Source organism: Candidatus Firestonebacteria bacterium RIFOXYD2_FULL_39_29 (assembly GCA_001778375.1).
In the GTDB taxonomy this organism is placed as follows: Bacteria; Oederibacteriota; D2-FULL-39-29; order D2-FULL-39-29; family D2-FULL-39-29; genus D2-FULL-39-29.
This window is the reverse complement of the sequence record MFGV01000022.1, coordinates 1-57,671: the sequence shown is the minus strand read 5'-3', so window position 1 is coordinate 57,671 and position 57,671 is coordinate 1. Positions and strand designations below refer to the sequence as shown.

At 39.2% G+C, this 57,671-nt stretch carries 53 protein-coding genes (1 of these 53 running past the window's edge); 11 read left to right on the top strand and 42 right to left on the bottom strand.

Features of this window, described 5'->3' with window-relative positions; genetic code table 11:
* From A2536_02340 to A2536_02285, 12 genes are all read right to left on the bottom strand, one after another.
* Window positions 1–194 carry the 5' end (the start) of a hypothetical protein gene (locus A2536_02340; GenBank protein ID OGF47452.1) on the bottom strand. Its footprint begins 274 nt before the window's first position, so the window shows 194 of its 468 coding nt (coding positions 1–194); the start codon lies at window positions 192–194; the stop codon falls past the left edge of the window.
* 7 nt (window positions 195–201) lie between these two features.
* The gene (locus tag A2536_02335; protein ID OGF47451.1) at window positions 202–2,079 is read right to left on the bottom strand and encodes a hypothetical protein; all 1,878 of its coding nucleotides are present in this window, start codon (window positions 2,077–2,079) and stop codon (window positions 202–204) included.
* A gap of 110 nt (window positions 2,080–2,189) precedes the next feature.
* Window positions 2,190–3,011: a hypothetical protein gene (locus tag A2536_02330; protein ID OGF47450.1), complete on the bottom strand. Its 822-nt coding sequence runs from the start codon at window positions 3,009–3,011 to the stop codon at window positions 2,190–2,192.
* A 242-nt stretch (window positions 3,012–3,253) separates the two neighbouring features.
* On the bottom strand, window positions 3,254–3,478 hold the full coding sequence (locus A2536_02325; protein OGF47449.1) for a hypothetical protein: 225 nt from the start codon (window positions 3,476–3,478) through the stop codon (window positions 3,254–3,256).
* A 272-nt stretch (window positions 3,479–3,750) separates the two neighbouring features.
* Complete coding sequence (locus A2536_02320) at window positions 3,751–3,972, bottom strand: hypothetical protein (protein OGF47448.1); 222 nt, start codon at window positions 3,970–3,972, stop codon at window positions 3,751–3,753.
* A gap of 177 nt (window positions 3,973–4,149) precedes the next feature.
* Window positions 4,150–4,893 carry a thioester oxidase gene (locus A2536_02315; protein ID OGF47447.1) on the bottom strand — a complete coding sequence of 248 codons (744 nt, stop codon included), beginning with the start codon at window positions 4,891–4,893 and terminating at the stop codon, window positions 4,150–4,152.
* 11 nt (window positions 4,894–4,904) lie between these two features.
* Window positions 4,905–6,425 carry a hypothetical protein gene (locus A2536_02310; GenBank protein OGF47446.1) on the bottom strand — a complete coding sequence of 507 codons (1,521 nt, stop codon included), beginning with the start codon at window positions 6,423–6,425 and terminating at the stop codon, window positions 4,905–4,907.
* A 242-nt stretch (window positions 6,426–6,667) separates the two neighbouring features.
* On the bottom strand, window positions 6,668–7,996 hold the full coding sequence (locus A2536_02305; protein ID OGF47445.1) for a hypothetical protein: 1,329 nt from the start codon (window positions 7,994–7,996) through the stop codon (window positions 6,668–6,670).
* Complete coding sequence (locus A2536_02300; protein ID OGF47444.1) at window positions 7,993–8,664, bottom strand: hypothetical protein; 672 nt, start codon at window positions 8,662–8,664, stop codon at window positions 7,993–7,995. The genes A2536_02305 and A2536_02300 overlap by 4 nt, the downstream gene beginning before the upstream one ends.
* 139 nt (window positions 8,665–8,803) lie before the next feature.
* Window positions 8,804–10,795 (bottom strand): amino acid transporter, encoded by a 1,992-nt coding sequence (locus tag A2536_02295; GenBank protein OGF47504.1) that lies wholly within the window; start codon window positions 10,793–10,795, stop codon window positions 8,804–8,806.
* A gap of 193 nt (window positions 10,796–10,988) precedes the next feature.
* Window positions 10,989–11,174, bottom strand: a complete 186-nt coding sequence (locus A2536_02290) for a hypothetical protein (GenBank protein ID OGF47443.1) — start codon at window positions 11,172–11,174, stop codon at window positions 10,989–10,991.
* The gene (locus A2536_02285; protein OGF47442.1) at window positions 11,150–12,103 is read right to left on the bottom strand and encodes a hypothetical protein; all 954 of its coding nucleotides are present in this window, start codon (window positions 12,101–12,103) and stop codon (window positions 11,150–11,152) included. The genes A2536_02290 and A2536_02285 overlap by 25 nt, the downstream gene beginning before the upstream one ends.
* 247 nt (window positions 12,104–12,350) lie before the next feature.
* On the opposite strand from A2536_02285, the gene A2536_02280 reads away from it, so the two are divergent.
* The 3 genes from A2536_02280 to A2536_02270 all read left to right on the top strand — a co-directional run bounded on the left by A2536_02280 (window position 12,351) and on the right by A2536_02270 (window position 14,713).
* On the top strand, window positions 12,351–13,385 hold the full coding sequence (locus A2536_02280) for a mechanosensitive ion channel protein MscS (GenBank protein OGF47441.1): 1,035 nt from the start codon (window positions 12,351–12,353) through the stop codon (window positions 13,383–13,385).
* Between the two features lie 42 nt (window positions 13,386–13,427).
* Window positions 13,428–14,111, top strand: coding sequence for a hypothetical protein (locus tag A2536_02275; protein ID OGF47440.1), 684 nt, complete (start codon window positions 13,428–13,430; stop codon window positions 14,109–14,111).
* A gap of 401 nt (window positions 14,112–14,512) precedes the next feature.
* The gene (locus A2536_02270) at window positions 14,513–14,713 is read left to right on the top strand and encodes a hypothetical protein (GenBank protein OGF47439.1); all 201 of its coding nucleotides are present in this window, start codon (window positions 14,513–14,515) and stop codon (window positions 14,711–14,713) included.
* 220 nt (window positions 14,714–14,933) lie between these two features.
* Here A2536_02270 and A2536_02265 read toward each other — a convergent pair whose 3' ends face one another.
* From A2536_02265 to A2536_02210, 12 genes are all read right to left on the bottom strand, one after another.
* The gene (locus tag A2536_02265; GenBank protein ID OGF47438.1) at window positions 14,934–16,277 is read right to left on the bottom strand and encodes an acetyl-CoA carboxylase biotin carboxylase subunit; all 1,344 of its coding nucleotides are present in this window, start codon (window positions 16,275–16,277) and stop codon (window positions 14,934–14,936) included.
* Window positions 16,278–16,415: 138 nt separating this feature from the next.
* On the bottom strand, window positions 16,416–16,895 hold the full coding sequence (locus tag A2536_02260) for an acetyl-CoA carboxylase, biotin carboxyl carrier protein (protein ID OGF47437.1): 480 nt from the start codon (window positions 16,893–16,895) through the stop codon (window positions 16,416–16,418).
* Between the two features lie 119 nt (window positions 16,896–17,014).
* Complete coding sequence (locus A2536_02255) at window positions 17,015–17,578, bottom strand: elongation factor P (GenBank protein ID OGF47436.1); 564 nt, start codon at window positions 17,576–17,578, stop codon at window positions 17,015–17,017.
* A 24-nt stretch (window positions 17,579–17,602) separates the two neighbouring features.
* Entirely contained in the window at window positions 17,603–18,676 is a 1,074-nt protein-coding gene (locus A2536_02250; protein OGF47435.1) for a hypothetical protein, read from the bottom strand.
* A 212-nt stretch (window positions 18,677–18,888) separates the two neighbouring features.
* Window positions 18,889–19,101: a hypothetical protein gene (locus tag A2536_02245; protein OGF47434.1), complete on the bottom strand. Its 213-nt coding sequence runs from the start codon at window positions 19,099–19,101 to the stop codon at window positions 18,889–18,891.
* A gap of 67 nt (window positions 19,102–19,168) precedes the next feature.
* On the bottom strand, window positions 19,169–20,308 hold the full coding sequence (locus A2536_02240) for a hypothetical protein (GenBank protein ID OGF47433.1): 1,140 nt from the start codon (window positions 20,306–20,308) through the stop codon (window positions 19,169–19,171).
* Window positions 20,305–21,567 (bottom strand): hypothetical protein, encoded by a 1,263-nt coding sequence (locus A2536_02235; protein OGF47432.1) that lies wholly within the window; start codon window positions 21,565–21,567, stop codon window positions 20,305–20,307. The genes A2536_02240 and A2536_02235 overlap by 4 nt, the downstream gene beginning before the upstream one ends.
* The gene (locus A2536_02230) at window positions 21,567–22,142 is read right to left on the bottom strand and encodes a hypothetical protein (protein OGF47431.1); all 576 of its coding nucleotides are present in this window, start codon (window positions 22,140–22,142) and stop codon (window positions 21,567–21,569) included. Before A2536_02230 ends, A2536_02235 begins: the two co-directional genes overlap by 1 nt.
* Window positions 22,143–22,159: 17 nt before the next feature.
* Complete coding sequence (locus tag A2536_02225) at window positions 22,160–23,467, bottom strand: hypothetical protein (GenBank protein OGF47430.1); 1,308 nt, start codon at window positions 23,465–23,467, stop codon at window positions 22,160–22,162.
* 32 nt (window positions 23,468–23,499) lie between these two features.
* A complete protein-coding gene (locus tag A2536_02220) occupies window positions 23,500–23,919 on the bottom strand; it encodes a hypothetical protein (protein ID OGF47503.1) in 420 nt (139 codons plus the stop codon).
* A 7-nt stretch (window positions 23,920–23,926) separates the two neighbouring features.
* Window positions 23,927–24,625 (bottom strand): hypothetical protein, encoded by a 699-nt coding sequence (locus A2536_02215; GenBank protein OGF47429.1) that lies wholly within the window; start codon window positions 24,623–24,625, stop codon window positions 23,927–23,929.
* A gap of 146 nt (window positions 24,626–24,771) precedes the next feature.
* Window positions 24,772–25,149 carry a hypothetical protein gene (locus tag A2536_02210; protein OGF47502.1) on the bottom strand — a complete coding sequence of 126 codons (378 nt, stop codon included), beginning with the start codon at window positions 25,147–25,149 and terminating at the stop codon, window positions 24,772–24,774.
* A gap of 303 nt (window positions 25,150–25,452) precedes the next feature.
* Here A2536_02210 and A2536_02205 point away from each other — a divergent pair, with 303 nt between their 5' ends.
* On the top strand, window positions 25,453–28,011 hold the full coding sequence (locus tag A2536_02205; protein ID OGF47428.1) for a hypothetical protein: 2,559 nt from the start codon (window positions 25,453–25,455) through the stop codon (window positions 28,009–28,011).
* A gap of 167 nt (window positions 28,012–28,178) precedes the next feature.
* On the opposite strand, the gene A2536_02200 is transcribed toward A2536_02205, so the two are convergent.
* The 7 genes from A2536_02200 to A2536_02170 form a co-directional block, all read right to left on the bottom strand.
* The gene (locus A2536_02200; GenBank protein ID OGF47427.1) at window positions 28,179–28,631 is read right to left on the bottom strand and encodes a hypothetical protein; all 453 of its coding nucleotides are present in this window, start codon (window positions 28,629–28,631) and stop codon (window positions 28,179–28,181) included.
* Entirely contained in the window at window positions 28,628–28,867 is a 240-nt protein-coding gene (locus A2536_02195) for a hypothetical protein (protein ID OGF47426.1), read from the bottom strand. The genes A2536_02200 and A2536_02195 overlap by 4 nt, the downstream gene beginning before the upstream one ends.
* Before the next feature lie 73 nt (window positions 28,868–28,940).
* Window positions 28,941–29,900 carry a hypothetical protein gene (locus A2536_02190; GenBank protein ID OGF47425.1) on the bottom strand — a complete coding sequence of 320 codons (960 nt, stop codon included), beginning with the start codon at window positions 29,898–29,900 and terminating at the stop codon, window positions 28,941–28,943.
* Window positions 29,901–29,908: 8 nt separating this feature from the next.
* Window positions 29,909–31,135: a hypothetical protein gene (locus tag A2536_02185; GenBank protein ID OGF47424.1), complete on the bottom strand. Its 1,227-nt coding sequence runs from the start codon at window positions 31,133–31,135 to the stop codon at window positions 29,909–29,911.
* A 151-nt stretch (window positions 31,136–31,286) separates the two neighbouring features.
* A complete protein-coding gene (locus A2536_02180; GenBank protein ID OGF47423.1) occupies window positions 31,287–32,474 on the bottom strand; it encodes an AAA family ATPase in 1,188 nt (395 codons plus the stop codon).
* Between the two features lie 253 nt (window positions 32,475–32,727).
* Window positions 32,728–33,108, bottom strand: coding sequence for a hypothetical protein (locus A2536_02175; protein ID OGF47501.1), 381 nt, complete (start codon window positions 33,106–33,108; stop codon window positions 32,728–32,730).
* Window positions 33,109–33,491: 383 nt separating this feature from the next.
* Window positions 33,492–36,083, bottom strand: a complete 2,592-nt coding sequence (locus tag A2536_02170) for a hypothetical protein (GenBank protein OGF47422.1) — start codon at window positions 36,081–36,083, stop codon at window positions 33,492–33,494.
* 266 nt (window positions 36,084–36,349) lie between these two features.
* Here A2536_02170 and A2536_02165 point away from each other — a divergent pair, with 266 nt between their 5' ends.
* The 3 genes from A2536_02165 (at window position 36,350) to A2536_02155 (ending at window position 38,828) form a co-directional block, all read left to right on the top strand.
* Complete coding sequence (locus tag A2536_02165) at window positions 36,350–36,940, top strand: repressor LexA (protein OGF47421.1); 591 nt, start codon at window positions 36,350–36,352, stop codon at window positions 36,938–36,940.
* Between the two features lie 117 nt (window positions 36,941–37,057).
* Entirely contained in the window at window positions 37,058–37,438 is a 381-nt protein-coding gene (locus tag A2536_02160; GenBank protein ID OGF47420.1) for a four helix bundle protein, read from the top strand.
* Between the two features lie 151 nt (window positions 37,439–37,589).
* On the top strand, window positions 37,590–38,828 hold the full coding sequence (locus A2536_02155) for a hypothetical protein (GenBank protein OGF47419.1): 1,239 nt from the start codon (window positions 37,590–37,592) through the stop codon (window positions 38,826–38,828).
* Between the two features lie 149 nt (window positions 38,829–38,977).
* On the opposite strand, the gene A2536_02150 is transcribed toward A2536_02155, so the two are convergent.
* On the bottom strand, window positions 38,978–39,739 hold the full coding sequence (locus tag A2536_02150) for a hypothetical protein (protein ID OGF47418.1): 762 nt from the start codon (window positions 39,737–39,739) through the stop codon (window positions 38,978–38,980).
* Window positions 39,740–39,860: 121 nt separating this feature from the next.
* Here A2536_02150 and A2536_02145 point away from each other — a divergent pair, with 121 nt between their 5' ends.
* Window positions 39,861–40,784 (top strand): hypothetical protein, encoded by a 924-nt coding sequence (locus A2536_02145; GenBank protein ID OGF47417.1) that lies wholly within the window; start codon window positions 39,861–39,863, stop codon window positions 40,782–40,784.
* A 60-nt stretch (window positions 40,785–40,844) separates the two neighbouring features.
* Here the strand turns inward: A2536_02145 and A2536_02140 are convergent, their stop codons facing one another.
* From A2536_02140 to A2536_02130, 3 genes are all read right to left on the bottom strand, one after another.
* Entirely contained in the window at window positions 40,845–41,339 is a 495-nt protein-coding gene (locus tag A2536_02140; protein ID OGF47416.1) for a hypothetical protein, read from the bottom strand.
* A 7-nt stretch (window positions 41,340–41,346) separates the two neighbouring features.
* A complete protein-coding gene (locus A2536_02135; protein ID OGF47415.1) occupies window positions 41,347–43,593 on the bottom strand; it encodes a hypothetical protein in 2,247 nt (748 codons plus the stop codon).
* A 223-nt stretch (window positions 43,594–43,816) separates the two neighbouring features.
* Window positions 43,817–44,671, bottom strand: a complete 855-nt coding sequence (locus tag A2536_02130; GenBank protein OGF47414.1) for a hypothetical protein — start codon at window positions 44,669–44,671, stop codon at window positions 43,817–43,819.
* 157 nt (window positions 44,672–44,828) lie between these two features.
* On the opposite strand from A2536_02130, the gene A2536_02125 reads away from it, so the two are divergent.
* A complete protein-coding gene (locus tag A2536_02125) occupies window positions 44,829–47,051 on the top strand; it encodes a hypothetical protein (GenBank protein ID OGF47413.1) in 2,223 nt (740 codons plus the stop codon).
* Between the two features lies 1 nt (window position 47,052).
* On the opposite strand, the gene A2536_02120 is transcribed toward A2536_02125, so the two are convergent.
* From A2536_02120 to A2536_02105, 4 genes are all read right to left on the bottom strand, one after another.
* A complete protein-coding gene (locus A2536_02120) occupies window positions 47,053–48,030 on the bottom strand; it encodes a hypothetical protein (protein OGF47412.1) in 978 nt (325 codons plus the stop codon).
* Window positions 48,031–48,072: 42 nt separating this feature from the next.
* Window positions 48,073–49,365 (bottom strand): adenylosuccinate lyase, encoded by a 1,293-nt coding sequence (locus A2536_02115; protein OGF47411.1) that lies wholly within the window; start codon window positions 49,363–49,365, stop codon window positions 48,073–48,075.
* Window positions 49,366–49,531: 166 nt separating this feature from the next.
* Window positions 49,532–50,356 carry a hypothetical protein gene (locus A2536_02110; protein ID OGF47410.1) on the bottom strand — a complete coding sequence of 275 codons (825 nt, stop codon included), beginning with the start codon at window positions 50,354–50,356 and terminating at the stop codon, window positions 49,532–49,534.
* A 148-nt stretch (window positions 50,357–50,504) separates the two neighbouring features.
* Window positions 50,505–51,425, bottom strand: coding sequence for a hypothetical protein (locus A2536_02105; GenBank protein OGF47409.1), 921 nt, complete (start codon window positions 51,423–51,425; stop codon window positions 50,505–50,507).
* 483 nt (window positions 51,426–51,908) lie between these two features.
* Here A2536_02105 and A2536_02100 point away from each other — a divergent pair, with 483 nt between their 5' ends.
* Window positions 51,909–53,312, top strand: a complete 1,404-nt coding sequence (locus tag A2536_02100; GenBank protein ID OGF47408.1) for a hypothetical protein — start codon at window positions 51,909–51,911, stop codon at window positions 53,310–53,312.
* 100 nt (window positions 53,313–53,412) lie between these two features.
* On the opposite strand, the gene A2536_02095 is transcribed toward A2536_02100, so the two are convergent.
* On the bottom strand, window positions 53,413–54,327 hold the full coding sequence (locus tag A2536_02095) for a hypothetical protein (GenBank protein ID OGF47407.1): 915 nt from the start codon (window positions 54,325–54,327) through the stop codon (window positions 53,413–53,415).
* Between the two features lie 441 nt (window positions 54,328–54,768).
* Between A2536_02095 and A2536_02090 the strand changes: the two genes are divergently transcribed.
* Window positions 54,769–55,317 (top strand): dCTP deaminase, encoded by a 549-nt coding sequence (locus A2536_02090; protein OGF47406.1) that lies wholly within the window; start codon window positions 54,769–54,771, stop codon window positions 55,315–55,317.
* Window positions 55,318–55,492: 175 nt separating this feature from the next.
* Here A2536_02090 and A2536_02085 read toward each other — a convergent pair whose 3' ends face one another.
* Window positions 55,493–56,398, bottom strand: coding sequence for a hypothetical protein (locus A2536_02085; protein ID OGF47405.1), 906 nt, complete (start codon window positions 56,396–56,398; stop codon window positions 55,493–55,495).
* 26 nt (window positions 56,399–56,424) lie between these two features.
* A complete protein-coding gene (locus tag A2536_02080) occupies window positions 56,425–57,525 on the bottom strand; it encodes a hypothetical protein (protein OGF47404.1) in 1,101 nt (366 codons plus the stop codon).
* Window positions 57,526–57,671: the final 146 nt, after the last annotated feature.

Here is a 57,671-nt window from a genome sequence, read left to right as displayed (position 1 = left end):
CCAATGACCATAAAAGCAGCAGTTACCGCGCCGCACGTTTTTCCCATACCGCCCATACCTCCGCCAAAAGATTCAGCCAATTTTAGCGCTGTCTCTTTAGATAGTCCAAACTCTTCGGCAAAAACATAAAGCACCGCCTGGGAACAGGAAAACCCCGATAAAAAATATGCTCCGGCTTCTTCTGATCTTGTCATATATTTTTCAAAATTCCTTAGTTTTGAACGGAACCGCCGGAAGCCCTGCTTTATTATACAGGTTGCATTTCGGATCGTTTGCCCACCCATATCTTACAGCCAGCGGTGTTTTTATACTTTCATTCCACACTATAACTGTTCTCTTGTCTATCTTTGCTTTCGCACTGACAAAATCACCGTTCTTACCCTTTATTTCAAAACCTGACAGAGGTTTACTTCCGGCTTTTAACCCTGACTCCGAATGCTCAAAATAAAACCTTAGCTTCTTCCCCTGTATTTTCATGTATTTATAAACAGGCCCGGAATATTCCACATTTTTTCCATACGTTTTTGCAAGAGCATTGAAAGCAAGGCGTTTTCCTACGTCCTGTTTATTTTTCGGATGAACATCCTCGCTTTCACCTATATCAATTGCGACCGCCATACCTGTATTGGGAAGTTTTAATGTATCCTGCTGGGCCTTTCTTAAGGCAGCCCAATCATCTTTAACCAAGCTAAAATTGGCTAATTGCACAAAATAAAACGGCAATTGAATGTCCTGCCATTTTTTGCGGAGATCATTGATAAAATGTTTTTTTAATTCAAAGTACTCTTTTGGTTTATCGGCATTTGATTCACCCTGGTACCAGATGAAACCTTTTATACCAAAGCCAACAAGGGGCGAGACCATGGCATTATAGAGGGTTCCCGAGGTCCTGTCATCAAAATATTCTTCTCCGATACCAACCAGCGCCGGAAGTTTTCTTTCAACCCGGTACCGCCACTTCCCCTCAAGACTGATACTTCCAAGTTCGGAATGATTTATCACCGAAAGCCTCATAGTACCTTTAGCTGCGCCAAAACCTCCGACTCTATTAGCGGCAAATATCCTTATAGTGATATTATTTCTTCCCGCCGTCAGCAGCCTGGAAGGAACAAGATATTTTCTGTTGTAATTCCAAAACCCCGGAATATCATCTCCTGCCGAACCGATTTTTTCTCCATTAAAATAGGTGTTGTCAAAATCCACAATAGGCCCAAGATCAAGAGCAAGATCAGATTTAATCCAGGTTTTGGGTATCTTAACTTCTTTTTTCAGCCATACAGCCCCGACAAAATTAAGCCCCTTCTCATTCCAATAACCCGGAGCATTTATTGTTTTCCATTTCCGAAAATCATAATCTTTCTTCTCCATTCCCAGCTTCAAACCTTCATTGCCGGTATCTTTATGCAAATCCTTGGGCGTCCGGCGGAGTTTCTTAAGTATCTTTGCTCTCTTGATTACCTCCAGGTTATTTCTTTTTAATTTGGCATAACCTTTAAAGTTTTTTACGGCATCCTCGCTCATCCACCACTCTATCTTTGTTCCGCCATATGAAGTATCGATCAGCCCAATGGGTTTGTGCAGGTTCTTATGAAGTTCTCTTCCAAAATAATATCCTGCCGCCGAAAATTTCCCCACGGTGAAGGGCGTAACTTCCTCCCACTTTCCTTTAACATCCAAAAAAGGTTTAAGCGCATACATATGAGGAACAGAAAATATCCTCATTTTCGGATACCTTGCTGCCTTAATTTCTTTAATGGAATTATTACAATCTTTTACGATCATCGCCATATTAGACTGCCCGGAGCAGACCCAGACATCTCCGACAAGAAGGTTTTTAATAACATGTTTTTTTTCTGCCGACTGTACGGTCATCGTATAAGGTCCGCCGTAAGACAACTCAGGCAGGTTTACTTTAAACACCCCTTTTTTATCCGCTTTTCCTTTGATTATTTTACCCGCCAGCGTGACGGTAATTTTACTTTCGGAACCGGCTTTTCCCCAAATCAGATTTTCCTTCCCCTCCTGCAGCATCATATTATCCGAGAAAACAGAAGGCAGCCAAAGCTTGTTTTTTTTCATATGTTCTTCCTTTTAAAAGAAAATTACAAATTACAATATATGGTGTTATATATTTCTCAAAATATCACACTTTGTACATCTTCCTTCGTACTTATTTTTCTTTCCCCACTTCACTCACTTTTTTCACTATCTTCAATAATTCTTCTTAAATTATTCGCATTTCTTACGGCAAAACCCTGATGACAGTTATTAAAAAACATATACAGATCATTGCATTTCCCTGCCATTTTCTTTATATCAGGGATAAATGTTTTTAATTCCTCTTCGCTATAAAGATAATTATACCTCTCTTCAAGTGAAGCATTAAACCAATTATTATTCCTGCCATGAAACCGGAGATATCCTATTTTTGAAGTAACTTCCGGCATATAGGGCATTAACCGCGTAAGCTTTGGCTCGTCCACCGCGCAAAACCCCATTTTATTTCCGCTTAAGAACCGTAGAGTCTCAGGATTTGCCCATTCTGTACTTCTAAATTCAATAACAAGCGGAATATCTTTTAAAATATCTTTGCATTTCAAAATATACTCTTTATTTTCATCCGAGGGATTAAAAAAGAAAGGAAATTGCAATAAGACGCACCCCAGCTGATTTTCAGCAATAAGCGGCTTTAAAGCGCCGGCAAATTTTCTAGTATCCTCATACGCTTTCATAATAGAAGGTTTCCGCATTATTCTTGAATCAAACGGGTCATGGGTGGTTCCACGGTTGCCTTTTACCGTAAAAACAAAATCCTTGGGCACTTTTTTTTGCATGCCCATAAAGGATTTTTCTGACGGAAGAGCATAATAAGTAAAATTAACTTCCACCGAGTTAAATTTCAGATCATTGGCATAATAAGAAAGCATATCCGCCGTCTTTATCTCTTTTGGATATGCATTACCTTTCCAGTCAAGAAACGAAAAACCGGAAGTCCCGATCCTGATTGACATGTTGTTACCTTTTATTCAAATTTTAATCCAATGCCGTCTTCGTTAATCCGTATGGTAAAGTATCAATTACTAAGATCTAAATTCTAAGCACTAAACAAAACTTAGAGCAAATACTAATAACTAAATTCTAAATACTAAACAAAATCGTTGCACTAATATTAGATATCTTCCTTTTTAGTGCTTAGTGCTTTAATCTTAGTCATTGTTTAGTCATTAGTGCTTTGACCTTAGTAATTGAGTTTTCACCTTTCCTCGTAGTCCATATCCACTATCTCTTCATTCTCAAAATAAAAATCCTTAACCCAGGCTGATTCCTCACCGTCTACGGAAACTACACACTCAACAGAAAGTATTCCAAATCCTTCCTCATTAACCTTATTTTTGGTAACAGTCATTGAAACAGTATCTTCATCATACATTTCCTTAAGATACGCCTCAGCCTTCTCTATCAAAGCCTCTTCATCCATACTATCACCTCAGCTTTCATTCACTGTTTTTACTGCTTTTTCTGTTTTTTCCGCCAAAGAGCGTGGCGGATTGCTCGCCTAAATGCAGGCGACCAGGCTTTTATCTTCTATAATTGCTGCTTTTACTGTTTTTGCTTCCCCTGCTTCCTCCGCCTAGGCGGATTTCGCGAAGATTTAAGGTTCGATATTTAGACTTCGCTCAACTTGCTTCACTTTTCTCCACTTTCTTCCTGTTCTTGCTGTCTCTGCTGTACTTGCTTTGCCTGCTTTTCTTACCTTCTTCTCCACGTCATATTTGTTACTTCACCTTTTACAAAAGTGAATTTTTTTGACCAGTCTGAATGCGAGCCGCCGATTGAAACCGTGCAATCAACTGACAATACGCCATTCCCTTCCTTAACAGCATTATTAGTCACATCCATACTTACAGTATCCTCTCCATACTCTGACTTAAGATATTTCTTGCATTTTTCCATCATAGCTTTTTCATCCATAAAACCCCCTTAAAATTCAATCACTAAGAACTAAATTCTAAGCACTAAACAAAACCTAAGAACAAAACTCAAAAAAAACAAAGTTAAGACAAAGAAACAATATTCTTATGATATTTATTATACTTATTTTTATTCTTTTTTTCAGCATCAAAAACAAGGATAACTTCAAATTTCCGGTCAAACTCTTCCTACCGGAGCCAGATATATTACAAACTCATCATTTCCGTCTGCTTTTATCAGTTTATCCATTTGAGCTTGATCGTATGCTGCAATTGCACAGGTACCAAGACCTATGGACTCTGAGGCAATATAAAGATTTTGAGCAACATGGCCGGCATCAAGCGCCAGCACCTTATACGATGCAGGACCATAACGCCATTCCATTCTATAGGGTATTACCGACCAGATAAAAGTAACGGCCGACACCCCGGCATACGGCTGTCCCAGAGCCGCAGAAATCAGCTTATCAGATATATCATTATCCTGATACTCAAGCAGGAGTTCATGCGAGAGAGGCAGATATCTATAAAGACCTTTTTCCAGTCCTTTGACATTCATAATTACCGGATAAGTTTCAAAAGCATGTCTTGCTCCTGCAGAAGGTACCGTTCTATAAGCAGCAGCATCTCCAAATTTTCTTTGTACCCCTTGTGTTGCCCAAAGCAGAAAAGAAAGCTCTTCTAAGGTAATGAATTTATCAGTAAATTTTCTCCGGCTCCGTCTTTTTCCTATCGCAGTTTCTACATCAAGAGTCTTGATTGACGTCCACTCATTCTTCTTCACAAGCCGGAATTTTCTCTGATTTACAGCATCCCATGGTTTTTCCATAGGTGGAGGCTTTATTCCTTTATTTTGATCCGTATCGCTAGAATCAAACTCCTGTCTTACAGTATCTTTCAAAAAGCCTCTATTTATATCCATAAAATGAACTCCTACTTTTCGTCAAGATATCGCACGATACTATTGAGCGCAAAAACCGTAAAAACCACAGGCGTCATATTATATCCGTTATTTTCTTCTACCATCTTCTCGTAAGTGTCCGTTAAACTGTGATAATCCCGCGGCATTCCAATGTCATCCCTGTCATCTGTCTCCCTGGAAACGAGTGTAACAATGTTTATAGTTTTATCAAAAAGGGAAACAAGAGAGGACATATCCGTGCACGCCTTTATCGGAACATTTGAACGAATAAGATTCAACTTTAAATTTGCCCCTTCCCCGATAAAATACTTCTTTATTTCTTCTTTAGAGAAATATTTAAGCAGTTCAGACCCGGAAAAACTCTTTTCTTTAATAAAAGTTTCCAATTCTGCTATAAATTTATCGTTTCCGCCTCTATTCATACCTGCAAAATCCTTTTCGCAGTTAAAGAACCTTATAAATTTCCCGGAGATGCTGTCTAAATTCAGTATATAGACATTATCTTTACCGTATTTATCAAAGTGTTTTTGAAGGATCTGCTTTCTGTACTCAACGGCACCCATTAGACCGTTTTCCTCAGACCCCGTAAAGACAAATTCAAAATCTGTATTTGGAAAAACCGGACCTTGTCTGCCCCTTTCTGAAAGTTTTTCCTTTAAAGTAGAAGAGATCGTCCAATGTTGTTTTACTTCTGCAGGACAGACGATCTCCATTAACCCTGCAAGTACGGCAGCACCGGAAAGATTATCGTTATATCCCGGATTAAAAGGCATATTAGCGGAAATATCGGAGATAACAGTCTCAATAAGTATTAATACCGCTGCAAGAAGAGAAAGTATCACCAGTATTGTAGAAAAAGCTCCGTGAAGTCCAAAAATAAGATGAATACAAAGTGTCAACGTTATTAAACAGGCTGCTATCATCGGCCCCAGAGAAAGACCGTTCTTTACTATTTTTGCCAGAAAAGAGCTTCCAACGTTTATTCCTCCGAAAGAAGGAAGACATCTCCCCGTATCATAATGCGCGGTTAATATTACAAGCTTTCTCGCCGCCGGTTCCTTCTCTCTTCTTGTAGAACAGATTATATTTCCTGATTCAGCGTTGGGAATAAAGAAAGAGAAGAAACTCCATCCCGTATAAGTGGAGATGATACGTGAAAATACTATTCCCCCGCATAAGAAAATACTTACAACGGTAAAAAACGAGGGCACTTCCCCTAAAAATGAAAATTTAACCGTTTGCCACGGCGAAGGAAAAGAAGTGAAGGCAAGAAGCAGTTTTCCAAGTATAAATATTCCCGCAGAAGAAAGAAAAAACATGTATGAATGCAAGCAGACATTCCAGGAACCCGAGCTTAAGTCAACCGCAAACGGTGTGAATTTTACTTCAACATCGAAAAGGGCCGGGCAAAACCCGCGCAGCATCGAAGCAGTTTTTTGTTCAGGATAAGTTCCGGAAGCCCGGTCCGGCAATTCTTTAAAAAGTCCGAAAAACTCCCTTATTACAGTTTTAACTTTCCACTCTTCCGCCATATTTCTCCCCTTATAAATATTCAATTTGTAATACCCTCGAACCAATAAAGCTTCGGGTTTAGCAGGCTGCTAAAAAACTCAAGATTTAGAAGTTTAATACGTTAATTCTTTTTTTCAGAACCTTAAATGCTTATTGTGCAAGCACTTTCAATACAACTGGATTCCCGTCTTTCCACCATGAAGATCGGCGGACACAGCGCGAGAATGACAGAAAAATGAGTTTTTGAGCAGCCTGTTAGATCTTAATATTGCTTTATACTCTCCAATTCATATATTGCAACAGGATGTTCCTTATCTTTCAGGCAAAGCTCATCAAGTTTTTTGGCTTTTACAAACTTTTCTATCTTGTTGTGTATTTCACCTGTAATCAATATTTGATTACGATAAGCACGATCTTCAAGGCAAGCTGCAATATTAACCGTCTCACCTATAATAGTATACTCTTTCTTTCTATGTGAACCCATCGGCCCCATTATTACTTTTCCGGTATTCACACCTATGCCGATATTTATCATGTCTTTATATTCCGGACCGAAATATTTGTGAACTTTATCCCTCATATCACAAGCAGCTCTGGCCGCAAGCAACGGATGATTCTTTACTTTTTCCCCGACTCCAAACACGGCCATGACATTATCACCTATAAATTTATCCACTATTCCGCCATATTCTTCGGCAATCGCAGTCATATTGGAGTAATATTTATTTAAAATGTCAACGACCTCGCTTGCTTTTAATTTTTCAGACAGTGCGGTAAAACCTCTGATATCGGCAAAAATAACAGAAACCTCCAACTCCATACTGATTTCCGACATACTAAAGGTTGCTTCGTCCTTTAATACGGGATACGCAACATATCTTTTAAAAACATCTTTGATTATTTCTTTTTCCTGAAATCCCCGGGCTATTACCCAGGAATAAACAAGGGAGAAGGACATCAAATAGAGACCGTACTCAAAAAGGGTAGTCTTGATGCCTAAAATGTTTATCTTTAGCAGGGTTAAAACATCATGGATTCCAAAAAGTATGGCAATTGCCGTACCTATCAGCAAGATTATATTGTAAGAATGAAATTGCTTTGTTTGAACGATTTTTTGCGCAATCAGATAATACCCGTAACCAAGAGAAACACCGAGAGACAAGATCATAAGAAAATATGCAGGACCTTCTTTTCCCTGCAAAAACTCACCGCCATAAAGCGCCGTATTATTTATAATCAAAAGCGGGGTGGTAAAAAGGATCCCCAAATACGCTATAGAAAGATAATTCAGAATTCCGATCAAAACATCTTTTTTCTTTTTGGTATATTCATAACAGAAATTCAACCATGCCGGAGCCATCAATATAACCCCGATATGCTCAAACTTATGCCAAAAGATAATTTGCTCGGGTATTTTTACTTCTTCTATAGAAAACTGACCTATCGCATAAATCCCGGTTGAAAAAAATAAAACAGCCAGATATTTCAGCTCCCGCTCGCTTTTGTAAAAAAAGTATAAGATAAAGAACATAAAAGTCATAAGAATACTTATATTAAAAGCAAATAAAGCCGCAAGCTTAGTGATTGTCATTTGAAACCCTCATCTTCCGCGATAATTATTTTAATCAGATCCTTAAAGCTGTTTATTAAAATATCCGGCCCGGATTTTTCAAGCTGTTTCTTTGTACTATAGCCGTAGGTCACCGCAACTGCTTTAATTCCATTAGCATGGGCGCTTATTATATCTGTTACGGAATCCCCCACATAGACGGCGTTTTCCGGTTTTATTTTTTCTTTTTTCAAAAGATACGCGAGCATTTCCGTCTTATTCATCAGCTCACCGCTTTTAATATCGGGAGAAACAACAGAAATAAATTCCTTTACTTTGAAAGCGTCAAGCATCCTTAACGTGGGAATGTAACGTTTATTAGTAACCAAATAAAGCTTAGCATCTTCAGCTTTTAAAAACTCAATGGTTTCTTTTACCCCGGGATAAACTGTCGTACGGGGATAATCGGAGTTATCATATTCATTTTTAAAATTACCGCAAACTTTTTCCAGCACAGAAACATCAAGTTTTGGAGTTATATTTTTTAAACATTCCATTAAAGGCGGTCCGATATGTTTCTGCTCCGGCTTTGCATCAAAAACCCCTTCTTTCGCGTAAGCCTCTTTCATGCAAGCAAGTATATCCGGCATAGAATCCACAATTGTTCCGTCAAAATCAAATATAACCGCCGAATACACTGATTTTTTCAACTTTTTATTCCTTTCTTACCCGATATCCCTTAAATTATATACCGAACGCCCGATGCTTTCAAGAAAAATACATACAAATCAAATATTAGGCTATTACAGGCATGACTGAAATGCAAAAGAAAAATGCTGAACACTTATACTACAAACGTATAGGGAGTAAAATAATCGGGATTCCTTGGTAATAGAATCTGCGCTGTATGGCGAAAACTGTGTAATTGTGAAGCCATCGGGTAAAGACTATCTCTTCGGGGAAAACCAGCTGGCCTCCGAAGAAATTTGCGTTGGGGTATTTCTTCAGTATTTCCTGCGCTCCGTCAGAAATTTCTTGAACAACATCTACTCCGATCAGGCAGATACCTTCGGCAAAATATCCGCGGCTTTGAATATAGTTGACATATTTGTCCACATCCGCCTTAATATGTTCCTGCAGGCTTTCAATAGCTCCCGCGCCTTTAAAAGCGCCGGAATCAACAACCCCGACCTGGACAATTACAAAGTTTTTATAAACACCGGAGAATATCCTGAAGATATTTAATAGTGTATGCAGTCCCACTCCGTTAAAACCCGAGACCAGCACAACCGCTGTTTTGCTTTTCGGGTTATACTTTGGTTTATCCTCTTCCTTAAGCTCTCTGATCGTTTCAGGCATGACCGAGAGAACCAGGCTGTCAAGACGTTTCAGTATCAAAGAGGTCTTTTTATAATGATGTTTGATCGTCATTACGACAGCGATTAAAGAACCGGTAATTAATATTGTTATCCAACCGCCTTCCCCGAATTTCAGCCAGATGACGGATATTAGAATAGACAGGGTAAGAAGAAATGCCAGCCCGTTTATTGCAAGTTTTCTCCTCCATTTTTTTTCTACTTTTCTTTCTCTCCACCAGTGAATTACCATCCCAAGCTGGGAAAGAACAAAAGTAATAAAAACATTTATCGAGTAAAGCACGACAAGATAACTCACCTTGCCTTTGGTAACGACAAGAAGTACAATCGCCGCCATTCCCATAAGCAAAACGCCGTTTTGTGTCACCAATCTGTCGCTTAATATCTGAAACTTGGTAGGGAACCATCTGTCGGCCGCCATATTGGACATTACTCCGGGCCCGCCTAAAAAGCCTGTCTGCGCCGCAACAAACAAAAGAGCAGCCTCGGAAAGGAGAGTTATAAACAGAAGTGTTTTTCCCAAAGTACCGGCTCCGAATACTTTTGCAAAAAGCACGGCGTTTAAGGTCAAGCCCTCTGTGATCTTTACTTCATAAAGAAGATACGCAAACATTATTCCGAATACTACGAAGGCAAGTGAAATTGCCATATAAGACATAACACGTTTTGCGGTTTTTACTTTTGGTTCGCGTAAAATTGACATACCGTTACTGACCGCTTCCAACCCCGTATAAGTTCCCGCACCCAGACTGTAAGATCTCATAACTAAAGCAATAACGGCCATAACACCCATACTTGCTACCGAATCTTTTACATCTGCTACAGTATTTGAAACGACTCCTCCAAGATTACTCACATGAGTTATCAAAATATAAAGTATCGTACCCACATGCATAAGCATAAAGACAACAAATATAGGAAGCAGGAGTTTAACCGATTCTTTAACGCCTCTTAAATTCAAGACTATCATAACTATTAAAGCAAAAACAGAGAACCAAAGAGTGTAATGACTGTAGGAAGGGAAAAAACTAAATAATGCATCAGATCCCGCGGCAATTGAGAGAGTAATAGTAAGTACATAGTCTATCAAAAGAGCGGAACCGGAGATCATCCCGAGCGTAGGAGTTAAAAGCTTTGTAGCAACCACATACCCGCCGCCGCCATAAGGAAAAAGCTCAATGATCTGAGAATACGAAGCACTTATAATAAATATGGTTACAGCCGTAATGCAGGCTACAATGAGTGCCAGATAAGTATGGCTTCCGAGAGCAAAAAAGGCTTCCGCCGGGCCGTAGCAGGAAGAAGAAAGCCCGTCAGACCCGAGGCCTACCCAAGCAAGTATAGCAGCAAGAGCCAGGCTATGAAAGATCTTGCTATCCTGGGGATCTTTCGCTTTGCCTATTACCATCCGCCTTATTTTTAATAACATCCCGAGTTTATCTTCGGGGTTATCTTTCGGTATCATTATTTTCGCCATTAAATTCCTTTTATTTTTAAAAACGATTCCACTGACACACGATGCGGTTCCAATAAACTAGCATGTCTCCATTAATTTTTTATATTAATTCTACTCTTTATCTGCTTTACCTAATATTTTTCTTCTCTTCCTGCCCTTTCCGCCATAAAGCGTCGGCGGATTTCGCAGCTAAAAGCGCTGCTCAAGCTACTCCTTCTCTTTCTTCTTTTCCTTTACCTGCTTCTCTTTCCGCCATAAAGCATCGGCGGATTTCGCAGCTAAAAGCGCTGCTCAAGCTTCTTCCTTCTCTTTCTTCTCTTTCTTTACTTGCTTTATTTGCTGTTCTTGCTTCCCTTGCTGTCCCTAATAGTTTCCTTCTTTTTTCCAAACATCAAGAATCAACTCATATCGCTTTAATTCCATCCCGGTATACACACAATTACTGGTCGAGAAAATATATCCGCCGCCGGGCATTCCATGTTTTAAGGCGTAACGGGCGGATTCTATTGTTTGTTCATCAGTTCCGCTGTCCATCAAGCCGCAATTTACATTACCTATAAGACAGATCTTATCTCCGTACAACTTTTTGACTTTTGCTATATCCACACCCGCCTGAGGATCTATAGAATGCAAGGCATCAGGATTTGCATCAACGAGCTGCTCAATTATAGGCATTATATTCCCGTCAGTATGTTTTATGGTGTAAAATCCCAGATCCCGGTAACCTTTAATAAGTTTTTTTAGATACGGGGCGACAAATTCAGAGAACTGTGAAGGACTGAGGAACGGTCCTGAATTAAGACAATAATCAGAGCATAGAGCAAATCCGTCAAGCGCGCCTTTTGCCTTTGCCAATGCTTCTGCTTTTTTAAGTGCTTCATTAACTTTCATATCCGCTTCAAGCTTTACTTTCTCAGGCTCATCAGCAAGCCGGTAGCTAAACTCAAGCATCCGGTCTCCCTGAGGGAGACTATAGGTCGCATCACCCGAAGCCATAAGAAAATATTTATCACCCGATCTATTGCGGATAATTTCCGCCATTTTACGTCTCTCATCCTCGGTACCCGGATTTTCATGAATAAGAATCGCACTATGCTCGTATTTTTCAGCTGTCCGAATATAAACGTCAGCCATATCTTCCCTATGAAAATGTCTTTCAGCTTCCTTCATCTGATCCCATTGATGATAAGATCTATGAGAAGGATGGACTTTCCCAAAAGCCTCCATCGTAAGGAAAAATACAAGTTCAAAATGCGGGACTCTTCCGGTAACAGGCTCTCTTTTTAGTGCTTTTATAAATTTCTCTCTTGGTGTCATTTATCCTCCTTTCAAAAAATAATTGTAAAATATTGAAGTTTAATATATATACCTTATATTGTCCTCCAAAATTATTTTGGAGAGATCTCGCCTTTAGGCGGATCCTTTGTCATTTCTTTACGGTTCATAGATTATATATGTAGGACAAAGCATTTTCAACAGTTGAAAACGAGCCATTTACCTTGCTTTTCAAGAATAATTCTGATATTATCTTGCTGTTTGCAATATTAATCAACAGGAGCTGATTATGACTTTGGACGAACAAACAATAAAGACAGGTTTAAAAGCCATGGGTATTATTTTAGGATCCCTCGGTGCAGGTTTTACAGTGGAAAAAGTAATATTGGCAAGACTTAAAAAACTTGCGGAAAAAACCACATGGGAAGGTGATGATATTATAATCGAAGCCCTTAATACGTGGGTAACAATGCTTATTCTTCTCCCCGGAATTTACTTTGCAGCTCTTTACCTTCCTCTTTCCGAAAAAATAGAAGGAAACATCAATAAAATATTAATGGCTCTTGCTATTTTTTTCACAACTATAATTCTTTCTAAAATAGCAGTAGGCTTTATCGGACTTTATACTAAAAAAGCCGAAGGCAACATGCCTTCTACTTCAATATTTGCCAATATAACAAAAGTAGTAATGTTCAGCCTCGGAGGCCTTGTAATACTTCAGTCTTTGGGTATTTCAGTAACTCCTATACTCACGGCACTTGGAGTTGGAGGTTTGGCCGTGGCTCTTGCTTTACAGGATACTCTCTCAAATCTTTTTTCGGGGATACAGGTTTTAGCCTCAAGACAGATCAAACCGGGAGATTATATCAAGCTTAATTCCGGGGAAGAAGGTTATGTTTCTGATATAACCTGGAGAAATACCACTCTTAAGACTCTGCCAAATAATTACATAGTACTTCCTAACTCGAAACTGGCTACAAGCATTGTTACAAACTTTCATGCTCCCACAAAAGAAATGGCGGTAGGTATAACTATTACAGTTTCCTATGGAAGTGATATTCCAAAGGCCGAAAAAGCAATAGTAGAAATAGGAACAGACGTAATGAATACAGTAACAGGAGGTGTTCCCGGACACAAACCCGCAGCCCGGGTTGCAGAACTTGCGGATTTTGGTATAAAACTTGGAGTAGGCTTAATGGTAAAAGAGTTTGCCGATCAATTTCTGATAAAACATGAGTTTTTAAAACGGCTTCTTGTTAGATTTAAAGAGGATGGAATTGAAACACCTTTTCCTACTTCCACAGTGTATTTAAAGAAGGAATAGAATAAAAATAAAATCTGACTTATTTTTGACACGGAGGTGTCCATGAAAAATTTTATGTTTCTTACACTTTTGCTGGTAATGTTCACGGGAGTTTCTTTTGGCCTGACAGTTCCGCAGGCCCAGGCTAACGCCCTGAATTGTATTGAATTAATAAAATTCTCGGCTGAACTTTCATCTCCATCTCTGAATAATTTCATACTAAAATCAAATAAAATTAAATTTGACAAGTCAAGCGGTACAGTTTTTATTATGGAAAAAGCCATAGGAGATATCCGATTCAAATATTACGATAAAAACAAGAAAACTATCACAGGCAAAACACTTTCAGAGATCTATAACAATGCATATAAAAATGCCGCTTACTTTGAAATTGAACTGTCCAATAAATTATTTTATTCTGCAAAACTTACAATAACCTACGATTCTCCGCTGAAAAAACACGAGAATTTATCTGTAAATGGTATTCTTTCCATAATTAGCGGCAAAGAAACCATACCATATCAATTTATCGAAAAAGCTAAAGTAACGGAGCTTTCTTCGGCAAAAACTGTAATTAGCGGCGGCATTTTAAAAAGCGAGGGAGCTTTTAAAGACCTTATAGTTATTGACTTTTCCAAGAACCAGCTAAAATCATCTGTCAATAAAAAAGCTTCAACAGGTACGTCTTTCAACACTGATAAGAGAAGCCAAAAAATTGATAACTTGAAATATATTCTAATTAAATAATACAGTATTCACAGAATAACCAAGCATAAATCAAGTAAATTCATGTGTTTTTCAATATTAAATAGACGTTAAGTAGTCGCAGGCTTTAGCCTGCGAAATTACGCAAGCTAAAGCTTACGACTACAAGAACTACCCCTGACTGACGTGGTTACCGCAGGATAATATTTGCTATTGAACTAGCAAATATTATCTGTTATAATAACTTAAAGAAAGAGCTTGCAGGATAATTGATGCAAGAAAGAGAAAGGATGTTAAAAGAGAAGCAGGGGTGAAGTGGCAGTAAAAATCTAAGGATTATTGTTCTTTTATAATAACAGAGCTTTTTGAAATCATAAAAAACCGGGCCGGTCATTTACTCCCTATCATGGCATTCCGTTTCACCCCTTGAGTACCGAATAGGAATGTCAGCCGGCCCGATAAAAAAACCGATGACAAAAGTCACCGGTTTTTTTATTTATGGCTGTTTTTTGCATAGTCTTCATTGGAAAATTCAGAAGGGAAAACAAACAACCTGTCAGGCGGAACTTTCTTTAAGTCAAACAAAAAGCTATTTTTTTAATATTTTGCAGCTATCGCGGCTATGGCATCCTCTGAGATCCTGACAATACCGGGAGTATTTGCAGAGGCATTACTGTTCTTCATAATAATGGCTTATTGTGCAGGCGGTTTTGAAAACCACTGGCGTAAGAGGCTGTGCCAAAAGGTAGTTGCCTGATTAATCAGGCGCAATTGGTAAGCTCTATAAATCGAGCAACTACAATATGTTTTGGTATCTGTAAAATATTTCAGACTTTTGGCACAGCCTCGTAAGGGTGTGGAGTTTTACTTTCCCAGAAAGGTTTCGACAAAACTCGTATTAAACTCGCCTCTCCTGAAAGAAGAGTTCATCATTACTTTCTTATGAAACGGAATTGTAGTTTTTATTCCTTCTATTACAAATTCATCAAGGGCTCTCGCCATTCTGTCTATCGCTTCCGTCCTATTATTACCATGGGAAATGAGTTTTGCTATCATGGAATCATAAAAAGGCGGAATACTGTAACCGGCATATACCTGGGTATCCAATCTGATTCCTATACCTCCCGGAACTATAAACTGTGTAACTTTTCCCGGAGACGGCAAAAACCCCTTCTCGGAATCTTCAGCATTTATCCGGCATTCAATAGCATGACCCCTGAAATGTAATTCTTTTTTTGGCAAAGATAACCTTTCTCCAAATGCAATCTTAATCTGTTCTTTAATTAGATCTACCCCCATCACTGTTTCGGTAACACCATGCTCCACCTGTATTCTGGTATTAACTTCCATGAAATAATATTTATTGTATTTATCCAGAAGAAATTCCATGGTACCGGCATTTGAGTAATTTACTGCTTTGGCCCCTTTAATCACAGCTCTTCCCATTTCTTCCCTTAATTTCGGATTCATAGCAGGAGAAGGAGCCTCTTCTATAAGTTTTTGATGCTTTCTTTGAACTGTGCAATCTCTTTCTCCGAGATGAGCAACATCTCCATATTCATCCCCTAAGAATTGAAACTCCACATGCCTTGGTTCCTCTATATATTTCTCTATATATACTGCCGGATTGCCGAAAGCTGATTCGGCTTCCGCACGCGCAGTAAGAAACCCGTTAACCAATGAAACATCATTATGGGCTACCCGCATGCCTCTTCCGCCGCCGCCTGCACTGGCTTTTACTATAACCGGATATCCTATTTTTTTTGCAATCTTTAAGGCTTCCTGATCATTTACAACCACACCTTCACTACCGGGAACTACGGCAACTCCTGCTTTTCTCATTGTATCTTTTGCGTACACTTTATCGCCAAGTTTTTTTATGGCCTCAGGAGACGGGCCTATAAACTTTATAGAGCAGTCTCTGCAAATCTCCGCAAAATGCGCATTCTCAGCCAAAAAACCATAACCGGGATGTATGGCTTCCGCATCCGTTATTTCTGCTGCCGATATAAGATTGGGAATGCTAAGGTAACTTTTACTGGACTGAGCCGGACCAATACAAACACTTTCATCAGCCTGTTTTACATATAGCGAACTCTCATCCGCTTTAGAATACACTGCTACAGTGCGAATACCCATCTCTTTACAGGTTCTGATAATTCGAAGGGCTATTTCGCCTCTATTTGCTATTAATATTTTCTTAAACATTATATTTTGTACTCCTTACATTATATTCTCCTCCCTTTCGAGATAAGGGGAGGATTAAGGTGGGGATATTATTTTTATTTATAAAAGCTTTTATGATCCCCATCCGTACCTTCCCCTTATTTAGAAGGGGAAGTAATCTTAGGCTGGTTCAACAACGAATAATGGCTGTCCAAATTCCACGGCCTGACCATTTTCCACCAGTATTTTAGTTATCCTGCCTTTTGTTTCAGACTTTAGCTCATTCATAAGCTTCATCGCTTCAATAATGCAAACAGTCTGACCTTCCTTTATAATATCGCCTTCTTTGATAAAAGGAACAGATTCAGGAGAAGGTGCTTTGTAAAAGGTCCCGACCATTGGGGAATTAATAGTGCTTCCAAGCGATTTTGCGGAAGCAGGTACTGACGCTGCAGCAGGAGCAGAAGGTGCAGGAATAGCGGCTTGCTGAACTGCAGGCATATGGACAATCGACTGTGGTGCTGTCATAACCGGAGTAACAACCGCACCGGAAGCACCTTTTTTGATCTTAATTTTTATTCCTTCTCTTTCAATTTCTATTTCGGAGACATCGCTCCCCTTTAGTAAATCAATAAGCTCTTTAATCTCTTTTGTATTCATTTTCCCTCCGTTTTCCTAAATAGATTCTACAGACCCTGCACCATTCAATTCCTTCGGGGGCAAGGCCATGAACCTGAAATTAATGGTACTGATAAACAGAAAAACCTTGTTCATTAAAATTATTTTTGTACTCTTTCCAGGTATTCCCCGGTCCTCGTATCTATTTTTACAGTTTCCCCCTCTAAAACAAAAAGAGGCACCTGAACAACCGCGCCGGTTTCAAGTGTAGCAGGCTTTGAACCTCCGGTAACCGTATCACCTTTAATCCCCGGAACGGTCTCAACTATTTTAAGGTCTACCGCATTAGGAAGCTGCACACCTATAGGTTCACCTTTATGCAACAAAGCGTAAATCACCATATTCTCTTTAAGAAATTTTACCGAACTACCGAGAGCAGCAGGAGTAAAAAACTGCTGTTCAAAACTCTCAGTATCCATAAAAACATAATTTCCTCCGTCTTTATAGAGGAACTGCATATCTTTCTGCTCAACATCCGCAAGTTTAAGCTTCATGCTGGCATCAAATGTTTTTTCTATTGTAGTATCCAGTTTAACATTTCTGATTCTGGTCTTTATGTTAGTGGCACCTTTACCCGGTTTGTGCCTGGAATAGTCAACAACTTCAAATATAACCCCGTCCAGATCCAGGAGTACGCCCCTCTTTAAATCACTAGAATCTATCATTATAATTTTACCCCCTGAAATATACTACAGGACCACTAACCTTCGTTGATCAGCTCCAAGGATTTCACAGCCCTTTTCATTTACAATTACATCATTTTCAATACGTATGCCGTATTCTCCGCTGTAATAAACACCGGGTTCAACAGTTACCACCATACCCGCCTTAAAAATACCTTTTATTCTACTCCCAATTGACGGGTTTTCATGAACATTAAGCCCTATTCCATGGCCTAACCCGTGGGTAAAATACTTATCCATTCCGTTATTTTTCAGGTAATTTCTCGCTTTTTTGTCCGGAACGGACAGGTTTACTCCACTTTTGATAGTAGAAACCGCCTTTTGCTGGGCTTCATAAACCACTTTATAGTGCTTTCTTTTTTGTCCGTTTATTATACCCAATCCGACTGTTCTTGTCAAGTCAGAACAATATCCCTTGTAAACAGCCCCAAAATCCATGACTATCAGTTCACCTTTATTTATTCTCTTTCTCGAAGCCAGTCCGTGAGGCATAGCACCTCTTTCTCCTGAAGCTATTATAGTAGAAAAAGCCTGTCTTTCCGAACCTTCAAGTCTCATGTTATATTCCAGTTCAGCAGCAAGTTCAATCTCCAAAATATCCGGTTTTAGCTTTTTAAGGGTACGTTTGAACGCCGTTTCGGCAATCTCCACAGCCTTTCTGATCTTATTAATCTCCTCATCATCTTTCGTTTCTCTCAAGCTCTCTATTAATGAGGGCTCAAAAGAGATTTTCACCTTGGATAGGTACTTTTTTAATACTTCATATTGCGAAATGGTCATTTGTTTTGCTTCAACACCAAGAGTTTTTATTCCGTCTTTTTTTACTAATTCGAGGAAAGACTGATAATACTCTTTTGAGGATTTTATTTCTTTTAGTTCAAAGCCGCCGCTTAATTCTTTCTTGGCCTGTTCGGTATATCTGGAATCTGTAACAAAAAGCGCATTCTTTTGCGTAAGAAGAATAGCAGCCGTAGAGCCCGTAAAAGAACTAAGATAATTATTATTAACAGGACTCGTTACTAATAAACCATCCAGTCTTTTTCGTAACAGAACTTCTCTGAGTTTATCTATCCGTTGCATAAAAGTCCTTTTGTCCTTGGGTTTATGACGTTTACAAGGTAAAAGCCGGCCAAGAAAATCGCCTTCATCGATGACTTTTATCACTATTATCAGGCAATTTTCGCAGTCCCAGCTGCTCTGATTTGTGAAGCAAATCAAGCCGAGATAGGAAAGTATTTTACTTGTGCCCTAAGGGTATACTTTCCTATGCAGTAAAAGAAAAACAGTACTTATTATCTTTTTTTCTTTTCCAGCGTTTCGCTTAAAGTTATTAACGCAGTAACAATCCCGACAACAAAAATAAATATACTTGCAAAGCTGTGCATAAAATAAAGAAAATAATCAACAAAAGACTCGATGAAGTAACCACGCGCTTTATCGATAAAATAAAACCCGGTAGCAGCGGAAGCAGCACCTACAATTATGGCTAAATATTTGTAAAACATTTGCTCCTCTATTCTTTCGTCGCCTAATGTCTATTCTTGCCAATCATCCAAACATCTAACCCTCTAATCATCCGCCCTCTGCCCTCTCGTATAGGGATTCTATGGCATCTATCATTCTGTCCTGGTCCCATTCTCCGACCCTGCTATATCCGTTTTCTCCGAGTTTCTTTCTCAACTTTTCATCGAGAAGAAGAACGCTTATTTTTTCAGCGGCTGTTTTATAATCTTTCGGTGTAACCAGATATCCGTTAACTCCGTCAACGACGGCTTCTTTGGAGCCGTCAACAGCAGTTGCAACTATAGGTTTTTTGGCGCACATCGCTTGCGGCAATACGCGGGGAAGTCCTTCCCAGAGGGAAGTAAGCACTACCACATTAAACAATTGAATAAACTCCGCCACATCTTTCCGCCAGCCGGTTAAAATTATATCATTTTTTAAATTATTTTCCGCTATAAGTTTTTCCACCTCGGCGCGCTTCTCCCCGTCACCGACAATAAAGTATTTTGCACCCGGATGTTTTTCCTTGAGGAGAGCGGCAATCCTTACAAAATCCGCCGGATTTTTCTGGGGCTTCAGGCAGGCAACCATACCGACGGTTTTAGTATCCTTCCCGATGTTAAACTCCTTCCTGATAGAAGAAAGATCCCTCGGAGTTGTGAACTCGGAAAGGTCAAAACCGCTTCTTATTACAGTGTATTGAGAGCTTTTTCCGACCCTTGCTTTAAGTCCTTTTTCTATATCGACTTTTGTTACCACTATCATCTTGTCCGTCACTTTTGCGGCAAATCTTTCAAGAAACACATACAAAGAGCGCTTCAGGAAACTTTGGAAATCATTAAAGGAAAAACCGTGTACGGTATGGATTATGACGGAAACACCCGCAAGCTTCGCGGCAAACCGCCCGAGGATACCGGCCTTCGAGCTGTGTGTGTGAACTATATCTATCTTCTCTTCCTTGAATATTTTTTTCAAGATAAAAAGACACTTAAGATCATAGTAAAGCGAGAGCTCATGTTTTAACTCCGGAAGAAAATATTTTTTAAGATTTTCTATTTTTTTTGCATCATCAACAAGGACACCTTCTGTTCCGGCAATAAGAAATACATTAAACTTCTCCCGGTTGTGTGTTTTTACGGAGTATAATGTATTCTGCTGGGCTCCACCCAACTCCAGTTTTGTTATTATATGCAATACGTTCTTTTTCATACCATACCCGCTGCGGTCTTACCGTCCAGAAGAGCATCTTCCATCGCTGAATAATTCCAGGATCCGTACCGGCCGATAGAAGCTATTTTCTTCTTTTTTAAATATCTATTTATTATTGCCATATTTTTATAATAGTTAAGATCAAAAACCACATAAGCGTATTTAATGAAAAGCGGTTGTTCCGCGATAATACTGTCATGTTTCGAAAGTATCCCTGTTTTAATAAGGTCTTTTTTAATTCTTTCGGCAAGCTTCTTCCCGTCAAACTCTTCGCCCTGTTTTATTGAAACTTCCGCGTAAAGTGAAGAGGTGTAAGGAGGACAAAGTTTTTTTGAAACATTAGAATAAAAACCGACCCTGTAAAAACTTATTTTCGGATCAGCAAAATATATCCAGTGATTTTTATTAACGGACTGCCTTCCTATTCCAAGGTTTAAAGCAAAAACAGAAACATATTTAAGCTTTTTAGCCGCCCTTAAAACATTCTCCGGCACATTTTTAATAATCGGAATAAGTTCCGGTAAAGGAATTGTCGAAATTACCGAATCAAACATAGAAACACCCCTATGGCCGTTGAAATTTACGGTTTCCCCGTCCAGTCCTGTTACCTTGGAGTTAAATAATATCCGGGTGAACACCTCCCCGCTAATAGCTTTTGAAAGTGCCTCAATTCCTCCTTCTTTCGGATAATAAAACTCCTTATTGTAACCATATACCTTTTTCTTTTCCTTTATATCCGGGATATAGGTTATCGGGCCTGACGGGAGAAGCTTATTCAGACCTGATTTATAGAGTTTTTCATTATAAGGCAGCATAAAATGTTTGGCAATGCCTTCCCCTGTTGTGCCAAGAATCCATTCCTTGAATGTTTTAAAGTGCTTCTTTTTCTTTAAAGATTTTATTTTTAAAAGGCCTTTTTCGCATTCAGCGGCTATTGATTTATTCTTTAATTTAAAATAATTCACCTGAAAAGGATACGGCACATATTCCCCGGAAATATACACGACCGCTTTTCTGTAATGGAGCTTTAAATTCTTTTTCAACAGGCGGGAAACAAGTGCTTTACCGTAATTACTCTTAAAATGCAAAAAATGACCGGTATAATCGAAGGAGAATTTATTTACGATAAATGAAGCGGAAAGACCCCCTGTTTTTTCTTCTTTTTCAAAAATAATAAAATCTTTTTTGAGCTTCTTTAAATGAAAAGCGGCGGAGAGACCCGCAAGGCCTCCGCCGAGAATAGCTATTTTCTTTCTCATCAAAATTGTTCCCAATGTGTTACGGTCCGCACGCGTTTTTTTGGAACATGCATAACACCTTTTGGGTCTTTCCAGTACTTTATCTCCGTATCACTTTCTTCCCTTACAGGCGCCTCATCTCTATACCCGAGCGCAATAACCGAATCCACTTCAAAAATATCAGAAACTCCAAGAAGCTTTTTAAGACCGGACTTATCAAATGCTTTGATCCAGCAGCCGCCCAGACCGTCTTCCCAGGCAGTCAGAAGAATTGACATTGCCGCAGCTCCTAAATCATATGAAGTACTGGTGGAGCCGGTATTTTTATTTGCAATTATAATAATATAGGCTGCCGGTTTTTCATTTTCTTTCGGGACTCCCTCCGGAACTATATACGCCGCCCATTTCAAATGTTTAAAAACAGCTTCGAGAAGCTCCTGGTTCCTCACTATTATATACTCCAGAGGCTGCATGTTACCGCCTGAAGGCGAAACATGCCCCGCATTTACAAGCTTTTCCAGAACTAAATCGGGAATTGCTGCCTGTTTAAACTTTCTAATAGTGCGTCTTTTTAAAATAGTTTCATAAATAGACATAGTTTCTCCCATTGTTTTTACTCTTCAGAATCACTTGCGCCTTTTTTGCCGGCAGGAAAAGTATTCTTTTTCCCTTTATCAGCATTTTCTTCAGGCTTATACTGATATAAAGTTACTTTAGGTTTTTCGAGGGCCGCAGTCACATCAACTTTGATAGTAACAGCACCTTCTTCATCAGAAGTAATACCAATATCCTCTTCAAAACCAATATCCATTTCACTTTCTTTAAATTTCAGAACAGCTTTAATCCTTGCGACCTTATCTTTGGCTTCTTTATATGCCTCGTCTTTTGCGCCTTTGATAAGATTTCCCAGAGTTACTTCATTAAAATGATAATTAATCATTTGATTGGATGGATTTTTAGTATCCGATTTAAATTTAAGTTTTGAAGCCCCTTTAACCGCACTCATTCTTGTATCACCGGCACCTAAAGTCTTCTCTGACGATACGGAATTATCACCGGGTTGGACTTTACTTGTTTGCGACGAGGAGCCGCTATCTTTTTTATTCTGCGTATCTTTATCCCCTGAAGAGGTATCTGACGCAGCCTCTTTTGGTATATTCGCTATTGCAACCGCGCCATAATCAATTGCTTTGTCTAAAATCTCACAAATATCTTCAAATTTTTTATTTTTAAGATCATTAACCACAACATACTTTGTAATATTATACCTTTGCTGCACACGCTCAATTACATTACCATCATCATCCCGCCTTTTCAGGGTCTTAGCCTGTCTCATTGTCTGTTGTATTATTTCCGGTTGAAAGCCGTAAGACTTAAAACTTTCCTTCTTTATTTTAAAAAGCCTGCCTAAATTATACGTCAGAAAATCTACCTTACGCCCGGATTCTATTTCAGCAGCTCTTAAAGTTACCATGGGCCCTGACTTTATCATAAACTGGATAAAAACATTGTCAGGTTTTGCCGTGACAATACCGGTTCCCGTGAAAGTGAACCCTGAAATTTTACCGCCGGAAAATCTGACATTTTCAGCAACTCCCGAGCCGACTATATCAAGCGTCGAAGTAAGGCTGCCTTCCATCGTAGAGCCCACCTCTGAAGGCGGCAAAAGTTTGCCGGGATCAGGAACTGTTATGTTGGGGCTAACCGAGTTTTTTTCCGGGGTTGCATTCTTTCCTCTTCCGGAAGAAAGCGGAGAAGACAGCATATCGTTAAAAGCACGGGTATTCATAAGGTTAATTTCAATGAGAGGAATAACCTTTGCCGCAGGAATAGAAACTACAACACCTACAATACCTAAAAAGAAGATATGTTCTACAAGACTAAAAGCCAGCGATATTTTTGCTATCTTGTCCATTGCCATTTTTTAAAATCCCCTAAGAAGATCTTTAATGATTACTTTCTCCATTCCGGCTTTTTATGTTCTGTGGATTCAAAGAGTTTTTCCGCTCCAGCCTGTCTCGCCGCATCCATTACGGAAATAACGATACCATGCGCAACACTCTTATCCGCGTTTATTATTACAATTTTTGCTTTGCTTACGGCAAGAAGCGCCGCCAGAGGCTCATACAAATCCTTTAGCATCAATTCCTGGTTGCCCAGATATATTTTCCCGTCACCGCCGACAGTAAGTACTATATTTTTTTCCGGTGTAACATCGGAAGAAACAGCCCCCGGTAATTTTACTTTTATTCCGGACTGGACGATCATCGGAGCCGCAATCATAAAAATAATGAGAAGTACAAGAGCAACGTCGGTAAGCGGTGTAATATTAATTTCCGAAAATATTTTTCTTCTTTTACTTTTAAGATCCAGCAAGTCTCTACCTCCTTACCTCTTTAAGCATCTCTTCCCATTTTACGCGTTCCATGTCTTTCGCGGTTAAAAGACTGATAATTTCCATGGAGCTTATAGTAATATCAGTAGTGAAATCATCTATTTTTTTTACAAAATAATTATATGCGGCAACAGAAGGGATAGCGACAAAAAGCCCGACAATGGTTGCAATTAAGGCCTGAGCGATGCCGGGACCGACAACCCCGACCCCGCCTGCGCCGCCTTGATCGGAAAGTTTCATAAAAGCCTGAGTAACACCTATAACCGTGCCGAGTAAACCAATAAAGGGAGCAACATTACCGATAGTTCCGATAACCACTATATTTTGTTCCAGTTTAGAAATTTCTTCAAGGGCAGTTTTCTTCATTGCTTCTTCTGTATCTTCTTTTGTGGCAGGATATCTTGCTAGAGCGGCTCGCACTACAGAAGCAACCGGACTCGGTGTCTCTTTGCAGACATCTATAGCCTGAGGAATAGCTGTTTTATCAAATTTCCCGTCCTTCCTGAGAGTTCTTCTTAATTTATTAATAAACATGTTCACATTTATCTTAGCAGCTTTATATCTTAAATATCTTTCTACTATGTAATATATAGATATGAAAGAAAGACCAATAAGAACCAGAACTGTAAGCAACGCCCAAATATTCTTAAACAAAGATTGAAACAAACTTAAGTTTTCCGGCATAAACGACCCCCTTTAATGAAATCTATCATATATTTAAAGCATTTTTTAAATTAACACACATCAATAATACATTTAAATTTAACTTTTGTCAACCAGCACTCACTTTTATGGACATTATGGACTTTTACAGACTTTTATTGACTTAATTACTTGATCCCTTTTACAACATCCCCTATTTTAATATCATTTGCCTCAAACCAACCTTTATTCACCTCTAAGGCGTAGAGGACTTTGTACTTGGAAGAAACAGGGGTCAAATCTTTTGGTTTCATATCTTCTATATTGAGAATTATTCCCTTTTCATCTATGAAGGCAATGGATAAAGGAATAGTAGTATTAAACATCCAAAATGAGGTTTTTGCGGATTTTTCAAAAACAAACAGCATCCCGGAATTTCCCTCAAGCTTTTCTCTGAACATTAAGCCTGCTATTCTTTTTTCCTCAGTATCGGCAACCTCAACAAACAGCTTTTTATCTTTTAACACAAGGATTTTATTGATATTCTCCTCCTGTCCGGCAAGCATTTTTCTTGCCAGAGGGGGAAAAGCTACAATAGACACAACAAGCACAATGTACAGGATTATACGTACAGGGATTTTAAGTATGCTTTTCAATATTCTCATATTAGATTATACCATTTTATTCCGTCACATACGCAAGAGAAAATATATCATTAATTTGTCAGCATTTTGTTAAATTAAACAATTCAAATGACGGATAAAACAATACCAGTTTTAGACAGAATTCTATCAATAATTGTTTACATTGCATGGATTTTCAGGGTAAAAACGTTTGACTTTTCAAGGTAAATTCAATAAACTGTACTAATGAAAAAGATTCCACCGATTACAGAACTACAGGATTCCACTGATTGTACCGCCTCAAGTGGAAAAGTAGAACAGCACATTTTTACGCTACACTATATTTTTAAAAAAGCAACACCTTTAATATTTATTTTGACTTCATTCTTCTTTTTGCTTACAGCTTGCCCTACTATTTATGTAGGCGACAGCGGAGAGATAATAGCGGCGGCTTATACTCTCGGTATACCGCACCCGCCGGGATATCCGCTTTACATAATTGTATCAAAGCTTATGACCTTTATCCCTGTTGGCGGAATTGCTTTCAGGGTAAACCTTCTCGCCGGATTGTTTGCAGCAATTGCCTGTTCCGTCCTTTTTTTACTCCTGAAATCTTTAAAAACACTGTTTCATGCAAATTACAAAGACCATATTTTTGAAATCATTTCCCTTTTGTTTGTGCTTGTTTTTGCTTTTTCCAGAACCTTTTGGTCCCAGAGTGTTCAAGCAAAAGGCGGACTTTATACGCTTAATGTATTACTTATATTAGCCGTTCTTTTATTAATTATTAAGAAAAGAAATTTTATAGTGATCGGGATTATCTCGGGACTCGGACTCGCAAACCATAACACTTTCGCGCCGGTGGCTTTACTTCTTTTTGGCTGCTATTATATAGAATTAAAAAAAGATCAAGAAGCAAAGAGCCTGAAAACAATATGTTCAACCCTTGCTGTTTCTTTATTAACGGCTGTGTTTATTTATCTCTATCTTTTTATCCGGGCAAAAGCGGATCCACCCATGAACTGGGGAGATCCTTCCAACTTTGCAAATCTGTTTCATCACATTTTCAGAGGTCAATACGGCACGGTAAGCGAAAAAACGCGTTCTTTTGAAATATTCTCAGGGCAAGCCGCCTGGTTATTTAAAAACATGTCCCTCCAGTTCACTATCCTGCCCTGTCTCCTGGCAATACCGGGACTGTTTTATATTTACAGAAAAAGAAAGGATTATTTTTTTGCATTTATCCTGATCTTCCTGTTCCTGATTTTCGGCTTAACCTTAATGAGTAATTTTACTATGAACGCTATTAACTTATACATGGTTGAGGTTTTCTTTGTTCCTGCTTATATGGTCCTGATCATTTTTGCCGTATTTGGAACAGCGGAGATCTACTGTAAACTGCCGAAGTTCTGGAACACCGCTTTACTTGCCGGTCTTACCGGTCTTACGGTGTTTTGTACTTATTCAAATTATTTTTATTCCGACCGGAGCAAAAACTTTTTTGCTTATGATTACGGTATTAATCTCCTCAAATCCGCGGAAAAGCAGGGCATCCTTCTGGTGGCCGGAGATAACACAGCTTTTTCCACAACCTACCTTACGATGGTGGAGAAAAAAACTCCGGAATACATTATTTATGATGATTACGGATTACTCTTAAGGAATAACGACTTTGCTTTAAAAAAAATACCCGCAACCGATTATTTGAACCGTTTGAATTATATTAAGAATTATCTTTTAACTTCAGGAAAGCCTGTATGCTTTGTATTAGGCAGTCACCTGCATAGAGATATCTATACTGTATTAAGCAGGGAATACAAAGCACTTCCCTCGGGTCTCCTTTTCAAAGTAATGAAGAAAACCGGGAAATTAAACGAATTTGATTATTCCGAGCTGTCTTTTCGCGGTATTTCCGATGATAAGATCTATAAAGATACAATGGTTAAAGGAATAATAGCGCAGTATCATTACTTCTTCGGGGAATATCTTAAGGTTCACGGTAAACAAAAAGAAGCTGAAGAACATTTTAAGGAGGCCAATAAGTACGGAGAAGATGATGAACAGATCCAGAATATGCTCGGGGTATCCAGCCAGGAAAGCGGAAACGCTTCTGATGCTTTTGAAAAAGCAAAAAAATCAGTTGAGATTGATCCTCACTCTCCCGAAGCATGGAATAATTACGGTGTGGCCCTGGAACGGACAGGAAACCTTAAATCCGCGCTTTTGGCCTATCAAAAAGCAGTTTCTCTTGATAAAAACGAACTGCAATATTTGAACAACTACGCAGGAGCCTGTTTTAACGCCGGAGATGCCGCCGAAGCGGTAAATACCTATTTAAGGATAAGTTCTATTAACGAAAAATCCGTAAATTACAACGGGCTCGGAATGTCTTATATTAAGATCGGGAAAATAGCGGAAGCAGAAGCTGCTTACAAAAAGGGGCTGTCCTTTGGAGGTTCATATGAACTTTATATGGGTTTTGCAAACCTTTATATAAATAACGGAAAACCTTCGGAGTCAATTCAATATTACACAGAAGCTTTAAAAATTAACCCGGCAGGAGAGAACGCCTATAACAACATGGGAATTGCCTACTTGAAATTAAACAACACAACTCAGGGTGAAAAGATGTTTTTGAAAGCAGTGGAGGTAAATCCAAAATTCATAGAAGGGTATGTCAACCTTGTAAAAGTCTGTTATTCAACCGGCAGAAAAGACGAAGCCCTGAAGATATGCAATAAAATCCTTTCAATAGACCCAAAAAACAATTTCGCCCTGTCAGTAATCCCCCAGTTGAAGAAGTAGACGAAGAGGTTGCACGTTATACGTTTCAAAGTTGCTAACGTAAGAGAAATATAATCAAAATTCGACGGAAGTTGACAACTAACTTGCAGGTATTTAATACAACAGATGATATCTATTCCCCTTTAAACATCTTTTCCCGTGAGTAACTTGCAACGTGTAACGGTTTTTCAGTTATAATTCCCAATCACATACGGCAATATCTCAAAAAGTGCAAGTCCGATGATCCCTGCCTGCGCTCCTATTATAAGAAGCAGCGCAAAGAGATCACCCACTTCATACCACTCATCCGGGATAATCTTTATTATAAATATTCCACCGGCAAGCACCAAAATACTTAGAATAAAAACAAGAACTTTAAAATGAAGGAGTAGTAACCCAATGGCAGTAATAAGCATCTCCCAAAGTGCAATAATCCCGCAATCCGAACAGTTAAAAAGAGCCGTAAACGCCTCTATATATGAGTCCGCCGGATTAACCCGCGCCGCTACAAACACATAAAATATAAGCAACTGACTAATGACTGTAACCGTAAGCGCCGTTATCAATCCCGTTTTAATATTTTTAGGCATTGTAATCTTATCAAAGAAATTCCCTAACACATACGTTGCAATATTGCTCATCTATTTTCTCCTTGATTTTCTTTTGTAACAGATAAATTATACCACAAAAACCTTGCACGGACAAAATATAAAAAAAAGGAACAGGCGTTATGAACCTGTCCCTTTTTAAAAAAACACTCATCTGCTTGACTTCTTATTATTTTTATTGTGCAGGCGGTTTTGAAAACCACTGGCATAAGCCCGTGGATGAAAAAACCGCATATAATGAATAGTTTCCTCTCACAAGAGGATTCCAAAGGAGGATACTCCTTTGGCTTGGGCGTATAGCCCCAGTAAAGAAGACGCCACGTCCGTGAGAGGCGTGGAGTTTCACTTTAATATTCTATTGGGAGTATATTTTGTTTTGCGGGGTTTGTTTTGTTCCATAGTATCCAGAGCATAACTCAAAGATATCTTTCCATAACTGCCGTTGAATTCACCTGAAAACCCAATGCCATAGTCAACCTGAAAAGAGTCATATTTATACCCGAGCCCAATTGAAATACCGCCGAGATCATACCCTGCTTTATACCCTGCCCTGACAAATACACTTTGAAGCTGGTATTCTATTCCAAAGCTAAAGCAGAATCTTTCCCCAAAAATCCGGTCAATTTCAAAACCGGAAGCCAGTGTACTTTTATCTTCAAAAACATATTTGTAACCAAATCCAAACCTTAAATACACCGGGAGCAGCTCTTCCGCGCTGACATATCTGATGTTTGTCCCTATATTTTGCAGAGCAACACCCGCAAAGAGATCATTAAGAATTACGCCTAAATCATAAATCGCGCCTATATCAGCTGCCAAAGCACTGCCGGAATATTGTCCGACCAGACTTGAGTTGAAGTATTTCGCTGTTACACCGAGAGACAGAGGACTATTCAAATTCAAAGCAGCGGAGACAGTTAAAAGAAAATCCGATTCCGAATTTACCACAGTGGTCGTGCCGTCAATACCAAAAACTTCCATACTGCCGCCCTGCAAGGTGGAAAGACTCGCGCCGAAGACCAGATCTTTTGACTTTCCAAAAAATGAATCATATTTAGGCGCGTGAACATAACCTATAAAACCGGAGTAGTTATCTGCCAACCCGCCCATATACAAGGCAGAAATGGTGCTTCCGGGGACATAAGCAAGCAAAGCAGGATTGTATTGCATGCCAAACGCATCCTTTCCTTCCGCAACATAAGCATCCCCCATACCCTGCGCTCTTGCTCCAAAATTCTCTTTTAAGAGAACCGGACCTGTGGAGGTAAGACCGCATTGTCCGATCGCAGCCAATAAAAACAAAAATGTTATTATCTTACTATAGCTATTTTTTTCCATGTGCTTTTTCCGCCTGCTTTAAGATATACAAGATAAATTCCGCTGGAAACAACACTCCCGTTAGAATCTTTCCCGTCCCAAATACTCTGATAAGACCCTGCAACTTTTGAATCCCCGTTTACAAATGTATTGACAAGTTCACCTTTAAGATTGTATATATACAAACTTGCCGTCGCGTCAACTGTAAGAGACCAATTTATTGTGCAAGTTTCCGTTTTATCCGGATTAAATACATTATTTATAGGTTTAAGAGTAATACTAGCCCCCTGGGATTGCGTAGTTCCGGAAAGAGTCAGCTTGAAAATACCGGAATTTGTACCGGCATACACTGCTGAAGCACAACTATCCAGAGCATTAATATTATAATCGGTAAGACCTGTTATTTCCTGGGTCCAGGAGCTCCCATTATTGACAGATTTTAAAACACCGCCGCCGGTAGTACCGACATACAATTCGCTTTGTTCCGTATAAGTGATAGATGTGGTCATCCGGTTCAATAAACCGGTATTTCTTTCATACCATAGTCCCGACCCGGCATCATAGAAATAGATACCCAAGCTGCTCCCATCCATGTCTTCCGAATTTGCTATAAATATATTATTCCCTGCAAAAGCCATTTTTCCATAATGAAGATGAGCAGGAAACCCGGGCATTGAATCATTGCCAATAGTTATAAATGTTGTCCCCATATCTGTGCTCTTCGCACAAATATGAAAATACGTAGCATATATAGTGCTGCCATGGCATTTTAGGTCGTACGAAGAATCAGGAAGAGCTTTTGTCCCCCATAAAGATCCGCCATCAGTACTTATCATTAATACAGTAGAGTATAAATTACTTGTGGCAATTATTGTATTTGTTGAAGTCAAAGCTATTCTACCCGCTAAAGCTCCATTCAGCAAACTCCAGGTCAAACCTCCGTCAGCACTTTTATACAAACCTCCCGGACAAGTCACATAAACTGTACCATCACTCTTAATCTCTATGTCATAAACATAGTATATTGTCCCGCCCCCGACCTGAACCCAGGAAATACCGGCATCTGATGTTTTATATAAATAATTAGAAACTGCATAAACAATATTATTATTGGAAGGATCTATGGCTATCATACTAATAGTACTTCCGGAAAGTCCTGACGGACTCCAATCCGCAAAAATAAAAACCGGAAACAAGAGGATTAACAATAATTTTTTCATTTTTCCACCCCTATCGCGCACTAATGTCAGTATGTTTTCTCTCGCGAAGTATGTTAAACTTATTTTACATATTTCAAATAATAATAGCAAGAAGTATTTACTGTTATTTACAAGCGAAAAGAGACTGTCTTGCTTTTTGTTCTTTTTAAAATCATTCGAGCCATTTTTCTGCAGGGGTCAAAAGGAATTGCTCAAGAGCTATTCCGCCCGTACCTACAACCAGAAGTTTTAACGGTTTAAAGGCTTTATTAAACTGTTCCAGACCGGGTAAGGCAGTTCTCTTTCTCCCGCTCTTAACTTCTATGGCAACGATTTTACCCTTTCCCGCCAGCACAAAATCCACTTCGACGTGAGAACTTGCCCAGTAAAAGAGTTCAATATTTTTTCCTTTTATTCCGTTCGAAAGAGAAGCGCCGATACTTGATTCTACAAAATGTCCCCAAAACTCAGAGTCCTGCATCACCTCTTTAAATGATTGTTTTTGCATTGCTGCCATAAGCCCTGTATTCAAAACCTGAAGTTTTGGCGTCGAGCCTCTCTGCCTGACTTTCTCGCCGGCATATTTTTGAACTCCCATAAGCAGTCCTGCCGATTCAAGAAGCTCAAGGTAGTGAGCGAGAGTTGTGGTATTTCCCGCATCCTGAAGCTGTCCCAGCATCTTCTGATAAGAAAGCGGCTGCCCTGAATATAAACAACCAAGTTCAAATAATCTTTTTAGAAGCGCCGGCTTGTTAACACGCTCCAGCATTAGAATATCTTTTGCTACAGTTGTCTCAATGAGCGACTCGCGGACGTAGTGTGACCAGCGTTCTTCATCCTTTATTAAATCCGCCCCGCCCGGATATCCGCCAAAAAATATATACTCATTAATTCCAAACCCAAAAGCTTCTTTCATTTCCCCATATGACCAGTGAAATACCGGTATTATTTCGAATCTACCCGCAAGACTTTCAGTAAGCCCCTTATGTAAAAGCAATCTTGACGAGCCAAGAAGCATAACCCTGATATCCCTGGTTTTTACCGTATCTTCATCCCACATTTTTTTAACTGTTTCCGACCAGTTTTCAATCTTTTGTATTTCATCGATAATGAGAAGAATATTTTTAGTTTTCGAATTAAGTTTAGACCTGATTATTTCCCACTCCTGCATCAACCACGAGCTGTCACTGACCCCTTGTCCGTCCGCCGTAATATAAAAAGCCGGAAACGCAATGCTTTCCGAAATTTGCTTCGCAATAGTAGTTTTCCCCGTTTGCCTCGGTCCGGACAACACCTGAATGAACCGTCTCTTCTCATTAACCCTTTTAATTATCTCTTTGATTACCGCTCTTTTATACATATTACGCCCTCCATATTTAACTCAATATACTGAGTAATTTTACTCAATATACTGAGTAAAGTCAAGCAGTTATTATCCTTAATAATGGAAGGTATTTATATGTTTTAGGATTTTAAATCCCGAACCGTACTTAAAACTATAATAAGTGGGACAGGCACGTGCCTGTCCCACTATCGAATGTTTTAATTTCTGGTACCGTACTCCAAACTGAGTACAATTGTACTCCATTTGGAGTACAGCGGAACAAGTTAAATTATCGCCAGATAAAGCGGACTAGGGCGAGGGCCAGGGCGAAAAGGTAGCCAAAGATAAAGGTGTCTATCCTTATGGGGCGGTCGCCGCGGCGGGCTCTGAATTGTCCGATTTTCACCATGATAAACCCGCATGCTATCGGAGTAACTATCAGATTAACAATCCTGAGCCACTCCGGAATTGTAAACATCTTTGGTATAAGTAAACTCAGTCCGCCGGCTCCCGCACCGAGAATCAAATACCCAATCCCCGCTAAAACCGGATTTATTGGTTCACTTCTTCTGTAAGATCCCGGCAAACTTCTGATACCTATTTCAAATATTATTTCTAAAATAGCCTGCACAACGCCATCGCTCAAGAACCAGACTATCCATACAAGTATTTCAATTAATATTTCCACTTATTTTTCACCTTCTCCCCAATTTATTTAAGCAACAGCATCCTGAATACCATGAAAATTATTGCCAGCAAAAGAAGTTCAACACCTCGAACCCTCCGGCTTTCGAATTCTGCGAAACCAAACTGGATTCCTGCCTGCGCAGGAATGGTAATATTAACGTTTCAAGAAGTATCTGTCCACCTCATTTGTGGCAGCATTGAAGTAGTTTACGTGGATGCGCCAGCCACTTTTTACTTCTTTTTATGTAGTTGCCCGATTTATCGGGCTTTTTAAAAACGCCTGATGAATCAGGCAACTACATTGCTCTTGAGTTAAATCATCATCATTTTTAGTGCTTAGTGCTTTATTCTTAGTTATTGCTTTAACTATCGTTTAAAAAAGTACCTATCCACTTCGTTCGTGGCTACGTTAAAGTAGTTTACGTGGATGCGCCAGCCGGCTTTTACTTCTTCTTTGGTGATGAAAACAGGGGGGTGATCTATACTTCCGGCGGGGCGGTTTTCTGCATATTTTAAACCGAGGGAAAGGTGTGCTTCAAACTCCGGGAGTTTTCTCTCGTTCCACCAGACAACTACTTCTCTTCCGTCGTACAAGAGTTCGTTGTAAAACCCTACATCACAGCTGAGTTCGAACAAAGCCTTAAGATGGCTTGAGGTAAATTCGTGATGCGCTTTAACAAGCTTTTCCGGAGAGCCAAAATATTTTTTCATATTTCCCAGTATTGCATCTGCTGTGGAAGTCGGAAGGTTAAAAGTCCGTATCACTTTTTCAAAATCATGAAGTTCAAAGACAGGAATAGGTTTTATTTCCTCTTCAAAAACCGCAACCACTTTAAAAGGTTTTCTTGTATCAAAGATAAGACCTTCTATTCTAAAATCATTATCCGCGGTGTAACGGGACTTTTTGTACGGCTTCCCGTTCATAGTAATACTCGCGATATCATTTCCGTTAACACCCCGCAAAACCAGATTCACCGGCGCAACATTTTCCAGATCGCCTGCTTTTTTCTCCATAGTAAAAGTGACGCTCTTCCCCTTCCACTCGCTCCGACAGGTCGAGAAGGTATACTCTCCGCTTTTATAACCTACCGTTTCCCCATCATCATCATAAATATCGCAGGAACCCTTACCGTTAAACAACACAATATCCAAAGAACCGTCTTCCGCTTTTAGTGGTTTGACCGCGCCGGCAGCGACAAAAACAGGGATGTCTTTCAGCGTGCCGTGAAGCGCATACCATCTTCCGCCTTTATACTCCTTACCGTTAAAGAAATTATACCAGGTTCCTTTCGGAAGCCAGACGGGCTTTCTTGCCATGAGAGTATCTTCATTAGCCGCTTCATCAAAAGGCGCAACGATAAGTTTGTCCCCGAAGTAGTATTGATTCGGACAGGCATAAGCGTTTTCATCCTTCGGATGTTCATGATACATCGGCCGGATAAGAGGAAGTCCCCCGCACCTGTTCTTCCAGGCCATCGTATAAAGATAAGGGAGAAGCGAGTTCCTTAATTTTAGTGCCGTAATTGCAGCGTCTCTGTAGATATCCGTCTTGGTCCAGGGGCGATTATCCAGCCGGGGATCTCCCGAACTGTGGAATCTGAATATCGGGGAAAAACAGCCAAACTGGACCCAGCGCACGTAAAGTTCTTCATTGTAAAAATGCTGGGCAAACCCGCCTATATCATGGCTCCACCAGCCGTAACCTATGTTTGCCGCGGTTGCGGTAAAGTAAAGCTGGAATTTAAGCGACTTCCAGGTGGCAAGCGTATCTCCGGAAAAACCGACAGGGTACCTGTGACTTCCGTTATCCCCCCATCTGGAAAAATTAATCGGCCTTTTCTTTCCGTCCCTGCATAAGTCGGCGGAATGAAGATGATTAAGATACCAGAGAGGGTCCAGACCTGAGATATGCGACTCCGTTCCCTGCTGCCAGTCTATCCACCAGAAGTCTACCCCGTCTTTTTCAAGCGGATGATGGAGAAATCTAAAGTAACCTTCTATAAATTTTGGATCTGAAAGATCAAACGTTATTTTGACCTTTGATTTTGGGTCAATCCCCATATACTCCGCAAAAACGGGATACATTTTTTCATGCGGACCAACACCTTTAGACGGGTGCAGGTTCATACAGGCATGAATATTTTTTTTATGCAGTCTTTCAAGAAACCCTTTCGGGTCCGGAAAATATTTTGGATTCCAGGTGTACCCCGTCCAGCCGGGCAGATGCCAGTCCTTATCAATAACGCAGACCGAGAGCGGCACTTTATGCTGTTCAAACTCACCTACTATTCTTTCCAGATCAGCTTGTGTGTACCTTTCCCACCTGCTCCACCAGATACCAAGGGACCACTTGGGAATCATCCGCACATTTCCGCTGACCGCATAATAATCAGTAATACACCCCTTGTAGTCATCGCCGTAGCCAAAAAAATAAATATCAAAATTCCTATCCCTCCACGGATGCAGGAACCCGTTCCTATCAAAAAGAAGCGAACGGCTGTCATCGATTACCGACCAGCCGGAACGGGAAAGTAGTCCCTGAGAAAGATGGAGTTTCCGAAAGTGGAACAGATCGTAATCCCCGTTGCAATTATCAAGTGTCCTGGCCGTACCAAGGAGATTTTCATGGTCAATGTCTCCATATCTCCAGGTCCTGCCATTTTCTTTAATTGTAATTGAAAGATTCTCGGAGGTAAAACCTTCGTCTGTCTCAAGATAGGTCAGAGTAAGTTTTTTAGTTTTAATTTCTATAATCTCACCCGTGCGCTTTACGGAATATGAAACGAGAGGTTGGAGACGGAACCAGAAATGCTGGGTGGGCGAATCTTCGAAATTCCGGTCATATGAGTATTCACACCGTATAAGACGGTCTTTTAATATGGTAAACCGCGCATTGCCAAACTTTACAATAGCGTCTTTATCGGCAACAGGAGTAACCTTAAGCTTAAAGCGATCCATCCTACCCCCACTTGAAATATTTTTCTATTGTCCTGCATTATATTAGCATAAAACACATTATTCTTAAAACCCTTTTCTTTATCCCAACTCCAAAGTTGACATGATAGCACATTTGTGCTATTGTACTTATGTGAATGATCTTTAAAATATCGACGGAGGTTTTTTCCCGCCTTCCTTAAATTGTCAATTGTCCGTCACGCTTACGTGCCGAGATCTCGCCTTAAGGCGGATCATTCGTTAATCGTAAATGTTTTAAAAGGAGTTTTATGCCCAATATAACACAAGCACAAAAGAAAATACTGGAAGCAGTACAAAAGTCGACGAACAATCACGGCCGTCCTCCCACTCTCCGGGAGCTCTGCACAAAAACCGGCCTAAAATCCACCTGGACGATACGCTATCACTTGAAAAAACTTGAAGAGGCAGGGCTTCTTTCTTTAAAAGAAAACCTATCCCGAGGGATCACTCTTTTAAGGCAAAGTACCGGCGGTATACCCCTCGTCGGAAAGATCAGCGCGGGCAAACCTATAGAAGCAATTGAAAATATTGAAGACACGATAGATATGAGTTATCTTTTTTCTAACGTTGACAACATTTTTGCCTTGAAAATAAAAGGCGACAGCATGATAAACGCAGGCATCTTTGACGGAGATATTGTCTTTGTAAAAAAACAGGCAACCGCAATAAACGGAGATATAGTAGCGGCTATAATTAATAACGAAGCCACCGTAAAAAGATTCGTTAAAACCTCCGCCGGCGTTAAATTAACCGCAGAAAACCCGAAGTATGAACCAATTATTTCTAAAAATATAAAAATAGCGGGGAAGGTTGTAGGAATTATCCGAAAATACGGATAATTCCTACAAGTTTATAAAGTTTGTAAGGTTTTTAAAGTTAATAAGGTAAGAACGATAAAAGAAACAAAACAGTTTAAAGGTTTACAAAATAAAAATCTAATATCACAAGGGGGATATATGAAAGTTAATACATTTGAAGAGCTGGATATATATAAGAGGGCAAGAGAGTTAACTAAGGAGATATATACTTTGACCAAGTATAAGGAGTTTTCCAGAGATTACGGACTTAAGGACCAGATACAAAGATCTGCTGTATCAATTATGTCTAATATTGCAGAAGGTTTTGAAAGAAAATCTAATATAGAATTTATGCGTTTCCTTTTTATTGCAAAAGATTCATGCGCGGAAGTAAGAGCACAGCTGACCGTTGCCTTAGACCAGCAATATACAGATAATACCGTCTATGCAAATCTTTATGCCGACTGCAAAAGCATCAGTTCTATGATAAGCAGTCTAATTAAATATCTTTCAAAATCCACAAAAGAAAGGACAATATGAACAGTATTTGTCTTTTAACTCGTCTTTACTTTTTGAACTTTATAAACAATCTTTATCTTTCAACTAGCTTTAACCTTACAACCTCTTTTCGCTCTAACCTTATGAACCTTATAAACTTTAGAAACCTTACAAACCATGCAAGATATTATTTATGTCCATAAACAATATTCTTCATATCGACATGAACTCTTTCTTCGCCTCCGTCGAACAGGCGGCAAATCCTGCTTTACGGGGGAAGCCTATTGCAGTGGCAGGCTGGGCGGACCCGGATAAAAATTACGCCCGTACTATCGTAACGACGGCCTCCTATGAAGCCCGGGCTTACAAGGTAAAGACAGGTATGACCATCCCTGAAGCAAAACGGTTATGTCCTCATATAATAATTGTAACGGCAGACCCGGAGAAGTATCTGGACGCCTCCTATAAAATTCATGAAATACTTTTACATTATACGGATCTGGTGGAAGTTTACTCTATCGATGAATGCTTTATGGATTTAAGAGGAGCAAGACTTTCCACGAAAGAAGCCGCTTTAAAGATAAAACAGGAGATAAAAGCTAAGCTCGGGCTTACCTGTTCTATCGGTATTGCCACCAATAAACTTGTGGCAAAGCTCGGAAGCGATATGAAAAAGCCGGACGGGCTTACCATTATAAACGACGAGGATATTCCTGCGCTTTTTGCCAAGCTTCCCGCAAAAGAACTCTGGGGCATAGGTAACCGCACTGCAGAGCATCTGAGTAAATACGGCATTGAAACAGCAAAACAGCTCGGGGAAGCTGATGAAGATCTGATGAAACATGAGTTTGGAGTACTCGGACCAAAGATGAAGCTCATGGGGCAGGGGAAATACTTTGAACCCGTCGTTTCTTATTACAAGCCCCGCGAGGTAAAATCTGTCGGGCATTCCCACACCTTCCCCGAGGACACCTATGACCTTGATGTTATTAAGGCCTTTATGAGAATGCTTTCGGAGAAAGTGTCGACAAGACTGCAAAGGTATAACCTGAAAGGGCGGGTAATTCATCTTTATGTGCGTTATGCGGATTTCACGGGGTTTGGAATGCAAACTACTTTTGAACAGCACACGGATTCCGGACTCTTTATTTTCAAACAAGCCTGTGAAATATTTAAGACCGCAACACCTTTAAAAAAGAAAGTGCGCTTGCTGGGTATCAGCGTAGGACAGCTTATTAAAGAGAACGGGCAGGCGCTCCTCTTCGAAGAAGCCAGGAAAGACGAAAAGATAAAAGAGGTCTTGTTCCAGCTGAATGAAAAGTACGGAGAGTTCTCCGTAAAGCCCGCAAGCGTAATAATAGCGGAAAAGTTCGGCATAAAAGAAAGATGCGCCATGATTGGAAAGTACTACTTTGATAGGAAGTTGAAATAAGGCAATGACTAAGATCTAAGCACTAAATTCTAAACAAAGAAATAACATTTAAGAAATAAGCAAATAAACAAGAACACGCCGAAAGTAAATATAGTTGATTCTTAAATTTCGTATTAGTGATTGTTTAGTGCTTAGGATTTAGATTTTAGTTATTTTTTCTTGTTTGTTTTTATTTTCGGTTTTATTCCTCCGAATACAACTCCAACGTAAGCCTTAAAGAACACACTTACATCTGAGAACCCGATATCTCTAAGCCATTTTATCTGTACTTTACAGGGAGCAAGAATATTCCCTGCTCCTGAAAATTCATCAATGTACTCTTTACGGATTGCTATTATACTTTTTTCCGCGCCTCTTTTTTTATGAAATTCTCTTAAACTCTCAATGATGGCATTATTCGCCATGGCAGAAATAAGTTTGCTTTCCGGCTCAACTTGTTCTATATTTATAAATATTCCTCCCGGCTTGAGCATTTTAAATATCTCTTTATACAACTCTTTCTTTCTCTTGTCGGGAAAATGGTGGATAGTAAAACCGGAAACAATAACATCAAACGGAACATTATTTTTTACACTTTTTATCCAGAGCGGTTCCATAAGATCAGCCGTTACAAAATTTAGATTCGAGACATGATCTAAAAGCTGCTGTTTTGCCTCGCTTAAAACCGGTTCATAGAAATCCACAAGGGTCCCGCAGGCTTCCGGATACCTAAGGAGAATCGCTCCCGCAAGAATACCGTTACCGCAGCCAATATCGGCAAAATTCTTAACATTCCTGGTTGATGCATTTATTGCATCCAGCATTACTTCTATTTGATCAACAGCATAAGGAATAGCTCCTCTAAAATCCTCTATATACTTCCTTACGAATTCTTTATCTCTCCAAACATAATGCCCTGAAAATTGACTCATTTTTCTACATCCCCGTTTTTTCAAAAATCCGTTCCAAACTCTATTTTCTCTCTTATTATACAATATTTATATTGTTTTTCATAATATTTTATGGATATCCCTTGATATACAAAGAGTGTTGGTGTTAAAATCTAATGGTAAACTTGATTGTAAAGTGCAGTTGACAAAAATAATTTTTACTGAAAAAGGGGTTGTCATGGAATGGCTTTATATAGCAATAACAATACTCGGAATTACAACTGTAGCTTTTGTCGCCAAAGTAGCCAGCAGGAATAATATTACAGCTCTTGATCTTACAATTACACTTTTTACGGCAAGCACATTCATTTGTTTTATAATATTGATGACAAGTCCCCTCCCTCATATAAACAAAAGAGCAATACTTATTGCTTTCATTCCGGGTGCCTGCGGAGGATTAGCCGTTCTTTTTTTTAATTACGCAATAAGGCTGGGACATTTTGGTTTTTCAAACACAATTTACCGTACCTCTTTTATTCTTCCGATAGTTTTCTCTATTTTGCTGCTGAGCGAACCCATCCAATTTTCCACCCTGCTCGGGATTATTCTCACGCTGCTTGCTATTTTTCTTATATCATACTCAAATGAAGCCTTTTCAAAAGTTCACTCTTCCGGATTTAAATGGTTCATCTTAATATTTTTGTCCTTTCTTTTAAGCGGCGGGCCAAGGATAGGACAAAAACTCGTTGCTTTTTATAAAGAAAGTACAACTGTTTATCTGTTTCTTTCTTATCTGGCGGGAACACTGGTACTTCTCCCCGTTTACTTGAAAACAAAAACTTACTCTACAAAATCCCTCTCTTACGGAATAATAGCAGCAATCGGCAGTATAGCCGGGGTTTTTTGCACCATCTCTGCATTAAGAATTCTCCCGTCAAGTGTAGTCTTTACCATAACTCTCTCCGGACCTATAATTCTCGGGCTTGTCCTATCTCTCGCTGTCTTTAAAGAAAAGATAAAACCTGCCGGCTGGCTCGGAATAGTTTTGGGACTGGCGGGTATTATAGTGATTTACCTGCAAAAGTAATAACACCCCAACTTGCTTCTTTTGCTTTGCTTGCTTCTCCTTCTTTTTTTGCTGTAGTTTTCACAGCAGTATTCTGTCCAGTTCTGTACGCGCTTTTGAAGATAAGCGTCTATAATCCGGAATCTTGTATCTGTTTTTTTCCATATCCGTTATTACAATACTACTGTCTGTTTTAAACCTTACGCCTTCTCTGACATTCCGGAGGTAAAACTTTTTTTCCCCTCTATCCGTTATTACATCGAATTCATGGAACCAGTATTTTGTTGCAATAGATCTGATATCCCTGATCTCGGGGACAAAATATCTTAATTTTAAATCCTCTTTAACAAAGCCGCGTATTTTTCCCGGCAAATCCTTAATATGCTCTATTATTCCAATTTCGTTATACTCTGCGCCGTTTTTTATAACAGCTGATATATAATTTTCCGTATCCGTAAAAGGAAAAAGCAGAATGAAGCTTACCCTTTGATATTTTTTTCCGTCTCCTGCGTTCAAAACGAGAGAACCTTTAAGGTCTTTTTCTATTTTTATTTTTTTTGGATCAAGTATATTCATATACCCCCTAAACAGCCCTTGTCCTGGAAGCTTGCTCTGAAAATTCACGCTGCATAGTTATTAGCTTATGAAAAAGCCCTTTCTTGGCCATTAATTCTTTATGAGTTCCTACTTCCACGATCTTACCCTCTTTTATAGCAATAAGACGGTTACAGTGCCTTAATGTTGAAAGCCGGTGCGCAATAGCTATGGTTGTCCTGTTTTTTGTAAGCTTTTCCAGAGCATCCTGGATCTTTTTTTCCGTCTGCACATCAACAGATGAAGTAGCTTCATCGAGGATCAGAATTCTCGGATTCCTTAGAATTGCGCGGGCTATGGAGACCATCTGCTTTTCCCCGCCTGATAAACTATTGCCTCTTTCTCCGACATCAGTATCATAACCGTCAGGCTTTTTAATGATAAACTCATGGGCATTGGCGGCAATAGAAGCTCTTATTACTTCTTCTCTGGACGCGCCGGGTTTTGCATACGCAATATTATCATATATTGTTCCGTTAAATAAGAAAGTCTCCTGAAGAACAATTCCTATCTGGCTTCGTAAATCTGAAAGTTTAATATTTTTTATATCTACACCGTCAATTCGTATCTCACCTTTATTAACATCATACAACCTGCAAATCAAATTAACCATAGTACTTTTTCCGGCACCACTCCTTCCTATCAATCCGATCATTTCATTTGGCTGTATCTCCAGGCTCATCCTTTTAATTACAGGCTTATACTTATTGTACCCGAAAGTTGCATTATCAAATTCTATTTTACCCTGTATTTCTTTCATCTCCACCGGCACATGATTATCCTTAATTTCCGGTTCAGTATCTACAATATCAAATACTCTTTCCGCCGCAGACAGAGAGTTTGAGATAGTTTCAACCATGCGGGTCAGAGTGCGTATGGGATTGTAAAACATACTCAGATAACCGGTATAAGCCACAATGTCACCCAAAGACATTTTATTCCTTAAAATAAATTCCCCGCCAATATACCAGACCAGGACAGTCCCGAACATAATAAATAAATGCAAAATCGGATGATAGACTCCCCATTGCCTTACCATCTCAATGCCGGAATCCCTGTATTCACCGCTTCTTTTTTTAAATTTATCTATTTCAACTTTTTCCTGGCCAAAAGCTTTTATTACTCTAATGCCGGAAACAGAATCATTTACAAGCACGGAGAGCATTGATCTTTTGTGGTAAAACTTATGAAAATAAGTCCGCACTTTCGGAAATATCCACTTTAAGAATATTACAGTCGGAATAATCGGTATCAAGATGTAGAGTGTCAACTCCCAGCTTAAAAATACCAAAAACGCCCCGACTCCAAAAAACATAATAATACCTTCAAGGGTAACAGGAACAAAGTCCACCAGTAATCTCTGAAGTTCACCGGTATCCTGATTAACCCTGGCTAGAATCGCGCCCGTCTGGTTCTTATCAAAATAGGACATTGACAGTTCCTGAAGTTTTTCATAAACCGCCGCGCGCACATCGTAAACAGTTTTGAAGCCGAGTGAACCTGAGAGTCTTTCCAGAAAAAATCCGCTAAAAAGCTGTTGAGCGGCATAGGAAAGAAATAAACCTATAGTTGCCCAAATAAGCCATCCTGAATTTGTAAAAGTTTTTGTAACCGGGTCCGGCTTCAAAATATAATCAATAAAAAGTTTGCTTAAATAGGGTGGAATTAATCCAAAAAAAGAGCCTATAACCATTGCCAGTACAATCAGAAGAATTGTCATACTGTAAGGCTTTGCAAAGCTCATGATACGGAGGAGAGTCTTCGATTTATCCGTGCATTTGGGGCATTTTCCAAATTCTTCAGGTATAGGATGATTGCAGATTTCACAGATTACTTTTTGCTTAACTCTGCCTTTAGTCGCTATCTCTTTTCCCTTAATGATGTTATTTATATCTTCGGCCACCTGATAAAATTCGGAATTTCTGGCGTTGGAATACAAAATAATACGGTAAATGTGTTTTCCGGTGTTCACTTCTAAAGCACTGCTCCCTATCAGATCAACTACCTCAACTTCTTTCAGTTCGCTTAATTTAAGGGTCTGAAGCTTTTCCCCTTTATCGGAATAAACAAACAGCTTTTTATTTGTAACAATAAGCCATTCTTCGCCAAAAGAGCCGTCTGCTTTTATATCGGAACTTAACACAATGAGAAGTTTTTCCTCGCGGAGGTTGCTCTTAACTATTTCTCTTAAATATGAAGGTAATTTTTCTTTTTCCATCGTCATTTTATTATACATCAATACTGCGTGTCGTTCAATACTCGAAACATAAGGAAAGATGCAGGCATTTATGCATAGTGATTGCTGTCTTAAGAATTTCTAACAGGCTGCTGAAAAACTAAAATAATGGACTTTAATCAGCCTGGTACCTCGCCATTTGCCCTCAAATGGCGGGTAAAATAATAAAAATTGCAGCTGAAAAAATCTTAAAAAGAGTTTTTCAGCAACCTGCTAAAGAGAGTTACTGTGCATCCAGAAACAAGCTTTTCATCCTGGTATTGTAACCCATTTCAATTATTACCCGTTCGACCTCTCTTTCATCCAGCTGTTTTATTTTTAGAAGATGTCCCTCGGTAAGGGTATTGTCGGCTATAATATTAATAAGGCGCGGATTTCCCCTGGAAGAAAAATGAATACACTGATAAGCTTTTTCGGTAAATATCGACTCATGCAAACCTGCAATTCTAAGCCGGTGTTCAATGTAATCTTTGGTGACAGAGCTTGTAGGAAACTCAGAAAGCACCACCCTTGCCTCGACTCTTTGCTGAAGCGGTTGATTTGTTGAAAGTTTTTCTTCAAGCGTCGGAAGACCAAAGAAAATACAGGAAAACATATACTTATTATCGGCCATAAAATCAACAAGTCCTCTTATCTCTTCAAAAACCTCCATATTTGCAATCATACTGGCTTCATCTATCATAATAATTATGTGCTTACCTGCCTCACAAATACTTTCCAGTTTACCCGCAACTTTCTCAAAGTAATCAGAGTTATTAACGCCTGAAAGATCCAAATGAAGCTGACGGCCCATCTTTTGCAGGAGCCAACCTGCACCCATATCGCTGTGAATACATACCAAAAGAAACGCTTCATATTTATCCGGGGCTGACTCAAAAGAATTAAATAACTTACGGCTTAAAACAGTCTTCCCCAGCCCGCATTTTCCATAAACTGTCGTTAACTGTTTTGAGTTTTCTATTGTCAATATCAGTTTGTTATAGGCTTCCCCAAAAGAAGAACTTGAATAAAAATATCTTAAATCCGGAACATTGGCAAAAGGCGGTTCTTTCAGACTATAGTAATCAAGATAGCTCATAATCTAATTTTAGCAGTGAAAACAGTGCTTTTCAATGAAAATATTGCCATCCAATATTTAAACATATACCCGGATCAATCAAATATATTCACCCTTATCACTTTATCCTTTTGATTTTATATCGTTTTTCATCTTTCCTTTTTGGTATACTATATACATGGATTATAAAAGAATCGGAGAAGACAAACCAATAAACGAGCAGGATGAACGGATTTTAGCACAAGTTATGCATAATATCATACTTGCTACTTACCAGCTCCGGCTCTACGACAACGAAAACCCCATATTTATGCAATCTCTTGATACCGTTGTCGGGTTTATGGAGATGCTCGCAGGCAAATTCGGGCATATCACTCTTGGAATTGCCGAAAATAAGCTTATAATAAACGGCAAAGAATCTGTTTCCAAAAAAGAAGAAAAAATATGGGCAGACAATTTTATCGGCCTTATGAAAAAAAATGAAATTAGAAGCGTTGATTTTCTTCCCGGAATTTCACCTGATGAGATAAAAATATTTCTTAAAGGACTTGCAAAGAAAAAGGGACTTCAGGCGGTACAAGAAGAACTGGCAGCTATAAATGCAGAGCATGTGAAATTAAACATTAATCTTTATGTAACCCTTGATTCCAGGGATGTCGTCCTTGAAAAAGGGGCGGATCTTCTGGCCTCGAAGGGGGAAAATGTCGAAGATATTCTTTCAACTATTCAAAAAGCAGCAGAAGAAGCAAGTAACTCCTTAAGCCTGGATGCGAAAGAAACCGCTAAAAATAAAATAATAGGACGCCTGCTCAGTATAGATGTACCTTCTTTAATCAAGCTTATAGAAAAACAACTGCCGTTTGAAGTCGAAAAAGTAATTGAGGAAAGTCTGGCAGGACTTCCTTTTGATAAAATAAAAGAAATAACAGAATCCCTGGTAAATCAGTATTCCTACCTTAAGCAGCAAAATAAAGAAAGCCCTGAAAAATGCACCGAAGCCACTGTCTCTCATTTTCGTGATATTTTTCACAGGTACACCTTATGGCTAAAAAACCAGCAGGTTATGTTCGACCTCTATGGCCTTGTAATGGAGAAAAACGCAGAAGAGCTTATGCCACCATGGATGAAGCCCTCTAAAGAGGATGTAAAAAATAAAGAAGATGTCAATGAGATGGTTAAAAGTCTTGTAGGCCTTGACCCCCAGGCTCTCATAAGCGCGGATATGACGGAAGATTTGAGTAATACCCTTGGTAAACTTGCGGCACTCGGGGAAACCAAGACAATAAAACAGTTGTTAAACAAGGTAAGCACCAACCTGTCCTCGCAGGACAAATCTGTAAGAGCAAAAGCTGCTGCAGTCCTTAAAAGCGGTTTTAACAAATTCAAGGATTCCGGTAACAGGGAAATTACAAGATATCTCAGCGAACGATTGAGAGATATTCTTGACGTGGAGAAGGACAGCGCCATTTATGGTAATCTAAGCGAGTGCATAAAGGAAGAAATAAATCAGGAAATCCTTGAAGGTAATTACGAAAATGCCGTACGACTGGTGGGTATTTTCAAAAACCATGAATTGGAAAACAATAAAAATGTAGCCGAGGTAATGGGGAAGCTTATCGAAAAAGAGAATGTTACTTTACTTATCGAGGATTTGGTCAACGAGAAATCAGAAGTAAAAGACCGCGCATTCGAAATTCTTGTTAAACTGAAAGAACAGCTTTATCCCCAGTTTATAAGACATCTCACCGAAACAGAACATCTGAGGAAAAGACGTATTCTGGCCGGATTTGTAAAATCTATGGGTGATGCTGCCATAGCCGAACTTGCAAATTGTATAACTGATAAGACACCCATTATGAATATTTATAGAATTATCGAAATTCTTGATGTTTTTCCCGGCCATCCTTTAGTCCTTCAAAGACTGGATACACTTACTATGCATTTTGATTTTAAAGTAAGGAAAGAGTCCTTGCTTGCGCTTTCAAGGATCGGAAGCCAGCAGGCTTTATCGATAATTAACAAGGCTTTAACCGATACTAATACACTGATAAAGCAGGAGGTTATAAGAATACTCGGAAATGCTGAATATCAAGAGGCTTTCTCAGGACTTAGACGGATTGCAGCTCCTAAATACCAATTCACAAAAGAGGAAGAAGAAACCCTGCAAATAGAAGCCTGTCTGGCTCTTGGTAAGATAAGACACCCTGAAGGTTTAAAACTTTTAAAGGAGATATTATATACTTCCCTCTGGCAAAAGCCTAAAAGCGTTCGGATACGGGGAGCCGCAGCTCAGGCAATCGGTTTAATTGGAGGAGAAGACGCCAGAAAAATACTTAAAAAAGCAAAGAAAGACAGGAACAAATACGTAAAACAAGCCGCCGAAGCCGCCCTCGCCGGATAGCTTAGGATATTTTCTCCAGCATTATCTTCGCTCTTTCCCCCGCTTTTGTATCCCCATATTCACGTACAACCTTATTTAAATAATGCTTCCCTTTGACGTTGTTTTTTATTTTATACAGATATATTTCTGCCATATAATGGAAGATGTGTCCGCAAACTTCTCTTTCCTCTGCTTTTTGAACCGCTTTTTGTAATTCCGGTATTGCACTTTCATAATGCCCCAAAGACTCCATCAGCTGCGCCAGTTGATAATGAGGCTCATAATCGGCAGGATTTTCATCTGTTTCTTTTTTATATTCTAAAATCGCCTTGTCATATTGTTTTTTTAATATATAAGCTTTTGCCTGGCTGTATCCTCTCTGGTATTTACTTCCCCTGTCGGAAAAATACAGAGTTGCCAGCAGCTTGTAGAAATAAAAACCTACAGAAATAACAACTCCAAAAAATAATAAAACCACTATTCCATTCCAAATAGAGATTATGGCACCTCTGCTTTTTGCAAACAGGAGACCTGCAATAACCACAACGACAGTGTTTACAATAACAAACAATATTCTGTACTCATTTATTCTGCCTACTTTATCTGCCAAATGTTCATCTTCAGAAGCCAATCTTCTTGTACTTCTTGGATCTACCTTCCTTGCATTTTGAACTCCATATTCAAATCTTATAGTTTCATCAATATATATTTTTGTTTGCGGGTAGTCAGAAGTGTATATTAGCTTCGCATTACGAAACACGTAATATTTTTCCTTTTCGTCTTTCGTGTTAATAAATTCAACTGCAATATTTTCTTTTGTTTTTTCTTTTATTGTTTTTGTAAGCGCTTCAAGATCCGGGGAAGGCTGATTATTTCTATATAGCAGATAAAAGGTGTCTTTGTCTATTTTTTGCGTTACTGAAGGATTAACTCCGTGGAAAAACACAGAGAGGAGGTGTTCCTGTTCTTTAAATATATATTCTAGATTATTTTTGCTCATCGGTTAAAAGCCTTTGCTTTTTCCGTTTTTAGAATTAAAAAGTCAGACCCCCAGCCGTTTGAACACTTTTTTAACATTCTTTAAATAGGCGTTCATATCAAAGCACGCTTCAAGTTCGTCAGAAGTTAAATATTTACTCACCCGCGGGTCTTTTAAGAGCAGTTCTTTAAAACTTCCTTCTTTTCTCCATACCCTCATCGCGCTGTCCTGAACCAGTTGATACGCTTGGTCGTAGATCATGCCTTTGTTTGTGAGAGCTATGCGAACTTTCTGAGAATACATAAGCCCCTGCATTTTATTAAGATTATCCATCATGTTTTCCGGATAGACGTTCAGATTATCCATGAGCCAGTTAAATTTATGAAGCATATAATCCAGTGTAATAGTACTGTCCGGGAGAGTCACCCTTTCTACGGAAGAGTGTGAAATATCACGTTCATGCCAGAGCGCAATATTTTCATAGCCGGTTATCGCATTAGCCCGGAGTAGTCTGGCAAGCCCTGATATTCTTTCGCAGGTAATAGGATTTCTCTTATGCGGCATGGCGGAGGAACCCTTCTGACCTTTCGCAAACGGTTCTTCCGCTTCGTAAACTTCCGTGCGCTGGAGATGCCTGATTTCAGTGGCAAATTTATCGAGGGATGAACCGATTATTGCTATAACCGAAAGATATTCAGCGTGCCGATCTCTCTGGATCACTTGATTTGAAACAGACGCATTCTTTAACCCGAGTTTTTTACATACTGCAACTTCTATAACCGGGTCAATATTTGAGAACGTTCCGACAGCTCCGGAGATTTTTCCGTAGCTGATTGTCTCTTTTGCCCTTTCCATTCTCACAAGGTTACGTTCCATCTCTTTCCACCAAATCGCAAGTTTTAGCCCGAAGGTAGTCGGTTCCGCATGAACTCCGTGAGTGCGCCCCATCATTGGAAGGTTTTTATACTGCTTAGTCTTTTTCTTAAGAATAGCTATAGTCTCTTTTATATCTTTTATAAGAATATCCGCAGCGGCTTTTAGTTGCAGAGCAAGTCCTGTATCAAGAACATCGGAAGAAGTAAGTCCCCTATGAAAATATATCGAATCCTTCCCTATATAACTATCCACACATTGTTTAAACGCGATAACATCATGTTTTGTTCTTTCTTCAATGGCTTCAATACGTTTTACGTTGATATCAGCCTTTTTCTTTATATTAAGGAAGGCTTTTTTTGGCATCTCCCCGCGACTCGCCAGAACTTCACAAACTGCAACTTCAACGGCAAGCCATTTTCTGTACCTTGCTTCATCCGTCCAGATACCGCCCATTTCAGGTAAAGTATAGCGACTTATCATGAAAAGCTCCTTGAGTTATAGTTTATAAGGTTTTTAGGTTTATAAAGTTCTTAAGGTAAAAACTCATATCTTTTTTTCGTTATGTCAACGAGAGTTGACATGTAAATATCCTTCCTCTCAAAAAAAGCTAACTTTATAAACTTTAGGAACCTTATAAACTTATTTTCTATTCTTTCTTTAACCCTAAATCTGTGGCAACCTGCTCAATGATAAACGGATCCACTCTGTCCTTTTTTTGTATAAAGGCCTCTAAAAGTGCATTATCGCAGGTAGCATTAATAATTCTTGGAATACCCTTGGTATATTCATAAGCAAGCTTACAGGCTTCAGGTGTGAATATTTCCCTGGCTGCACCGCCAACTTTTACGCGGTGATTAATATAACCGACTGTAGCATTCATATCAAGCGGACGAAGAGTAACCTTAAGACCTATCCTTGAAACCAGAGGCGGGTCAAGCTGCATAAATTTTTCAAGTTCAGGCGGGCCAAAAAGCACAATATTTAAAAGCTTGTGAGTACCTCCCTCAACATTTAAAAGACCCCGAAGCTCCTCGTAAATATCCTGTGTTTGAAGCATATGGGCCTCGTCTATTAAAATCACTGCCCTTTTTCCCGCTTCATCAATATATATTAATTGCTTACAAATCTGAGAAATCAGCATGGACTTATCTTCCGCCGGACTCTCAATACCAAGCTGTACCCCGATCTTTTTTAGCAGCCAGCCGGCAGTAATTTCGTGATGAATAATAATCAGTAATGCAACTTCGTATTTACCTTCTTCAGATTGCATTTTATCAAGAATTTTCCGGCTTAGAAAAGTTTTACCAAGACCTATATCCCCGATAACAACTGTAAGCCCCTTCGCGGAATCAATGGCATGCTGAATGCGGATAAGCGCTCCCATATGCTGATCGCTCTCATAAAAATAACGCGGATCCGGTGTAATAGCAAACGGCTGTTCTCTTAACCCAAAGTGCTGCTCGTAACTCATCTTTTCCTTATATTATCCGCCCAGGCGGATTTCGCAAAGATTTATGGTTTAATATTTAGACTTTATTCCACTTCCCTTGCTTCTTTTACTTCTCTTACTTTTTTTGCTTTTCTTGCTTCTCCTGCTTTCCTTGCTGTATTTGCTGCTCTTAAGTGTAATACCAATCTCCTACTTTTTTCTTTTTTGTCGTCTCATCTTTACTTTTCTGACCTTCAGGCTGGACTTCTCCGGAAGGTGCTGCTTCTTCTTGTTTTTTAATCCCAAGCGACTCAGCAACAGTAGCGATAATTTCCGGTCCTATTTGTTCTTTCTTTTCCAGATAGCCTTCAAGCAGCGCATTATCACTTATAGTATTTATAAGTCTTGGTACACCTTTGGAGGCGGCAAAAACCATCTCGCAGGCTTCAGGTGTAAAAATATCTCTTCCGGCTCCGGAAACTTTCAAACGGTGAGTCATGTAACCCGCCGTTGCTTTTTGATCAAGCGGTTTCAAAGTAAATTTAAGCCCGATTCGGGAAACCAGAGGAGGATCAAGTTGAAGATAATTTTCAAGCTCCGGCGGTCCCAATAGAATAATATTCAGTAATTTGTGGTTACGAGCTTCAACGTTTAAAAGACCCCTGAGCTCTTCATAAATTTCTTTAAGCTGAAGCATATGCGCCTCATCTATCAAAAGTACAGTCTTTTTCCCGGAGTCATCTATTTGAATCAACTGCCTGCAAATCTGAGAAATCAGGGTGGATTTATCTTCCGCAGGAAACTCGATACCAAGAGATAAAGCTATTCTTTTGATAAGCCACGCCGCTGTAATTTCATGATGGATAACAATAAGAAGGGAAACCTCATATTTACCTTCGTCTGCCTGAAGTTTTTCCAATATTTTCCGGCTAATAAAAGTCTTACCAAGCCCCATATCTCCTATTACCACACACAGGCCTTTTGACGAATCAATAGCATGCTGTACACGTATTAAGGCCCCCATATGTTGATCACTTTCATAGAAAAATTTAGGGTCCGGTGTTATTGCAAAAGGTTCTTCTTTTAATCCATAAAATTCTTCATAACTCATAGTTCTATTATTTTACAAGAAAATCCGGTATAAGTCAAGAAAAGCCCTTAACCCCACAGAGATTTCTCATGACCGAAAAATAAAAACGGGGATAACCTGCGAAAAGTGAGATAATCACCAATAGGACAATGGTTTTCTTTTTATTCTTTTTTAGTAGAAATGTTCAAACCTGCCGATATATGGATCTTTTTCTGTTTTCTTTTTCTTTTATTATATCTGCATTTCTCTAATTTATGAAAAATCCTTACGGCAAAAGTCCCAAAAACACACTTCGGATCCCTAAAAACGAAGTAGAACCAGTCAAATTAAGACTTACAATATATTCTTACTTCATACTCAGTGAAATCTAACCCGTAATCCCTCAAAACTTAAATACTGATCCGCCCAGTCTGACGTTTTCTACTTAGGATTTCGGGACTTGATATACAATAAGAAAAGTTATATACTAATTTAGAAAACAGAAGGATAAGTACGGGAGATTCAATGAAAAGTTTTTTAGCATCATTAAAAAGAGCTTTTTTCGAGGAGGCTTCTGCCTCTAAAAGAGATAAAGCATTAAACCTGTTTTTTCTCGCTTTATTGCTGATTATTCTTTTCAGACTTTGGTCCGGATTTCTGAACTTAAATTCTATTTATCCTGCTTCTGATTGGAATAAGGAATATGATTACTATTCCGTATTAAAACAAGCAGTAACCAACGGAATAACCCCTTACCATATTACGCGGGAATATCAGACCACAAACAGATTTTTAGCCATTCCCGAGGTTGACTTTTCACCTCAGATAATTCTTCTCAAATGGCTGGATGTCGGACAGTTCATGTACATAAACATTATATTTATGTTTATAACAGGGTTCTTCGGTCTTTTACTTCTCGGAAAAAAGCTCCGGCTTGGTTTTTTTGCTTTTGCCTTTCTCTCTTTAATTTTCTTTTTAAACGGTCATCTGGTCGCCCACATTTCCGGAGGACATTACATGTGGGTAGGATTTTTTCTTTTGCCCTACTTCTTTCTTTTTCTGCTTGAACTCTCCGAAGGAAAACATCTTTTAAGAGCAGCAGGTAAAATTTCCTTCTCTATCTTTTTCATATTTATAACCGGTGGTTTTCATATTGCCGCATGGTGCATGCTGCTTCTCTTTTTAACCGGAATTTCGAACAAACCTTTGCGGAAATATTCCTTTATTGCCATTTTATTTTCAGCGCTATTACTTGCTTTCCGGCTGGCTCCGGCATTAGCAACTTACTACGCAAATGCCGGTGCCCAGGTCAGAGGTTTTTACTCTCTTATCACTCTACTGGAATCCATGATAATAATGCATTCACCGGATTTTACACCTTTAGGATGGCAAAGCAGCTGGACAGAATATAACACCTTTATCGACCTTATTGGTTTTTCCGCTATACTGGTTTTTGGAATATATTTTTCCTGCAAAAAAGGAAATTCCAAAGATTTCTTTAAGCCTTTTTACTGGCCTATCGGAATAATGACTGTTTTAACTCTAAGCAAGTTCGGCTGGATGCCAATACCGCCCTTTAACTCGGAAAAAGTTTCCACCCGAATACTTATAATCCCCGTACTTTTCCTTACTGTTATTTCGGCCTCAAGAATACAGTATTTTATAACAAGAGCAAAAAAAACAGTTTTAATTGCTCTTGTTTCCGCGATACTTTTGATTTTACTTTGTACTTCCCTTTCAGTTAACATGAACGTTTGGAGACCAAAAGGAGTTGAAATGAAAGGCGGTTTTTCTTATACCGGTTCTCTGATTACAACTAAAGACGAGCCAAGATACAAAATGGTATTTGATGTGTCTGTATTAGTTTCAGGGGCTGCTTTCTTGTCAATTATAGGGCTACTTATAGCAACAAAACGTAAAAACAAATAACTAAGATCTAAATTCTAAGCACTAAACAAAATCATTGTACTTATTTTAAATATCTTCCTTTTTAGTGCTTAGTGCTTAATTCTTAGTAATTGTTTTTATATTATTTGCCCTTATAGTACCTTGCATGCTGAATAACAGAAGAGGTGCTTGATTTTTCTTCCAACTTTTTAAAATATTTAAAACCTGCACCATAAATATCATCTGTCCTATTTTCTATTAATCTGGCAGCTTCTCTGTCATCTTTTTCTATAAGAATCTTATGAGCCGCCCATTCCGCAAAACCTTCAGATATCTTATCCGACTGATTCTTTACCGCATTTTCATTCTGCCACGCATGCACAAACTCATGAGCAAGAGTATAAAGAGTCATATAGCGGGGCGTGCCAAAGAGAAAATATATGCATCCTTTTTTCTTTTCTGTGACAAAAAGCCCAAAAAGCCGGTCTTTCTCCTTGATATTATTTGAGGCAACCTTCTTCATCTCCTCCCTGCTGACCATCTTAATCGGTACAGTTTCTTTAACTCTCAAATTAAGTCTTTTATCCATAAAAGCTACAACTTCCATATAGATACTTTCTGCTTCTTTTAAATCAGCTACTGAACTGTCTCTGCAAGTGAGGCAAATATTCCGCTTTTTTTCCAGCACTGTCGCTTGCCCGCCGGGGATAGGAGAACTGCAAACATCACAAACATCTCCGGTAGAATGGCATTTATTACAATATATTTTCTCCGTTTCCAGCATTTTCCATGCCTGTCCATTTATAATCGCTCCACAACCTGCGCACTTGGGCAAAGAAGACTGACAGGAAGAACAAATATATATTTTTCCGTCATATATAAGATTGGCATCAGGACGTTTGCATATATCACATCTTCTCAGATTTTTATAACAATTTTCGCAGTAGACCACTTCGCCGTATTGTCCATTCCCTTTCCAGTACTGACCTTTTATTCCAAAGCCGCAGGAACTACAATTAAGACAATGCACAAAAGCATTGAGCGATATCATTAGCATTAGTATCTTCTTCATATCAGTATTATAGTCAATTATTTTAGATATTTCCATGGTCCAAATTCGGACCTAATGACACAGATACAAAAGAGACGGCACAGATAGAGAAAAGTGGAGCAAGTACCTGCTCTCTTGATGAATATCAATTTTTTATCCGGGCCATCAGACCATAATACTTAATTTTCCGTCTACTTTGTATTTCCGGTCAAACCCCAAAAACGAAGTAGAACGATTCAAATTAGAACTTAATAAAGCCTTCTTGTTTATTGTATAATCAGTGGAATCCAGTAGTTTTGCAATCTCATCAAAAGATCCGCCCTATATCACTGGTGGAAGCGGAATCGAACCCGAAATCCTTCTGAATTTTAATATTATGTAAGTCAATAACGACATGCTTTCTACTTCGGAGTTTACAAACAGCGTCTTTTGCTGTAAAATGGTTACATGAGCATAAAACCTGATAAATGGATAATAAAGATGGCGAAAGAAAAAGAAATGATTACTCCTTTCGCTGAAGCACAGGTGCGAAAAGGCGTTATCTCCTTTGGTGTCGGTTCTTACGGCTATGACTTTAGAATAGCAGACGAGTTTCAAATACCAAAAATACTCCCACTACTCGATCCAAAAAATATTCAGCCCGGAATGTTTGGCATAAAAAAAGCTGATTTTTGTATTATACCTCCGGGTTCTTTCATTTTAGGTAAGACTGTAGAGTATTTTAAAATTCCAAGAAATATTGTGACCATCTGTACCGGCAAATCCACCTATGCCAGAGTCGGTGTTATCGTAAATGTAACCCCGTTTGAACCGGAATGGGAGGGCTATGCGACCATATCCATAGTCAATTCTTCTTCTTCTCCCGTAAAAATATATGCAAACGAAGGAATCGGCCAGTTGATTTTTCTGGAAGCTACAGAAGTATGCGATATTTCTTATGCGGATAAAAAAGGCAAGTATCAGGCACAGAAAAACATAACACACGCAAAGATATGAAAATTTATCAACTAAGTCAACTACCACGGGCTCACGCCCGTGGGTTTTCTAAGGATTTACGCTAAATCTTAAATAAAACCATTGAACCTATATTATAATCTCCATTTTTTAATGCTTAGTACTTTATTCTTAGTGATTGTTTAGTTATTAGTGCTTTGATCTTAGTGCTTGATTTTCAGTAACCATACTTTTTCTTGCAGCTTTTATTCAAACCTGTATAGTTAAGGTAGACTGTTAACTCCCTTGTATTATCCAGCGGTAGTACGTCTCCTATCCTGCTTCGAAAGTCCACTTCCACAAGGTTGTTCATAATATAAAATATACCTGTAAATCTCCCTATAAGTTCATTTAGTGTAGTCGCGGTAAAAGATTGCCCCCCTGTACCCCTGGAAAGATTATCAAGGTTAGTCATATTTGCGCTGCCGCCAAAACCCACGCAGAAAGCAGCAATACCCGCTTTATTTATTTTTATTATCGCGGTTGCTTCTGTTTCCAGCTGGGAAGCATCATCCCCATCCGTCATAACAAGAATTGTTTTTCTGCCGGAGCGAAGACTGAGATCATCCGCGCCCTTAACAGCCCCCTCAAAAGTAGCTGTACCGCCTCTTGCATAGGCAGAATTTATTGCCGCGATCAACAAGGCTTTATCATTGGTAAAAGTCTGAGGTACTTCAACTTCATTATCATACAATACTATCTCGGCAAAATCCGTGGCCGCCATAGCATTAACGTAGGCAATCGCAGCAGTTTTAGCATCACTCATTGCGCTGGACCAACCCATAGAGCCGCTTCTGTCTATCACTATTGCCGTAGAAAGCGGGTCCGCAATATTATTGACCTTTTTATAACCAAGAACCACGCAGGGGGTACCGTTTTCTGAGGCTACAAAATTACCCAGAGCAAAATCAGTTATTGCGGTCCCGGTCTGGTCCTGCACCGAAACAAACGCCCTGTTATTCGGAAAACCAAAATTTTCCACCTGGGGACAGATAATCGACACCGAGGTAGTGGAAAGAGCCGGCTCTAAAAGCACGGCAGTAGTTCGTTTCGAGCAGCCGAGGAAGGAAGCCGAAAGATACAAGGCACAAACCGCTAATATGAATTTTCTCAGAATAGGAAGAATATTACACCTCCTTGAACAGACAGATGGTTGGCTAAGAACATACCGCCTTTGCCGGGCTCCCAGAGAAAATGATATTTAACCTCTCCAAATAAGGTAATAAAATCATTAATTCTCCACTCCGCTCCTGCGTTTATATTAAAACCCATAAAAAAATACATTGAAGACATATAACCCGAAGCGGGGGTATCCACCGTAATATAGTCAAAATAACCGCCGAGCCCGAGCCCTACATAAGGATGAAATATAAAAACCGGGAACGGATTATAATGTAAATAGCCGGTAAGACTCGCAATGTCTTCCGTCTGTCCATAGGTTCCTTCAGGTAAACTTAGAGGGATTTCGTCAAAAGCAAAACCAAAACTAAGATCTGAAGGTTTGTTTTTCTCATAAGGCCGTAAATGAACCTGCAGGCCTCCGTAATAATTCCTTCTGACATATGAATCATAGCCCGTGAGGAGTTTGGAAAGACCTCCAAAAGCTCCCAATCCAATTTTAATAATTTGCGCCGGACTGTCCGGCTCGCGCACATTTTTTATCTCAGCCTTCCTGATCATTTCGTCAAATTTAGACTCACCTTTTTTAGATTCAATTATTCCTGCAGATATTTTTCTGGCAATATTCACAGTCTCTGTTTTTAAGACACCCAGGGAAGACACTTTGAAAAACTGGGTATTTTTAATTTCATTGGTATCTTTATCGAAAACATTTATTTCAACAGTATATCTTCCCATAGTCTTGGTGATCATGCCAAGTATAATCTTATCGGCAGAAAGAAGCTTCGCAGCTTTCTTCAGGCAGGAAGCCGTCCGGCAGGAAGAGTCCTCAAGTTTGTTTTCTTTCAAAAGTTTTTCATATTCGTCTTTTTCAATTATTTCGTAAATAGAACTTTTTTTAAATTCCTCAACAAAGGCAGGGCAAGCGACAACTGCGGTAGAAAGAGGGTCATTTGAATAAACAAATTCCGGAATTGCAATTTTCAGTTTTTTATTTTCAGGGCCGGAGGCAGCCGGTGTATTACCTGTATCTTGTCCTATTAACAAAAAGGGAAAGAAAGAAAGAAGGGTAATTACTAAAAGTTTTTTCATTTTTTAATTATACACCAATAAACCCTTTTTTTCAACATTTTAGCCGTAAATGCAGCGATTCCGCAACAAGCAAATTAAGCCATAACTTTTGCACTGAAAAATCAAGGATTTTATTCTTTTGTGACCCGTGTTAATAATTATACGGG

Excerpts from the sequence above, each read along its gene's own strand:
- A2536_02335 (OGF47451.1), bottom strand. The coding sequence starts at position 2,079 with ATGAAAAAAAACAAGCTTTGGCTGCCTTCTGTTTTCTCGGATAATATG.
- A2536_02330 (OGF47450.1), bottom strand. The coding sequence starts at position 3,011 with ATGTCAATCAGGATCGGGACTTCCGGTTTTTCGTTTCTTGACTGGAAA.
- A2536_02325 (OGF47449.1), bottom strand. The coding sequence starts at position 3,478 with ATGGATGAAGAGGCTTTGATAGAGAAGGCTGAGGCGTATCTTAAGGAA.
- A2536_02320 (OGF47448.1), bottom strand. The coding sequence starts at position 3,972 with ATGGATGAAAAAGCTATGATGGAAAAATGCAAGAAATATCTTAAGTCA.
- A2536_02315 (OGF47447.1), bottom strand. The coding sequence starts at position 4,893 with ATGGATATAAATAGAGGCTTTTTGAAAGATACTGTAAGACAGGAGTTT.
- A2536_02310 (OGF47446.1), bottom strand. The coding sequence starts at position 6,425 with ATGGCGGAAGAGTGGAAAGTTAAAACTGTAATAAGGGAGTTTTTCGGA.
- A2536_02305 (OGF47445.1), bottom strand. The coding sequence starts at position 7,996 with ATGACAATCACTAAGCTTGCGGCTTTATTTGCTTTTAATATAAGTATT.
- A2536_02295 (OGF47504.1), bottom strand. The coding sequence starts at position 10,795 with ATGATACCGAAAGATAACCCCGAAGATAAACTCGGGATGTTATTAAAA.
- A2536_02285 (OGF47442.1), bottom strand. The coding sequence starts at position 12,103 with ATGACACCAAGAGAGAAATTTATAAAAGCACTAAAAAGAGAGCCTGTT.
- A2536_02280 (OGF47441.1), top strand. The coding sequence starts at position 12,351 with ATGACTTTGGACGAACAAACAATAAAGACAGGTTTAAAAGCCATGGGT.
- A2536_02275 (OGF47440.1), top strand. The coding sequence starts at position 13,428 with ATGAAAAATTTTATGTTTCTTACACTTTTGCTGGTAATGTTCACGGGA.
- A2536_02270 (OGF47439.1), top strand. The coding sequence starts at position 14,513 with ATGTCAGCCGGCCCGATAAAAAAACCGATGACAAAAGTCACCGGTTTT.
- A2536_02265 (OGF47438.1), bottom strand. The coding sequence starts at position 16,277 with ATGTTTAAGAAAATATTAATAGCAAATAGAGGCGAAATAGCCCTTCGA.
- A2536_02260 (OGF47437.1), bottom strand. The coding sequence starts at position 16,895 with ATGAATACAAAAGAGATTAAAGAGCTTATTGATTTACTAAAGGGGAGC.
- A2536_02255 (OGF47436.1), bottom strand. The coding sequence starts at position 17,578 with ATGATAGATTCTAGTGATTTAAAGAGGGGCGTACTCCTGGATCTGGAC.
- A2536_02250 (OGF47435.1), bottom strand. The coding sequence starts at position 18,676 with ATGCAACGGATAGATAAACTCAGAGAAGTTCTGTTACGAAAAAGACTG.
- A2536_02245 (OGF47434.1), bottom strand. The coding sequence starts at position 19,101 with ATGTTTTACAAATATTTAGCCATAATTGTAGGTGCTGCTTCCGCTGCT.
- A2536_02240 (OGF47433.1), bottom strand. The coding sequence starts at position 20,308 with ATGAAAAAGAACGTATTGCATATAATAACAAAACTGGAGTTGGGTGGA.
- A2536_02235 (OGF47432.1), bottom strand. The coding sequence starts at position 21,567 with ATGAGAAAGAAAATAGCTATTCTCGGCGGAGGCCTTGCGGGTCTCTCC.
- A2536_02230 (OGF47431.1), bottom strand. The coding sequence starts at position 22,142 with ATGTCTATTTATGAAACTATTTTAAAAAGACGCACTATTAGAAAGTTT.
- A2536_02225 (OGF47430.1), bottom strand. The coding sequence starts at position 23,467 with ATGGCAATGGACAAGATAGCAAAAATATCGCTGGCTTTTAGTCTTGTA.
- A2536_02215 (OGF47429.1), bottom strand. The coding sequence starts at position 24,625 with ATGCCGGAAAACTTAAGTTTGTTTCAATCTTTGTTTAAGAATATTTGG.
- A2536_02210 (OGF47502.1), bottom strand. The coding sequence starts at position 25,149 with ATGCTTGCCGGACAGGAGGAGAATATCAATAAAATCCTTGTGTTAAAA.
- A2536_02205 (OGF47428.1), top strand. The coding sequence starts at position 25,453 with ATGAAAAAGATTCCACCGATTACAGAACTACAGGATTCCACTGATTGT.
- A2536_02200 (OGF47427.1), bottom strand. The coding sequence starts at position 28,631 with ATGAGCAATATTGCAACGTATGTGTTAGGGAATTTCTTTGATAAGATT.
- A2536_02185 (OGF47424.1), bottom strand. The coding sequence starts at position 31,135 with ATGAAAAAATTATTGTTAATCCTCTTGTTTCCGGTTTTTATTTTTGCG.
- A2536_02180 (OGF47423.1), bottom strand. The coding sequence starts at position 32,474 with ATGTATAAAAGAGCGGTAATCAAAGAGATAATTAAAAGGGTTAATGAG.
- A2536_02170 (OGF47422.1), bottom strand. The coding sequence starts at position 36,083 with ATGGATCGCTTTAAGCTTAAGGTTACTCCTGTTGCCGATAAAGACGCT.
- A2536_02165 (OGF47421.1), top strand. The coding sequence starts at position 36,350 with ATGCCCAATATAACACAAGCACAAAAGAAAATACTGGAAGCAGTACAA.
- A2536_02160 (OGF47420.1), top strand. The coding sequence starts at position 37,058 with ATGAAAGTTAATACATTTGAAGAGCTGGATATATATAAGAGGGCAAGA.
- A2536_02155 (OGF47419.1), top strand. The coding sequence starts at position 37,590 with ATGTCCATAAACAATATTCTTCATATCGACATGAACTCTTTCTTCGCC.
- A2536_02150 (OGF47418.1), bottom strand. The coding sequence starts at position 39,739 with ATGAGTCAATTTTCAGGGCATTATGTTTGGAGAGATAAAGAATTCGTA.
- A2536_02140 (OGF47416.1), bottom strand. The coding sequence starts at position 41,339 with ATGAATATACTTGATCCAAAAAAAATAAAAATAGAAAAAGACCTTAAA.
- A2536_02135 (OGF47415.1), bottom strand. The coding sequence starts at position 43,593 with ATGTATAATAAAATGACGATGGAAAAAGAAAAATTACCTTCATATTTA.
- A2536_02130 (OGF47414.1), bottom strand. The coding sequence starts at position 44,671 with ATGAGCTATCTTGATTACTATAGTCTGAAAGAACCGCCTTTTGCCAAT.
- A2536_02125 (OGF47413.1), top strand. The coding sequence starts at position 44,829 with ATGGATTATAAAAGAATCGGAGAAGACAAACCAATAAACGAGCAGGAT.
- A2536_02120 (OGF47412.1), bottom strand. The coding sequence starts at position 48,030 with ATGAGCAAAAATAATCTAGAATATATATTTAAAGAACAGGAACACCTC.
- A2536_02115 (OGF47411.1), bottom strand. The coding sequence starts at position 49,365 with ATGATAAGTCGCTATACTTTACCTGAAATGGGCGGTATCTGGACGGAT.
- A2536_02110 (OGF47410.1), bottom strand. The coding sequence starts at position 50,356 with ATGAGTTACGAGCAGCACTTTGGGTTAAGAGAACAGCCGTTTGCTATT.
- A2536_02105 (OGF47409.1), bottom strand. The coding sequence starts at position 51,425 with ATGAGTTATGAAGAATTTTATGGATTAAAAGAAGAACCTTTTGCAATA.
- A2536_02100 (OGF47408.1), top strand. The coding sequence starts at position 51,909 with ATGAAAAGTTTTTTAGCATCATTAAAAAGAGCTTTTTTCGAGGAGGCT.
- A2536_02095 (OGF47407.1), bottom strand. The coding sequence starts at position 54,327 with ATGCTAATGATATCGCTCAATGCTTTTGTGCATTGTCTTAATTGTAGT.
- A2536_02090 (OGF47406.1), top strand. The coding sequence starts at position 54,769 with ATGAGCATAAAACCTGATAAATGGATAATAAAGATGGCGAAAGAAAAA.
- A2536_02080 (OGF47404.1), bottom strand. The coding sequence starts at position 57,525 with ATGAAAAAACTTTTAGTAATTACCCTTCTTTCTTTCTTTCCCTTTTTG.